This window comes from Pseudoalteromonas gelatinilytica (genome assembly GCF_001641615.1).
Lineage (GTDB): Bacteria > Pseudomonadota > Gammaproteobacteria > Enterobacterales > Alteromonadaceae > Pseudoalteromonas > Pseudoalteromonas gelatinilytica.
The window spans coordinates 432881-490551 of the sequence record NZ_LRRU01000020.1 but is presented as its reverse complement, the minus strand read 5'-3'; the positions used below and the strand labels follow the sequence as shown (position 1 = coordinate 490551).

At 40.4% G+C, this 57671-nt stretch carries 64 protein-coding genes (2 of these 64 running past the window's edge); 32 read left to right on the top strand and 32 right to left on the bottom strand.

From position 1 onward, the window contains the following. From NH153_RS15265 to NH153_RS15215, 11 genes are all read left to right on the top strand, one after another. On the top strand, nt 1-808 hold the 3' portion of the coding sequence (locus NH153_RS15265; RefSeq protein WP_063705367.1) for a CoA-acylating methylmalonate-semialdehyde dehydrogenase. 683 nt of this gene lie to the left of the window's left edge; only the last 808 of its 1491 coding nucleotides appear in the window; its start codon lies off the left edge, out of view; its stop codon occupies nt 806-808. Nucleotides 809-918: 110 nt separating this feature from the next. Continuing rightward, nucleotides 919-2076, top strand: a complete 1158-nt coding sequence (locus NH153_RS15260) for an acyl-CoA dehydrogenase family protein (protein WP_063705364.1) — start codon at nt 919-921, stop codon at nt 2074-2076. A 10-nt stretch (nt 2077-2086) separates the two neighbouring features. After that, nucleotides 2087-2866, top strand: a complete 780-nt coding sequence (locus NH153_RS15255; protein WP_063705361.1) for an enoyl-CoA hydratase — start codon at nt 2087-2089, stop codon at nt 2864-2866. Then, complete coding sequence (locus NH153_RS15250) at nt 2866-4008, top strand: enoyl-CoA hydratase/isomerase family protein (RefSeq protein ID WP_063705358.1); 1143 nt, start codon at nt 2866-2868, stop codon at nt 4006-4008. Before NH153_RS15255 ends, NH153_RS15250 begins: the two co-directional genes overlap by 1 nt. 17 nt (nt 4009-4025) lie before the next feature. Next, nucleotides 4026-4916, top strand: coding sequence for a 3-hydroxyisobutyrate dehydrogenase (gene mmsB / locus NH153_RS15245; RefSeq protein WP_063705355.1), 891 nt, complete (start codon nt 4026-4028; stop codon nt 4914-4916). A gap of 9 nt (nt 4917-4925) precedes the next feature. Further along, on the top strand, nt 4926-5687 hold the full coding sequence (locus NH153_RS15240) for an SDR family oxidoreductase (protein WP_063705352.1): 762 nt from the start codon (nt 4926-4928) through the stop codon (nt 5685-5687). A gap of 108 nt (nt 5688-5795) precedes the next feature. Further along, nucleotides 5796-6284, top strand: coding sequence for a hypothetical protein (locus NH153_RS15235; protein WP_063705347.1), 489 nt, complete (start codon nt 5796-5798; stop codon nt 6282-6284). A gap of 55 nt (nt 6285-6339) precedes the next feature. Then, nucleotides 6340-8160, top strand: a complete 1821-nt coding sequence (locus tag NH153_RS15230) for a protein kinase domain-containing protein (RefSeq protein ID WP_063705344.1) — start codon at nt 6340-6342, stop codon at nt 8158-8160. Between the two features lie 39 nt (nt 8161-8199). After that, the gene (locus tag NH153_RS15225) at nt 8200-8871 is read left to right on the top strand and encodes an RDD family protein (protein WP_063705340.1); all 672 of its coding nucleotides are present in this window, start codon (nt 8200-8202) and stop codon (nt 8869-8871) included. Nucleotides 8872-9009: 138 nt separating this feature from the next. Further along, entirely contained in the window at nt 9010-9423 is a 414-nt protein-coding gene (locus NH153_RS15220) for a hypothetical protein (protein WP_138625458.1), read from the top strand. 22 nt (nt 9424-9445) lie between these two features. After that, a complete protein-coding gene (locus NH153_RS15215) occupies nt 9446-9898 on the top strand; it encodes a hypothetical protein (RefSeq protein ID WP_063705334.1) in 453 nt (150 codons plus the stop codon). Nucleotides 9899-9932: 34 nt separating this feature from the next. On the opposite strand, the gene gloA is transcribed toward NH153_RS15215, so the two are convergent. The 4 genes from gloA to acuR form a co-directional block, all read right to left on the bottom strand. Continuing rightward, the gene (gene gloA, locus NH153_RS15210) at nt 9933-10463 is read right to left on the bottom strand and encodes a lactoylglutathione lyase (RefSeq protein ID WP_063705331.1); all 531 of its coding nucleotides are present in this window, start codon (nt 10461-10463) and stop codon (nt 9933-9935) included. Between the two features lie 230 nt (nt 10464-10693). Then, nucleotides 10694-11110 (bottom strand): VF530 family protein, encoded by a 417-nt coding sequence (locus NH153_RS15205; RefSeq protein WP_063705328.1) that lies wholly within the window; start codon nt 11108-11110, stop codon nt 10694-10696. Between the two features lie 90 nt (nt 11111-11200). Further along, nucleotides 11201-12193 (bottom strand): acrylyl-CoA reductase (NADPH), encoded by a 993-nt coding sequence (gene acuI / locus NH153_RS15200; protein WP_063705325.1) that lies wholly within the window; start codon nt 12191-12193, stop codon nt 11201-11203. A 61-nt stretch (nt 12194-12254) separates the two neighbouring features. After that, the gene (gene acuR / locus NH153_RS15195; protein WP_063705322.1) at nt 12255-12887 is read right to left on the bottom strand and encodes an acrylate utilization transcriptional regulator AcuR; all 633 of its coding nucleotides are present in this window, start codon (nt 12885-12887) and stop codon (nt 12255-12257) included. Between the two features lie 372 nt (nt 12888-13259). Here acuR and rmf point away from each other — a divergent pair, with 372 nt between their 5' ends. Then, nucleotides 13260-13430 carry a ribosome modulation factor gene (gene rmf, locus NH153_RS15190; RefSeq protein ID WP_036968408.1) on the top strand — a complete coding sequence of 57 codons (171 nt, stop codon included), beginning with the start codon at nt 13260-13262 and terminating at the stop codon, nt 13428-13430. A gap of 64 nt (nt 13431-13494) precedes the next feature. On the opposite strand, the gene fabA is transcribed toward rmf, so the two are convergent. Beyond that, the gene (fabA, locus tag NH153_RS15185; protein ID WP_063705319.1) at nt 13495-14010 is read right to left on the bottom strand and encodes a bifunctional 3-hydroxydecanoyl-ACP dehydratase/trans-2-decenoyl-ACP isomerase; all 516 of its coding nucleotides are present in this window, start codon (nt 14008-14010) and stop codon (nt 13495-13497) included. Between the two features lie 207 nt (nt 14011-14217). Between fabA and NH153_RS15180 the strand changes: the two genes are divergently transcribed. From NH153_RS15180 to NH153_RS15165, 4 genes are all read left to right on the top strand, one after another. Beyond that, a complete protein-coding gene (locus NH153_RS15180) occupies nt 14218-15075 on the top strand; it encodes a 6-carboxytetrahydropterin synthase (RefSeq protein ID WP_063705317.1) in 858 nt (285 codons plus the stop codon). Further along, on the top strand, nt 15068-15886 hold the full coding sequence (locus NH153_RS15175) for a M23 family metallopeptidase (RefSeq protein ID WP_063705314.1): 819 nt from the start codon (nt 15068-15070) through the stop codon (nt 15884-15886). Before NH153_RS15180 ends, NH153_RS15175 begins: the two co-directional genes overlap by 8 nt. A gap of 5 nt (nt 15887-15891) precedes the next feature. Continuing rightward, entirely contained in the window at nt 15892-16326 is a 435-nt protein-coding gene (locus tag NH153_RS15170) for an acyl-CoA thioesterase (protein ID WP_063705312.1), read from the top strand. Between the two features lie 145 nt (nt 16327-16471). Continuing rightward, nucleotides 16472-17386: an endonuclease/exonuclease/phosphatase family protein gene (locus NH153_RS15165; protein ID WP_063705310.1), complete on the top strand. Its 915-nt coding sequence runs from the start codon at nt 16472-16474 to the stop codon at nt 17384-17386. On the opposite strand, the gene NH153_RS15160 is transcribed toward NH153_RS15165, so the two are convergent. Then, nucleotides 17356-17763 carry a response regulator gene (locus tag NH153_RS15160; protein WP_063705308.1) on the bottom strand — a complete coding sequence of 136 codons (408 nt, stop codon included), beginning with the start codon at nt 17761-17763 and terminating at the stop codon, nt 17356-17358. The two genes, NH153_RS15165 and NH153_RS15160, sit on opposite strands and share 31 nt — an antisense overlap. Continuing rightward, complete coding sequence (locus tag NH153_RS15155) at nt 17760-18677, bottom strand: glycosyltransferase family 2 protein (protein WP_063705306.1); 918 nt, start codon at nt 18675-18677, stop codon at nt 17760-17762. The genes NH153_RS15160 and NH153_RS15155 overlap by 4 nt, the downstream gene beginning before the upstream one ends. A gap of 221 nt (nt 18678-18898) precedes the next feature. Here NH153_RS15155 and NH153_RS15150 point away from each other — a divergent pair, with 221 nt between their 5' ends. The 14 genes from NH153_RS15150 (at nt 18899) to NH153_RS15085 (ending at nt 36372) form a co-directional block, all read left to right on the top strand. Then, nucleotides 18899-20050, top strand: a complete 1152-nt coding sequence (locus tag NH153_RS15150) for a glycosyltransferase (protein ID WP_063705304.1) — start codon at nt 18899-18901, stop codon at nt 20048-20050. Nucleotides 20051-20059: 9 nt separating this feature from the next. Next, on the top strand, nt 20060-21478 hold the full coding sequence (locus tag NH153_RS15145; RefSeq protein WP_063705302.1) for a lipopolysaccharide biosynthesis protein: 1419 nt from the start codon (nt 20060-20062) through the stop codon (nt 21476-21478). Beyond that, nucleotides 21462-22826, top strand: a complete 1365-nt coding sequence (locus NH153_RS15140; protein WP_063705300.1) for an O-antigen ligase family protein — start codon at nt 21462-21464, stop codon at nt 22824-22826. The genes NH153_RS15145 and NH153_RS15140 overlap by 17 nt, the downstream gene beginning before the upstream one ends. Further along, complete coding sequence (locus NH153_RS15135) at nt 22819-23523, top strand: acyltransferase (protein ID WP_063705298.1); 705 nt, start codon at nt 22819-22821, stop codon at nt 23521-23523. Before NH153_RS15140 ends, NH153_RS15135 begins: the two co-directional genes overlap by 8 nt. A 2-nt stretch (nt 23524-23525) precedes the next feature. Continuing rightward, nucleotides 23526-24662 carry a glycosyltransferase gene (locus NH153_RS15130; protein WP_063705296.1) on the top strand — a complete coding sequence of 379 codons (1137 nt, stop codon included), beginning with the start codon at nt 23526-23528 and terminating at the stop codon, nt 24660-24662. Nucleotides 24663-24833: 171 nt separating this feature from the next. Then, complete coding sequence (locus NH153_RS15125) at nt 24834-26309, top strand: GumC family protein (protein ID WP_063705293.1); 1476 nt, start codon at nt 24834-24836, stop codon at nt 26307-26309. Continuing rightward, nucleotides 26306-27385 carry a glycosyltransferase gene (locus NH153_RS15120; protein WP_063705291.1) on the top strand — a complete coding sequence of 360 codons (1080 nt, stop codon included), beginning with the start codon at nt 26306-26308 and terminating at the stop codon, nt 27383-27385. Before NH153_RS15125 ends, NH153_RS15120 begins: the two co-directional genes overlap by 4 nt. A 9-nt stretch (nt 27386-27394) precedes the next feature. After that, nucleotides 27395-29206, top strand: a complete 1812-nt coding sequence (locus tag NH153_RS15115) for a sugar transferase (RefSeq protein WP_063705289.1) — start codon at nt 27395-27397, stop codon at nt 29204-29206. Nucleotides 29207-29386: 180 nt separating this feature from the next. Next, nucleotides 29387-29707 carry an STAS domain-containing protein gene (locus NH153_RS15110; RefSeq protein ID WP_063705287.1) on the top strand — a complete coding sequence of 107 codons (321 nt, stop codon included), beginning with the start codon at nt 29387-29389 and terminating at the stop codon, nt 29705-29707. A gap of 8 nt (nt 29708-29715) precedes the next feature. Further along, nucleotides 29716-30573 (top strand): OmpA family protein, encoded by an 858-nt coding sequence (locus NH153_RS15105; RefSeq protein WP_063705285.1) that lies wholly within the window; start codon nt 29716-29718, stop codon nt 30571-30573. Nucleotide 30574: 1 nt separating this feature from the next. Then, nucleotides 30575-32641 carry an SLBB domain-containing protein gene (locus NH153_RS15100; RefSeq protein WP_063705283.1) on the top strand — a complete coding sequence of 689 codons (2067 nt, stop codon included), beginning with the start codon at nt 30575-30577 and terminating at the stop codon, nt 32639-32641. After that, nucleotides 32638-33336 (top strand): AAA family ATPase, encoded by a 699-nt coding sequence (locus NH153_RS15095; protein ID WP_063705281.1) that lies wholly within the window; start codon nt 32638-32640, stop codon nt 33334-33336. The genes NH153_RS15100 and NH153_RS15095 overlap by 4 nt, the downstream gene beginning before the upstream one ends. Nucleotides 33337-33344: 8 nt before the next feature. Then, nucleotides 33345-34802 carry a SpoIIE family protein phosphatase gene (locus tag NH153_RS15090; protein WP_063705279.1) on the top strand — a complete coding sequence of 486 codons (1458 nt, stop codon included), beginning with the start codon at nt 33345-33347 and terminating at the stop codon, nt 34800-34802. Nucleotides 34803-34905: 103 nt separating this feature from the next. Next, entirely contained in the window at nt 34906-36372 is a 1467-nt protein-coding gene (locus tag NH153_RS15085; protein WP_063705277.1) for a sigma-54-dependent transcriptional regulator, read from the top strand. Here the strand turns inward: NH153_RS15085 and NH153_RS15080 are convergent. Continuing rightward, nucleotides 36341-37375 (bottom strand): glycosyltransferase family 4 protein, encoded by a 1035-nt coding sequence (locus NH153_RS15080; protein ID WP_063705275.1) that lies wholly within the window; start codon nt 37373-37375, stop codon nt 36341-36343. The genes NH153_RS15085 and NH153_RS15080 overlap by 32 nt on opposite strands. A gap of 20 nt (nt 37376-37395) precedes the next feature. Here NH153_RS15080 and NH153_RS15075 point away from each other — a divergent pair, with 20 nt between their 5' ends. Then, nucleotides 37396-37728 (top strand): Hpt domain-containing protein, encoded by a 333-nt coding sequence (locus tag NH153_RS15075; protein ID WP_063705273.1) that lies wholly within the window; start codon nt 37396-37398, stop codon nt 37726-37728. On the opposite strand, the gene NH153_RS15070 is transcribed toward NH153_RS15075, so the two are convergent. Next, nucleotides 37693-38598 (bottom strand): gluconeogenesis factor YvcK family protein, encoded by a 906-nt coding sequence (locus NH153_RS15070; RefSeq protein WP_063705271.1) that lies wholly within the window; start codon nt 38596-38598, stop codon nt 37693-37695. The two genes, NH153_RS15075 and NH153_RS15070, sit on opposite strands and share 36 nt — an antisense overlap. A 171-nt stretch (nt 38599-38769) precedes the next feature. On the opposite strand from NH153_RS15070, the gene NH153_RS15065 reads away from it, so the two are divergent. Further along, entirely contained in the window at nt 38770-40743 is a 1974-nt protein-coding gene (locus NH153_RS15065) for a response regulator (protein ID WP_063705269.1), read from the top strand. Nucleotides 40744-40782: 39 nt separating this feature from the next. Here the strand turns inward: NH153_RS15065 and NH153_RS15060 are convergent, their stop codons facing one another. The 23 genes from NH153_RS15060 to NH153_RS14940 all read right to left on the bottom strand — a co-directional run. Next, on the bottom strand, nt 40783-42105 hold the full coding sequence (locus NH153_RS15060; protein WP_063705267.1) for a Na+/H+ antiporter family protein: 1323 nt from the start codon (nt 42103-42105) through the stop codon (nt 40783-40785). Nucleotides 42106-42113: 8 nt separating this feature from the next. Beyond that, nucleotides 42114-44054 (bottom strand): transglutaminase TgpA family protein, encoded by a 1941-nt coding sequence (locus NH153_RS15055; protein WP_063705265.1) that lies wholly within the window; start codon nt 44052-44054, stop codon nt 42114-42116. Between the two features lie 2 nt (nt 44055-44056). Next, nucleotides 44057-45016, bottom strand: a complete 960-nt coding sequence (locus NH153_RS15050; protein ID WP_063705263.1) for a DUF58 domain-containing protein — start codon at nt 45014-45016, stop codon at nt 44057-44059. Between the two features lie 3 nt (nt 45017-45019). Next, nucleotides 45020-45913: an AAA family ATPase gene (locus NH153_RS15045; RefSeq protein WP_063705261.1), complete on the bottom strand. Its 894-nt coding sequence runs from the start codon at nt 45911-45913 to the stop codon at nt 45020-45022. Nucleotides 45914-45920: 7 nt separating this feature from the next. Beyond that, a complete protein-coding gene (locus NH153_RS15040) occupies nt 45921-46316 on the bottom strand; it encodes a response regulator (RefSeq protein ID WP_063705259.1) in 396 nt (131 codons plus the stop codon). 528 nt (nt 46317-46844) lie between these two features. Beyond that, a complete protein-coding gene (locus NH153_RS15030) occupies nt 46845-47987 on the bottom strand; it encodes a phage head morphogenesis protein (protein WP_055021329.1) in 1143 nt (380 codons plus the stop codon). Between the two features lies 1 nt (nt 47988). Next, a complete protein-coding gene (locus NH153_RS15025) occupies nt 47989-48531 on the bottom strand; it encodes a hypothetical protein (protein WP_055021328.1) in 543 nt (180 codons plus the stop codon). Continuing rightward, the gene (locus NH153_RS15020) at nt 48532-48972 is read right to left on the bottom strand and encodes a hypothetical protein (RefSeq protein ID WP_063705255.1); all 441 of its coding nucleotides are present in this window, start codon (nt 48970-48972) and stop codon (nt 48532-48534) included. It lies immediately after the preceding gene. A 10-nt stretch (nt 48973-48982) separates the two neighbouring features. Then, nucleotides 48983-49597, bottom strand: coding sequence for a DUF3164 family protein (locus NH153_RS15015; RefSeq protein WP_063705252.1), 615 nt, complete (start codon nt 49595-49597; stop codon nt 48983-48985). Next, entirely contained in the window at nt 49590-51095 is a 1506-nt protein-coding gene (locus NH153_RS15010; protein ID WP_063705250.1) for a phage portal protein family protein, read from the bottom strand. Before NH153_RS15010 ends, NH153_RS15015 begins: the two co-directional genes overlap by 8 nt. Beyond that, a complete protein-coding gene (locus NH153_RS15005) occupies nt 51088-52827 on the bottom strand; it encodes a hypothetical protein (RefSeq protein ID WP_063705248.1) in 1740 nt (579 codons plus the stop codon). Before NH153_RS15005 ends, NH153_RS15010 begins: the two co-directional genes overlap by 8 nt. Continuing rightward, nucleotides 52827-53333, bottom strand: coding sequence for a DUF1804 family protein (locus NH153_RS15000; RefSeq protein ID WP_063530259.1), 507 nt, complete (start codon nt 53331-53333; stop codon nt 52827-52829). Before NH153_RS15000 ends, NH153_RS15005 begins: the two co-directional genes overlap by 1 nt. Continuing rightward, nucleotides 53333-53671, bottom strand: coding sequence for a hypothetical protein (locus NH153_RS14995; protein ID WP_063705246.1), 339 nt, complete (start codon nt 53669-53671; stop codon nt 53333-53335). The genes NH153_RS15000 and NH153_RS14995 overlap by 1 nt, the downstream gene beginning before the upstream one ends. 9 nt (nt 53672-53680) lie before the next feature. Continuing rightward, nucleotides 53681-54124 carry a hypothetical protein gene (locus NH153_RS14990; RefSeq protein WP_063705244.1) on the bottom strand — a complete coding sequence of 148 codons (444 nt, stop codon included), beginning with the start codon at nt 54122-54124 and terminating at the stop codon, nt 53681-53683. A gap of 397 nt (nt 54125-54521) precedes the next feature. Continuing rightward, nucleotides 54522-54740, bottom strand: coding sequence for a hypothetical protein (locus tag NH153_RS14980; RefSeq protein ID WP_063705238.1), 219 nt, complete (start codon nt 54738-54740; stop codon nt 54522-54524). A 2-nt stretch (nt 54741-54742) separates the two neighbouring features. Beyond that, nucleotides 54743-54931, bottom strand: a complete 189-nt coding sequence (locus tag NH153_RS14975; protein WP_156503647.1) for a hypothetical protein — start codon at nt 54929-54931, stop codon at nt 54743-54745. Continuing rightward, on the bottom strand, nt 54928-55119 hold the full coding sequence (locus NH153_RS14970; RefSeq protein ID WP_063705234.1) for a hypothetical protein: 192 nt from the start codon (nt 55117-55119) through the stop codon (nt 54928-54930). The genes NH153_RS14975 and NH153_RS14970 overlap by 4 nt, the downstream gene beginning before the upstream one ends. Beyond that, nucleotides 55106-55357: a hypothetical protein gene (locus NH153_RS14965; protein WP_063705229.1), complete on the bottom strand. Its 252-nt coding sequence runs from the start codon at nt 55355-55357 to the stop codon at nt 55106-55108. Before NH153_RS14965 ends, NH153_RS14970 begins: the two co-directional genes overlap by 14 nt. Nucleotides 55358-55366: 9 nt before the next feature. Beyond that, entirely contained in the window at nt 55367-55774 is a 408-nt protein-coding gene (locus NH153_RS14960; protein WP_063705226.1) for a Mor transcription activator family protein, read from the bottom strand. After that, nucleotides 55771-55968 (bottom strand): hypothetical protein, encoded by a 198-nt coding sequence (locus NH153_RS14955; protein WP_063705224.1) that lies wholly within the window; start codon nt 55966-55968, stop codon nt 55771-55773. Before NH153_RS14955 ends, NH153_RS14960 begins: the two co-directional genes overlap by 4 nt. Further along, nucleotides 55969-56367, bottom strand: coding sequence for a phage protein GemA/Gp16 family protein (locus NH153_RS14950; protein ID WP_063705222.1), 399 nt, complete (start codon nt 56365-56367; stop codon nt 55969-55971). Further along, complete coding sequence (locus NH153_RS14945; protein ID WP_063705220.1) at nt 56364-56723, bottom strand: hypothetical protein; 360 nt, start codon at nt 56721-56723, stop codon at nt 56364-56366. Before NH153_RS14945 ends, NH153_RS14950 begins: the two co-directional genes overlap by 4 nt. A gap of 36 nt (nt 56724-56759) precedes the next feature. Next, a protein-coding gene (locus NH153_RS14940) for an AAA family ATPase (RefSeq protein ID WP_063705218.1) crosses the window boundary here: on the bottom strand, nt 56760-57671 show its 3' portion. It continues 345 nt past the right edge of the window; only the last 912 of its 1257 coding nucleotides appear in the window; the start codon falls outside the window, past its right edge; the stop codon is at nt 56760-56762.

Here is a 57671-nt window from a genome sequence, read left to right as displayed (position 1 = left end):
TGTGGGTGAATACATCTATTCAAAAGGCACAGCAAACCTTAAACGCGTACAAGCTTGTGTTGGTGCAAAAAACCACATGGTTATTATGCCAGATGCGAGTAAATCGCATGTTGTAAATAACCTAGTCGGTGCGTCTGTAGGTGCTGCGGGTCAGCGCTGTATGGGTATTTCGGTTGCTGTGTTTGTTGGTCAAGCTAAAGACTGGGTTGATGAAATTAAAGCAGGCTTTGAAAACGTACGCCCAGGTGTATGGGATGATGCCAACGCGGCTTACGGCCCACAAACATCAAAAGCAGCTAAAGACCGTATTTTATCACTGATCGCAAGTGGTAAATCACAAGGTGCAACCTGTTTAATTGATGGCTCTGACTTTACTGTTGAAGGTTACGAGCAAGGTAACTGGGTTGGTCCAACGTTATTTACTGATGTAACAACCGAGATGGATTTATACAAAGAAGAGATCTTTGGTCCTGTATTGGCTTGTATGTTTGTAGATACTCTTGAAGAGGCGATTGAGCTTATCAATAACTCGCCTTACGGTAACGGTACTTCGTTATTCACATCAAGCGGCGCTGCTGCACGTAAATTCCAACATGAAATCGAAGTAGGTCAAGTTGGTATCAACGTGCCAATTCCTGTGCCACTCCCGTTTTTCTCTTTCACAGGTTGGAAAGGTTCATTCTATGGTGACCAACACACCTACGGTAAGCAAGGTATTCGTTTTTACACAGAAACGAAAACAATTACTTCACGTTGGTTCGAGGACGATATCGCCTCAGGTCCGAACATGAGTATCAACCTCAAATAAGCTGTAATTAATTTACTGCTGAGCGAGCACACGCTCGCTCGAAGAACACACGTTTAAACGACAACAATCGTTATTCACACAAGAATAAGACAACAAAATAGAGGTCTACTATGGACTTTAATTTAACCGAAGATCAGCAAGCGTTTGCTGAAACAGCTCGTCAGTTTGCAGAGTCTGAACTTGCTCCACATGCAGCTAAGTGGGACCAAGAACACATTTTCCCGAAAGACACCATTAAGGCAGCCGGTGAGCTAGGCTTTTGTGGTTTATATACCCCTGAAGAAGCGGGCGGCTTAGGTTTATCTCGCCTAGATTCAAGCATTATCTTTGAACAGCTTGCCATGGGTTGTACAGCAACGACTGCTATGTTGACCATTCATAATATGGCAACCTGGATGATTGCAAGCTTTGGTACTGATGACGTTAAAGCCCAGTACTGTGAACAATTAGTAATGGGTGAGTTACTAGCGTCTTACTGTTTAACAGAGCCTGGCTCTGGCTCTGATGCGGCATCGTTAAAAACCAAAGCGGTTAAAGAGGGCGATGAGTATGTGATCTCAGGCTCTAAGATGTTTATTTCGGGTGCTGGTGAAACTGATTTACTAGTAGTTATGGCGCGCACTGGTGGTGAAGGCGCAGCCGGTATTTCGGCATTTGTTGTGCCAGCAGACGCAGTAGGTATCGAATACGGTAAAGCAGAAGAAAAAATGGGCTGGAATGCACAGCCGACACGTTTAATTAGCTTCGAAGGTGTCAGAATCCCTGCGGCTAACTTACTAGGCCAAGAAGGCGAAGGCTTTAAGTTTGCAATGCAAGGCTTAGACGGCGGTCGTATTAATATTGCAACTTGTTCATTAGGTACAGCACAAGCTGCTCTTAATACTGCGCGTGAATACCTAAAAGAACGTGAGCAATTTGGTAAGCCATTAGCTGCTTTCCAAGCACTGCAATTTAAGATTGCTGATATGAACACCGAGCTTGTTGCTGCTCGTCAAATGGTGCGCTTAGCCGCATTTAAACTAGATACTGGTGACAGCGAAAAAACAACTTACTGCGCGATGGCAAAACGTTTTGCTACAGATGTTGGTTTTAAAGTCTGTGACGACGCACTACAAATTCACGGTGGTTACGGTTACATCAAAGAATATCCATTAGAGCGTCATTTCAGAGACGTCCGTGTGCATCAAATTCTCGAAGGCACAAACGAAATCATGCGTGTGATTATCGCACGTCGTATCTTAGCTGAGTCAGCTGGCGACATTCTATAAGGAGCAACCTATGTCTAATCCATCGATTGATTTAAATATTGAAGGTAACGTAGCGGTTTTAACCATGAATAACCCGCCAGCGAATACCTGGACACAAGATACATTAACTGCATTAAAAGAGACTGTAACTGAGCTAAATGCTGACAAAAATGTCTATGCATTAGTGATCACAGGGCAAGGTGAAAAGTTCTTTAGTGCTGGTGCTGATCTGAACGTATTTGCCAGCGGTGATAAAGGCGTTGCAGCCACTATGTCTAAAGTGTTTGGTGATGCATTTGAAGCATTAACCAATTTCCGTGGTGTATCAATCGCGGCAATTAATGGTTATGCCATGGGCGGTGGTCTTGAAGTGGCTCTTGCGTGTGATATTCGTATTGCTGAAGAGCAAGCTCAAATGGCACTTCCTGAAGCGAAAGTTGGCTTACTGCCTTGTGCTGGCGGTACGCAAAACCTTGCATGGCTTGTTGGTGAAGGTTGGGCAAAACGCATGATCTTATGTGGCGAGCGCCTAAAAGCAGACAAAGCACGCGAAATTGGCCTTGTTGAAGAAGTGGTTGGTGCTGGCGAAAGTTTAGCTGCGGCAATGAAACTTGCTAACCAAGTTGGCGAACAAAGCCCGGTTGCTGTGACTGCATGTAAAGAGCTTATTCAAAAAGGTCGCACACAACCTATGGCTCATGCGTTGCCATTAGAGCGTGAGCTATTTGTTCAATTGTTTGATACGAAAGACCAAAAAGAAGGCGTGAATGCGTTCTTAGAAAAGCGTAAAGCAAATTGGGTAAATGGCTAATGACTAACGTAACACTACTAAATCATCAAGATGCGCCTGTGGTGTTTGAAACTGCAGAGGCCGAAAGCGGCCTCATTGCAATTGCGACACTCAATGCGCCTAAGTCGTTAAATGCCTTAAATTACGACATGATCCAATTGCTTGAGCCTCAGCTTAGAAAATGGGCAGACGATGACGCAGTTGCCATGGTCATTCTAAAAGGGGCTGGCGAAAAAGCATTCTGTGCTGGTGGCGATGTAGTTAGCCTACATAAAGCAATGAGCACAGGTGAGCCTGCTAACTACATTGAAGACTTTTTTACCCTTGAGTATAAATTAGACTACCTAATTCACTGCTACGAAAAGCCAATATTACTTTGGGGTAATGGCATTGTTATGGGTGGCGGTCTTGGCTTAATGGCTGGGGCAAGTCACCGAGTGGTAACAGAGTCATCGCGTATTGCAATGCCTGAGCTAACTATTGGTTTATACCCTGATGTGGGCGGCAGTTATTTCTTACATAAAATGCCTGAGCAAGTCGGTTTATTTTTAGGATTAACTGCGGCGTCTATCAATGCTGAAGATGCCTTGTTTGTTAATCTTGCTGATCACTATGCAACAGCAGATAAATATGACGCTATTTTTACAGCTATCACCGCTGAAAAGTGGGGCAAAACAGCCTCATTAAATCACGAAAAGCTAACTAACATTTTAATCTCCATTGATAATATTTCAGGCCGTGTTCCTAAAGGTAATGTAAAAGATAACTTAGCGGTTATTCAAAAGCTGGCTGAATTTGATTCATTGCAGGGCAAAATTGACTACATCCAAAGCTTAGAAACCGAAGATAAATGGCTTACCCGTGCGCAAAAATCATTAGCGCATGGTTGTCCGCTTAGTTGTGCGCTTGTTGAACGTCAATTAGCTAATTCAAAAGAGATGACATTAGCACAGTGCTTTAAAATGGAGCTGGGTATGTCAGTACGCTGTGGCGAACTAGGTGAGTTCCAAGAGGGCGTTCGTGCGCTACTAATCGACAAAGACGGTGCACCTAACTGGCAGTTTAAATCGCTTAGCGATATCGACGAAGCAGTTGTAGATAGCTTCTTTACAGCACGCTGGGATGAGCAATCTCACCCACTTAACTCATTAACGTCATCTTAAGTCCAAGGGGTAAACAAATGGCTAAATTAACAATAGGATTTATTGGTTTAGGCAACATGGGTGGCCCAATGGCGGCAAACCTTGTCAATGCAGGTCATACAGTTCGCGTGTTTGACTTAAATAAAGCAGCGGTTAATGAGCTTGCCGATAAAGGTGCAATTGCTGCAAACGATGCGGCTGAATGTGCCATTGGTGCTGATATTTTTATCAGTATGCTACCGGCAAGCAAACACGTTAAATCGCTTTACTTAGGTGAAACGGGTCTTATTAACTTACTTGATAGCAAAACCTTAGTGATTGACTGCTCAACCATTGATGCAGAATCAGCACGTCAAGTGGGTAGCGAGCTTGCTCAAAAAGGTATTGATTTTGTTGATGCGCCGGTATCAGGTGGTGTTGCAGGTGCAACAGCGGGCACTTTAACCTTTATCGTCGGTGGTGAGCAAAGCCACTTTGAAAAAGCTAAGCTTGCTTTAGTTGATATGGGTAAAAACATCTTCCATGCTGGTGATATTGGTGCAGGCCAAGTCGCAAAAATCTGTAACAACATGCTGCTCAGCATTTTAATGGCTGGTACCAGCGAAGCGCTACAAATGGGCATCAACAACGGGCTCGATCCAAAAGTGTTAAGTGACATCATGACAGCAAGCTCTGGTCGTAACTGGACACTTGAGCTTTATAACCCATGCCCTGGTGTAATGGAAACGGCGCCAGCAAGTAATGATTATAAACCGGGCTTTATGGTTGATTTAATGGCGAAAGACTTAGGTCTTGCTATGGAAGCGGCTCAGCAAAGTAATTCATCTACCCCAATGGGGTCAATGGCGAAGAATCTATACACTATGCTTCAGCATCAAGGTGCGGGTAGTGATGATTTTAGCGCTATTTTTAAATTATTCTCGAAGTAGGAGATTGTTGTGGAAATTAAAAACAACAACATCGTAATTACCGGTGGTGCGCAAGGTTTAGGCTTTGCGATGGCCGAGAAATTTGCATCCCTTGGCGCGAACATCGCCCTTATCGATATGCAACAAGATGTACTAGATACTGCAGTATCAGTGCTTACTAAGTATGGCACAAAAGTCATGGCGTATGCTGCTAATGTGACCGACGAAGACGCTGTGGTAGCAACGTTTAATACTATTAACAAAGACTTTGGCCATATCGGCGTGTTAATTAATAACGCAGGTATCTTACGTGATGGTATGTTTATCAAAGCAAAAGAAGGCAAAGTAGTTGATAAAATGTCGTTGGCTCAATTTCAATCTGTGATTGATGTGAACCTGACCGGTGTATTCTTAGCAGGTCGTGAAGCTGCGAGCCACATGATTGAGTCTGGCAAAGGCGGCGTTATCGTTAATATGTCGAGTGTTGCCCGTGCTGGTAACATTGGCCAAACAAACTATGCTGCGTCTAAAGCCGGTGTTGTTGCGATGACAACGGGTTGGTCGAAAGAATTAGGTCGCTTTGGTATCCGTGTTGGTGCAATTGCACCGGGTGTTATTCGCACAGCAATGACCGATGCAATGAAACCAGAAGCAAAACAACGCATGATGGCGGTAACGCCAGTGGGTCGTTTTGGTGAAGCAGAAGAAATTGCCCAAACAGCACAATACATTGTAGAGAATGACTTCTTTACAGGTCGTGTTGTTGAAATTGATGGCGGTATTCGCCTTTAGTTTGAAATGGTAACCCTTTACCCATTGAAAGTACCAAAACGGTAAGCCTAGCTTGCCGTTTTTTTATTTTTAAAGTATTTTAAATTCATAATGATAAGGAGATTTTTTATGAACACTGATGGCATTACAGTATCAATGAGCAAAGGAATTAAAGCCAACTTCAAACTGGGTGAACATTTAATTGAATACTGGGGTTCTGCTTACTCAGGTAAAGAAGTACTGAAAGTAGACGGTGAATTAATAGCAGAATCACGTAACTTTAAAACGAAATCTGTTCATGAGTTTAATGTTGATGGTAAAGCCTGCCAATTAACAATTTCAGTGACTTTATTCAGGAAGTTTTCTTCTACCATCACATTAGAGTGTGAGGGTGAACTAGTTCACAGTTATCAACTCACATATGGTAAAACCCGACAAATTGCTTGGTATTTAAAAGCAATCCCCTTTTTATTTGCAGGGGTTTTAGGCTGGTGTTTTGCCGCTGATATTCTTACCTTATTAGAGTTAGCCATCTTTGGCTGCTTAACCTTTGCAGTATCAGAGCTTCTTATGAAAGATCAAGGCTGGATCATCGAAGAGCAAAAGCCTTGTAATTAAATGCCTAGCATTCAATAATTAAGCGGTTAAATGCCGCTTAACTTTGAGAGATGCAGTGAATCCCAAACAAATCCGCAATTTTTATATCAATGAAGAACAGTCTGTTTATTTGCTGTCTCACCATGATGCTAAAAAGCACCGCCAGTGGCTTAACATTTGTATTAAACAGCTTACTTTGCTTGGTTACAGTGACGTTGAATTAATTGGTTCTGGTGCGTTTGGATTTGTTTTTGCCGGTGTTGATGATGAAGACTTACCTTGGGTATTTAAGTTTTCACGTATAACCCTTGCACAAAGTGTACGTGACCGTTTAGAAGACGAAGCGTACATGCTCTCGCAAGTTAAAAACCCACTCGTACCAAAATTTTATGCCTTTGAGCGCATTAAAAAGCAAGGCATTTTAATGATGGAGCGCGCTCTAGGTGAAGACTTAGAAAAAATCTCTATCAAACAGGGGCGTTTTAGCGCAGCAAAAGTTATGGCGCTGGCTCTTAGGCTACGTAATGTGCTTGTAGATTTACGTGAACATAAAAATGGCTTAAGCCCGCAACCAATTGTGCATGGCGATATCAAGCCCTCTAACATTGTTTATGATGAACAAACCAATAAGTTGTCATTGGTGGATTGGGGCAGCTCTGTTTATGCACAAATAGATGCTGAAGGTAATCCAGTTGCTAGCAACTTTATGGATCTTATGTCTGCTGATATAAGCACAACCAATGCACGTATGGGTGATGTGTATTTTATTGGTGATGAGCAAATGTCGGGCGGGCAGTCATCGCCACGTTTTGATGAGCAAGGTGTTGCTTCAACTCTTTATGCACTGGCCTCTGCACAATCTTGCCGATTTGGTGCTGCGGTTATTCCGGCTACAAGTCTTAATTTACCTATGGAGCTTGCCCGAGTTATTGACGGTATGCTTTCTAAAGATAAAGCCACTCGCGATGGGGCGGGTGATTATTTTATGCGAAATATGCCTACAATGGCTAAAGCTTACCTCCCTGAGCTGCCCCGTAAAGTTATTCGCCCTTATATTCCTTATTGGTTTAGTGAGTTTGATGAGCACCCAGACACGGTTGTTTATAGCTCACGTAAGCAATTTTTAAGACAAGCCGACCATAATCAACAATTACTTGATGTAAACGATGCCCAACTAGACAGATACTACAAAGAGTTTTTATTTGATACCGGCGACACCGAAAAAGCATTTTTGGCCTCAATAAGTCGATTAGCAAAATACCCAGTAGTTGGTGGCCTTAGTTTTCATTGGAAAGAAAACTCACTGTTTGTTGAGTCTTCTCTTATTTTGCATGATGAAACGCTTGGCACTGCGTTTACCGATGCGATTAACAACACGGTGATGTTAGCACAGGGGATTGAACAAAAAGGTCTCTTTAAATGTTGCTTGTTTGATGCGCGTAAAACCATTCAGCTCGAACGTGATGGCACCGGTGCGTTTAAATTTGAACACTTACCTGAGCTTGATTACGAAGTAATGGATGTACAAGCCTCAGATGTAACCAGACCGCATTCTTACTTTGAAGATGGTAAAGACCCTGATGAGCAACTACAGCTCCCTAAAAAGGTTATAAAGTGCGTATTTGAGCTAAACCAAATACACCATACAGGCTGTATCATTTTTGAAGCCTTACCTGATAGGATGAAAATACATCATTACTATCGTTTGCTTGATGCCAGTAAAGAGCCTGAATTTAAACGTTTATTAAGTAAGCTAATGCAATACGCGGTTAGTATCACAGATGTAGGTGTGGCAGGCTTTATGAAGCTACCTTACAAAAATACCCGTGAATTTGATTTGTGCACTAAACAGCCCGATGAGTTTTATCCGCGAGATCCAAAAAGAGTGGAATGCTAAAAGCTGACCTGATTCAAACAGTTAAGGAGAATAATAAACATGGACTACAGCCCAAATTATAAAAATTATTCATTGGATGAGCTTTTAGATGCTCAAAAGTATATTGATAAAGAAAGCTTCCCAGAAAGAGCACAAGAGTTAGAATTAGAGATTGCAAATAAATTAAAAGACCCAGAAATAAAAGCAGAGTTTGAAGAGCTAGAAACGAGTAAAAGGTATGCTACTTTTTGGCCTCGTTTTTGGGCTGCTATTATTGATGGTTTAATTTTTACAGCATTACTTTATATCGAATGCTTACTCTTTGACGTTGAATATTCTTACGAAAACTCGATTTTACAAGCTGTTAATGGCTTTCAGTACATTGGCTATGTTGTTTTCATGCATGGGTTTTATGGTCAAACACTTGGCAAGATGGTGATGGATGTTAAAGTTCTCGATCATGACACCGAAACGAGCATTACGCTTAAGCAATCGGTTCGCAGAGAATCTGTTAATATTGCTATTAACTCGTCTTGGATACTCCTAGTTTTTTCTATTTCAATATCGTTACAACAACTTGGTAGCGTACCTGCGGTTTTAACTTATTTAATTATGGGTCTGAATTCATTAGCTACAGTTTGGGCATTGTCAGAATTTATAACCATGCTGTTTAATGAAAAGCGTCGTGCAGTACATGACTTCATCGGTAGAACGGTTGTTGTTAGGTTGTAATAAGGCGTTCTACTATGACAACCGTAAAAAACACCTTAATTACCTAATGATGTAGTCGTTAGTTCTTTTTGTAGTGGCTAATAATAGGTATTGTTTATTCATCCTTTCAATTTATCTAAAGGCTTTCAGTGAATGCTAATGTCTAAAGTCCTTGTCGAAAATTTATATTATGATGGGCCAAGAGAGGGTATCACATCTATTGAGGGGAGACATTACAGGTTTGTTTCAGACTTCAATGATGACAGTGGTTTTACTGATGAGTTTTCTCTTTATTTAATATCAGAATCTGAACTTCAATTAGAGATTGAGCAATGGCAAATTTTTGTTAAATGGAATAAAAAATATCAGTCAGGTGAATTAAAAGCCGATAGTCATCCTGGGCATGGTGGTATATCTCAAAGATGGGATGAAATAGAGCAAGCTTTGGCAATTAACAGAAAAGATACGTCAAACTTTAAATTTAAAGCTACAGCGACCTTTACCCGGAATGATCAAGAACTGCAATATGATTTAAATGGCCCTTGTTATGATGTTTCTTGGCACTTTCTTTAATTATAAGAGTATTTAAAAAACGATGGCTATTTGGCAAACAACAATAGTTCTAATACCTGCACAATGGGTAGAAGATAAAAATAATTCAGTTGAGGAACTCTACAATGCCGATGGTTATTTCGATACTGCCTGCGTGTGGAAACACCACCAACCAAATGTGCAAATAGACAAGCTGTTGGATAATGTTTTAGTAAGAACTGAAAGTAATATTTCCGATTTTAAAATGTGGGGTAATAGTCAATCAAATGAAATTACTATTTCTGTTAGTGATGAATCGATTGATGAAATTGTAATTAGAGTTGATTTAAGGAAAGACATAAGTAATTTTTGCTTTTCAATTTGCCAACTCGCTAAAAAATTACAGTGTTTTTTATTTATTCCAAATAAAAAGCTTCTTATTGAGCCTGACATTCACTTACTAATGCAAAACATACAAACACTGACTACTACAAATCAAAAGCGTAAATTAAAATAACCTGCTAAATAGCAGGTTGTTAGATGGTGAAATCTTACTTATGCTCTTCAATTATTTCAGTGATCCCTTCAGCTGAGAGTATCTCTATCCAATAGCCATCTGGGTCTTTTATAAAGGCTAGGCCTTTCATCGAGCCATCGTCTGGTTTTTTTACAAACTCAACATCGTATTTTGCAAAACGCTCGCATGCTGCGTACACGTCTGGCACACTAATACCGATATGACCAAAGCCTTTTGGTTCATCATTACCACTATGGTAACCAGCAAAACTGTCGTCGTGTTCTGTACCCCAATTATGTGTAAGCTCAATAAGAGCAGGGCGGCGAAATACCCACTGTGCTTTTTCTTTATCGCTGCCTTTTGGCATTTCTTGCTCATAACCTAAAAAGTACAGCGTAAACTCCATTTTTGGGAAGTCATATTTACCAAGTAACTTCATACCTAAAACATTTTGATAGAAATCTAAAGAAGGCTTTGGATCTTTAATGCGCAACATTGTTTGTTGCATTACATAACCTTGCGTTGCATTTGCGATTTGTTCAGGTGATTCGTTGTAGTTAGACATACACATCCTTTTTTAATGACATTAATGATGATGAAAGCAGTCTAACATAATCACGTTACCCTTAAATTAATAACAAAAATATTGACGTCTTTAAATAGCCCTTCAAGTCTTAACTCGCTAACTCGCTAACTCGCTAACTCGCTAACTCGCTAACTCGCTAACTCACATAAAAAAACCGCCCTAACAGGCGGCTTATTTCAACTAACAGCTTATAGCTCAAAACTTAAAGCTTAATTACCCCAAGGATTACTCGCACTTGAACGCTGTTTACGAGCTCGAGCAAGTTGTTTTGCTTCTTTTTTAGCGTGGATGCGTTTGGCGTCAGTAAAACTTAACTCACACGGTTCACCTGGTTTTTGATCCGCAGGGATCACACGATCGCGCGGAGGTAATTCGTAGTTTACATTGTCTGGGCGTGGTAAGTTTTTAAGACGATACAAATAAAAGTTCTCGACTTTTTCTTGAGCCCATTGGGTTTTACGTAAAAACTTAACCGCAGATTTAACATCTGGGTTATTCTTAAAGCAGTTCAAACGCATATAGGCGTGGAGTAATTCCCAGCCATATTGTTCGACAAGCTCAGTGACTACTTGCTCGATACCAACACCTTGCAGTGGGTTATTGCTGAAAATTTCTTTATTACTCATTAGACTGTCCGGTATTACAAAACTAGGGTAAGTATAATTGCCTTTACCCTAGTTTTATAGCTAACTTGCTAAGAATGTTTCTATTCGAGCTTATTCTTTACAATTAACCACTACACGGCCGCGAATTTCACCTTTCAATAAGGCTTCTGCATTTGCAATGGCCTCAGAAAGCGTAATTTCTTGTGAAATAGTATCTAGGTACTGAGCCTCAACTAACTCACTTAAACGTTGCCATGCTTCAATTCGGTCAGCTTTAGGGCGCATTACACTATCTATACCCATTAGACTAATGCCACGAAGGATAAACGGCGCTACCGTTGCCGGAAAGTCCATACCTTGTGCTAAACCACAGGCAGTTACAACACCACCGTATTTAATCGATGCGCACACATTTGCAAGGGTGTGGCTACCCACAGAATCAATTGCGCCAGCGAATTGCTCTTTAGCGAGTGGTTTCCCAGGTGCTGAGAATTCTTCGCGAGATAAAACACGTTTCGCACCTAATTTTTCAAGGTGCGCTTCTTCGTTCATGCGGCCTGTTGTGGCAACAACATCAAAGCCAAGTTTATTTAGTAAATAGATAGCAAAACTACCCACGCCACCATTGGCTCCGGTGACGAGAATTTCGCCGCTTTGTGGTGTGATACCTTGCTTTTCTAAGGCAATAATACTGAGCATTGCCGTATACCCAGCAGTACCAATTTGCATTGCCTGTTTTGGTGTTAAATTAGCGGGGAGGGGAATAAGCCAATCAGCGTTCATAGATGCTTTTTCACTTAGACCACCTAAGTATTTCTCCCCAACACCAAAGCCATTTAGCAGAACTTTATCACCTACTTTAAATTCATCGCTTTTAGAGTCTGTTACTGTGCCTGCAAGGTCAATTCCGGGGATCATAGGAAATGTTCTTACCACAGGGCCTTTACCTGTAATGGCTAGGGCATCTTTGTAATTCAATGTACTGTAGTCAACATCAATATTTACCTCGTGCTGGTGGATGTTCTCTACAGGGAAATCTGTGTATTCGGCACGATAACCTTGATCATCTTTGTTGATAACTACCGATTTTACTGATGTTGTCATGGTGACTCCTTTTAGACCGATCGTCTTTTAATGGTTAAAATAAAACCGCATCTAAACGGCTTTATAAAATTAAACGTAAAAATTGCGCTGTATAGAGTGTGAGTGGTTCACTTGATTTATCAAGTTTTGAACGCATCACCGCACCTTCCCAGCCAATCCAAAAAAATTCAGCAAGCATTTTACAATCTGATGCCTGAGGAATTTGCTTTTGCTGCTTAGCATCAAATAAGCACTGCTCAATTAAAGTTTGCCAGCTGGCGTAAGCCTGCTTAATACGGTCAATCATCGGCTCATCAAGGTGACTGAGTTCTTGATTTAAATTACCTATTAAGCAACCACGCGAAAATTCAAACTTTGCCATGCCTTGTTTAGCATCATTGGCAAACAACACTATTCTTTCAAGGGGACTTATCTCATCGCTAAGTAAATGGCGCTTTAACTTGGCCTGAAAATAACTGTCATACGCATCAATGAGTGCTAAGCCAAAGTCATTTTTACTTTTGAAGTAATGATAAAAAGAGCCTTTAGGTACTTGAGCAGATTTTAAGATTAAATCAATGCCGGTCGCACTAAAGCCTTTTTCGGTTAACACAGCTAAACCTGTATTAATTAACAGGGCGCGCGTATCGGCATTTGAGCGTGCTATTTTTGGTGGCCTGCCGCGACGGCTTGGCGTGGTCTTATTTGTTTCCATACATCATATTAGACCGATTGGTTTTTAATATGCAAGAACTAAATTGCTTAAATTGTAATCATCATAAATTTGTCATGATTACAATTTAATTGGGAACTTTGCTCAATTGATGTTGGTCACAAATAATGACGCTAAAAAGAGCTGTAAGCTTTTTAGCTGAATTTAAGTGTATTAATAGATGGTTTTAGTTGAAGAGGTACGACCACTTAGTCATTTAAAATGTTAATTCATTTGATCATCAGCACGTTAGTTTTTGTCAATTTATTTAATTGCTTTTTGTTATTTGAATTTAACAGTTTTATTAACTATTCATTAAATGTAGATGTCAATTTCGCTACATATCTATAAATATAAAAGGTGAGGATATTACCTATGAAGAGACAGAAAAGAGATCGTTTAGAAAGAGCTCATTCTCAAGGTTATAAAGCAGGCTTGGCAGGCCGTTCTAAAGAACAATGCCCTTATCAACAAATCGACCCTAAATCAGAATGGTTAGGCGGCTGGCGAGAAGCTATTGAAAACCGCAATATGTTCAAAACTTAAAATAGGCACCTTATTTACGCAAAAAAGCCCCAGTTAGGGGCTTTTTTGTATCTGCACATCAATATTAGAATGCAGTTGTATCTTGGAAAAGACCTACTTTAAGATCTTTTGCTTCATAGATAACGCGGCCATCAACTTCTACAGTGCCATCAGCCATACCCATGAATAATTTACGTTTAATAACACGCTTCATGTCTAAACGATAAGTTACTTTTTTAGCTGTTGGTAAGATTTGACCTGTGAATTTAACTTCACCTACACCTAGTGCACGGCCAAGACCTGGGCCGCCAGACCAGCCAAGGAAGAAACCAACTAATTGCCACATTGCATCAAGGCCAAGACAACCAGGCATTACCGGGTCACCTTTAAAGTGACAATCAAAGAACCAAAGATCAGGGTTGATATCTAGTTCAGCAACAATTTGACCTTTACCATGCTCACCGCCGTCAGCAGTGATAGAGATAATGCGGTCCATCATTAACATGTTGTCACTTGGTAAACGACAGTTGCCTTCACCAAACATTTCACCTTGACCACAAAGGACCAATTCTTCTTTTGTATAGCTGTTTTTAGGTTCCATAACTCTTATTCATCGCTTAGAAATTGCCCCGTACTTTAGCGTACACTTGTACGCTAAACAACTCGGAGCAGTTAATTAATTGCTATTTTTCGCCTGTTTTATGACCATTTAATTAAACTGTCGCCGATAAAGGGAGATAAAACCGCGCATTGTGAAGTAAAAATCATTATAATTGCTGTGATTCTTTAACCAGTCTAAAGGAAATTTATGATCCTTTTTGTAAACTCACTGACAGTGATTGATTTTTCTTACTTGTGTAATAAACGCGGCGCAGTTGGCGAGAGCTGGATTGTGGATTTAACTCTGCATGGCCAATTAAATGATGAGTCGATGGTGCTTGATTTTGGCTTAGTTAAAAAGCAAATCAAGGGCATTATTGATAACTGTATCGACCATAAACTTGCAGTGCCTGCCAAATTAAATGGTTCACTTAAACAGCATGCTGAGCACAGCGTGCTAGATTGCCATTTTGGTGATAATTACCACCTAGCTATGAGCGCTCCAAACCAAGCATTTTGTTTAATAGATGCAGATGTTGTTGATGAAAAGTCGGTAACCGAGTTTTTAATCAAAACCATTATGCCAGAGCTGCCTAGTAACATCGAAAACATCGAAATTAAATTATACCCAGAGCATAGCCAAAGTTTTTATTATCACTATAGCCATGGTCTTAAAAAGCACGACGGTAATTGCCAGCGTATTATTCATGGCCATCGCTCTCAAATAGGTATTAGTCTTGATGGGATGGCAATGCCGCGCTTACAAAAAGAGTGGGCAGATAAATGGGAAGACATTTATTTAGCGACTGCTGAAGATGAAATTAACAAAGCAGACCTTAAACACGTAACAGCACATGACAATGATGTGTGTTTTGCTTACACATCACAGCAGGGCTATTTTGAAATGGCGATTGATAAATCACGCTGTGACATTTTGCCTTGCGATACTACTGTAGAGTGCATTGCTGATTATTTAAGCTCTCAAGTAAAAATCCAATACCCAGAGTCAGAAGTAAAAATTACGGCTTATGAAGGTGTTGGCAAAGGGTCTATCAGTTATGCGTAAAGGACTACTGTTAGCAATATTAGCTGGGGTGTTTTCACTTTCAGCTACTGCTGTCGAATTAAAAGGACATTTAACTCAAGGTGGCTTAGTAACTGGGCAAATCGAAGGTGCTAAAAGTGTAAATTTCAATGGCGAGCCACTTAAACTATCTTCTCAAGGTGAGTTTGTATTTGGCTTTGGCCGTGATGCAGATACAAATCACAGCTTAAGTTGGACTGACAGCAAAGGTGTTAGCCACGAACAAGCAATTGTCATCACTAAGCGTGATTATAAAATTGACAAAATTACTGGTGTTGCAAAGAAGTATGTTTCGCCACCAAAAGAAGTGTCTGAGCGTATTAGCCGTGAAGCTGTGGCTGTACGTAAAGCCCGCGAAGTTAATTCGGATTTACGATACTTTTTAGACCCTGTTTATAAACCAGCTACGGGGCGGATCTCGGGTGTTTATGGTAGCCAACGTTATTTTAATGGCGAACCACGCAGACCTCATTTTGGTTTAGACATTGCCAATAAAACAGGTAGCCCAGTATATGCGCCGGTTAGCGGTACTGTGGTGTTTGCTGATGCAGACTTATATTACTCTGGTGGTACCTTAATTCTTGATCATGGCCATGGCGTTACTTCTACCTATATTCATTTAAGCAAATTAGATGTCAAAGTAGGGGATGAAATTAAGCGTGGCGATAAAATTGCGGAGATCGGCGCGACCGGACGCGTAACCGGCCCTCATTTAGACTGGCGTTTTAATTGGAAGAATGAACGCCTTGACCCTGCGCTAATGATGCAAGACACATTAGCTAATGAAAAGTAGAGACTATGACACAACAAATCGATCGTGACGCTATTATTGCAAAGCGTATTGCTGATTCAACAACATCAGTTACAAAAACAGTTTTTCCTGGCCGTACTAATCACCACAATACTTTATTTGGTGGTGACGCATTAGCTTGGATGGATGAAGTAGCATTTATTGCAGCTACACGTTTTTGTCGTAAGCCACTAGTAACGATTTCGTCTGACCGTGTAGATTTTAAAGAAGCCATTCCAGCAGGTACATTTGCAGAGCTTATCTCGAAAGTTGTGCATGTAGGTAATACCAGCCTTAAAGTTGATGTTGAAATCTTTTTAGAAAGAATGCACAAAGATGACAAACACTTAGCTATTTCTGGCAGCTTTACTTTTGTTGCGGTTGATGATAATCACAGACCAACGCCAGTTGTATGCGATAAAATGATCAACGGTTTCGAATAAAACTGTCTGAAAGTGTTAACTGAGTTAAGTACCTTCGGGTACTTAATTTTGCATCTGTAAAGAACACATCATACTATAATTTGTTATATGAATCTCTCAGCAAGAAACAATATATGAAGCTATAAATAATCAAAGGGGGAGAGTGATGCGTTTACTATTTTTATTCAGTTATATAGCTCTATTAGTGTTAGCCTTTAATCAATTCGATAATTACCTGTTTGATTTAGCGGCTGCTTTACGGGGCGTGCTGATTGTATGTAGTTTTGTCCCCGCCGTTTTTTTATTGTGGTGGAGTAAAAAGCTCTCTTTGAGTTTACTTGCTTTAAGTATTGGCTTAGTTCTATTTCATTTTAAACCTTACTCAGCTGATACAGAGGCTAACAATACTGATATCAAAATCGCGCAAATAAATTTGCAATATAGTAATCCGAATTTATCACAGATCATCAAAACCCATTTTGTAGAAGAACGAAACGATATCTTAGTGCTGTTTGAGTTTAATGATACTCAGCGCCATGTTCTTGATGAGCTAAACACTCAATATCATGTGTTTGGTTATGCCGAAGTAGAAGGGGCGCCATTTGGTATTATTGTTATTTCTAAACTGCCTATTGTGCAAAAGCAAATTAAACGCTTTGACAACCCAAAGCTTGGCTACGTAAAACTCAGCTTTTTAAACAATAACGTTATGTTAAATAGTGTGTTTTTGCATCCTCCATCACCTAGGACTCACACTTTGTGGACTCAGCGTAATAGGGTTTTGGCAGAAGTTAATGCAGAAATTAAAAATTTGAAAGGCAGTTGGCTAGTTGCTGGCGATTTTAATACAGTTCCATGGTCTCGCTACTTCATTAACACAAACAACACCTGCTTTAATAGCATGGGTTACTATGGCAGTTGGTCAGCCACTTCGTTATTAGCGAGTTTACCTTTTACAGATTTGCCAATTGATCATTGCCTTGCAAGTGACGACATAAGCATATCGCGTGTGCAAACTTTACAAGTAAAGGGTAGTGACCATAAATTACTTCAATACGAATTAACATTTGATAATCCCTGATTAATTTTAAGGTGGCTATTTTCAATCAATATTTCAACTAGCATGGTTAGTTCAAAATTATCCCATGGTTTAGCTGTGATCATGTTAGCAATATTATTCGTTAATGCATTTTTCGAAGATTCAAGTTCTGCGTAACCGGTTATTAATAGTCGAGAACAGTGTGGTTGTAGCAGTTTAATATCTTCTAAAACAGCAAAACCACTAATTGCAGGCATCAGCAGGTCACATATGACCAGGCTGATAGGGTTTTGCTGCACAAACTCGATTGCAGATAAAGGATCGCTAAAACAAACAACATGGTTATTTGTACCTAACAGTCGTTTTAGCGATCGTAAAATAGCTTCATCATCATCAATGATTACGATGGTTTTTTTCATGAATGTGCTCCAAATAAGTGCTTTAAATCATAGAGCATATGTTTAAAGTTTCGTTTATGAGGAAAGAGCCAAAATGCTTTGTTTGAATACATTAAGGCTTTTGAATAATGCCCAAGCTCACGATAAAACTCGCCATAGCATTCACTTAATCGCGCCTTAATTTTTTTAAGCTCATTGTTTGATACAACAGATTGGTTACGATTTATAATTTCGACCATCGCCGCTAAACGGTTCTCTCTGTTTGCTGTAATAGAATTGGCGCGCATTAAATAGTGCATTGCACACAGAGTTGAGTAGGCGACATCACCGCGTTTAGCTATTTTTAACCAGCAATCTAAATCGGTAGCGCTACTTAATTTATTGTCAAAACCACCCACACCAACAATGGCTGAACGTTTAACCATTACTGATGATGTACCAACAATATTGGTGGTGATCATTTGGCTGATTGGGTTTTCAAGTAATTGGAAATCTTTACTTTGTTTATTGCATTTAAACTCAGGCCAATAGTCGAAGCATCCAATTATGTCCTCATTCTGTTCATTAAAATGCATATAGTCTGTGAAGCTTAAAACACAATCTGGATGTTTAAGATGGAATGCAAGTTGGCTAGCGAGCTTATCTGCAGACCAATAATCATCGGCATCTAAAAAAGCAAGGTAGTCTGAGTTTGCTTGTGTAATTGCAAGGTTTCTTGCAGCAACAACACCTTTTCGTTGTTGACAAAAAATCCGTACTTCATTTTTTTCAGCGGCAAGTTGTTGTAGGTAGTCGATACTGCCATCAGTAGAGCCATCATCGACAATAATGATCTCGAACTGCACATTTTTTTGCTGATAAATGCTGTTAATACAAGTATCTAAATACTGTAAGCAGTTGTAGTTTGGAATGATAATACTGACTTGGCTGTTCATAATATGCTCCAAAAGCATTTCTTCACGTAGTAAAGGATACGCAATTTAGACGCCAGCTTTAAATCTGTATTTTCTGTTAAATAACTCAGCCTTTTCTCTTTGTGCGTTGCATTTTGCAAATGCAACGCATGTTTTTATCTCATTTCGAGAATTTAGTGGCTTTTTTGTCGGGTATGGAACTTGCCATAGCTCTTATAACCGTTTTTATAGGAGCGTTTTTTATGAAACACATTGCTATATTAGTCCCAAGCTTTCCGATTGCATCAGAAACCTTTGTGGTAACAGAAATAAAAGCGCTGTTAAACGCAGGGCACAAGGTAACGGTTCTCACCTTCGAAAAAACCAGTGTGTTGATTAACTTAACCAGCGCTATTGAAGTGAAAAAAATCACTAAACCGGCGTTTAAATTAATACTACCTTCAATGCTAAATATTTATAAGTTAGTAAAAGCAGCTCACACTGCAGCTCAATTTAAATCAATTTCAACCCAATCATTACTTGCGTACGGTTATCAAATTGCACGATATATAAAAGCGGCGAAGATTGATCATCTACATTGTCATTTTATGCATGGGCCACTTGCTTATGGCATAGTCGCTGCAAAGCTGGCTGATATAACTGTGTCGTCGATAGGTCATGGCCATGACGTTTATGTAAACAACGCCGATTTAAAACCAAAACTAGCGCTTTGCGATTTTTCGATTGCGGTATGTGAAGAAATGGCAATGCAATTTAAACGCTTCTCAAAGAGCAATGTTAAATTACTTCATTGTGGTATTGATACCAGCCAATTTAAATATGTGCCTTCATCACTCAATGAGTCAGTACGATTAATTTTTATAGGTCGTCTTGTTGAAAAGAAAGGGCTGCAATTTCTTTTACCCGCACTCAAACACATTCCTAAAGAGTTCGGTATTACGCTCGACATTGTGGGCGACGGCCCAATGCTCAACGATTTAATGTACATGGCAGAAGAACTGGGGATCCGCAAATCTATTCGATTTTTAGGCGAAAAACCCCATGATTGGGTTAGCTCAAACCTGATTTATTACTCAGCACTTATTGCCCCATTTTGTATTGCAGAAAATGGCGACCGTGATACGGGCCCGTTGGTCTTAAAAGAGGCCATGGCCTGTGGCCTGCCTGTATTAACAACTACTTTGATGGGGGCAAACGAAATTGTAACCCCAAACGTGGGTATGAAGTGTATGCCCGGCAGTATCTCTGGGCTAAGTAAAATGCTGTATAAATTCCATCAGCTTTCTCCTCATAAACGCTATTTACTTGGTCAAAATGCGAAGCAACACGTTAACGAGCATTACAACGCCGTTAAACAAGCAGAGCAACTTTCCAAATGGGTTGAATCTTTATAGGGAGGTTTTATGAGTAACTTAAAACAAATTAGCTATTTTGCTTTAGCTATCCTTGCAGTTAAAGGGTTCGGCTTTATTTTGTTACCCATAACCACGCGCTTTTTAGAAAAAAGTGAGTTTGGCGAACTTAATTTCTTAGTCACTATGTCGGCGTTATGTTCTCTGATTGTTTCACTTGGCTTGCCAGAGCTATTGCTCAAACAACAATATTCCTCTTTTCGTGAGAAAATGGCGTTATTTAGAGATTCGTTAGTATTAACAATCGGATTTAGTGCGGTTTTTTTAATTGGGTGTTTTTTATTTGCCGAACAAATAATTTCCCTATTACCTGCGCAAATTAGTGTGCTTGATTTTAGGTTGCTCGTTGTTAATTTGTGTTTTGCATCAGTACTTTCAATCCCTTATACCTATTATCGTTTGTTTGGCTATGCGCAAAAATATTGTTTCTATAGTATTGCTCACGCAGTCATGCAAACCTGCTTAACTATCACTTTACTCGTTCTGGGCTTTAACGTGACAGGTGTGATGGCTTCAGGCGTTGCCTGTACGTGCATTATTATGTGTTTAACTCTGAATGATATGAGTTCGGCCCTAAAGGTTAGCTACTCACGCTTTAGCTGGCGAATCAAAAAATCGCAAACGATTTTTTTAACCTCTATCATCGCTTCAGGCCTTTTCGTTTATGCCGGAAATGGCGCAGAGAACTGGTTTATTGTTGCCCAGTTTAATGAAAGTGTCTTGGCAAGCTATTACGTTGCTGCGCAATTTGCCATTATTACATCCTTCACCTTTGAGCCAATTCGTCTTTGGTGGTTTGCTAAACGATTTAGTTTAATTAAAGAAGATAAAAGCCAATATCAACGTTATGCAATTACCTCTTTAAATGCCGGGTTAGCGATGTGTATTTTAATGAGCTTGCTTGCACCAATCGCGCTTAATTCGGTTCTACCATCAGACTATCATGGAAAAAATAGTTGGCTGATTTTATTAATCATTATTGTCGCTATTCGCCATCACAGCGATATTGTTAATATTGGCTGCTACATGCACAAAAACGGTGTGTTTGTATCAATAATAAACTTTTTAACAGCACTTCTTGGGCTGAGCTTATTGCATTTTTTAGTCCCAAACCAAGGTGTAGAAGGGGCAATCCTCGCACTAATCATAATGCAAAGCTTCAAATTGGTTTGTTTATATTCAGTTAGTCAGTACTTCGAACCTCTACATTTAAATTTTGCGGCATTAATTCCGAGCTGGTTAGCACTGGGGTCTATGGTTCTTATCACACTAGAGTTTAACGAACTCATTTTTGCTAAATGGGTTGTTTGCTTTTGCTATTTTGTCGGCCTTTCATTTCAATATAAAACCTTGCTTGTGCAGGTTATGAAAAGTCTAGTTAAGGGGCATCAATATGCTCAATTACTATAAACAAAATCAACTATTCATTAATGGCATTTTGGTCACTTTACTTGTCGTTGCGACTTACGCATTGCTAGGTCCCATTGCCGTATTTGCCTTATTATTATTACCTTTTGCGGCTTTTACGGCAGTGAAGGTAAGCGTTGCGTTTATCATTTTGTTTATATTGTTTAGCTACTTTAGATTGCACGAAGCATTTCCGTTTTTGATGCCGTTCAAAATTCCAAAGTTACTCGCGTTGGCCTCTTTATTAGGGATTGTTTGGCATCTATTTATCTCGCAAAAATTAAAACCGCACTGGCATACCAATCATCTAATCTTTTTCATTTGGTTTGTGTGGCTCACTGTTTGTGTTTTTAGTGCCTCAAATCGTGGCTTAGCGATGGAATATTGGTCTGGTGTACTCACAAAAGTACTGATTATGGTATTTGCAATATCCTGGTGGATGACCACGTTAAAGCATTTTAATGTGGTACGAATTGGCATCATGATCTCAGGAGTCGCTATTGCCTTGGTTGCCCTTAGTAACAAAATGAATGGTATTGGTCTAGTTGAAGGAACCCGCGTCACAATTTCTCGTGAGCTGCGTTCACAGCTAGGTGACCCAAACGATTTATCGCTGGTAATGATGTTCCCTGTGTCTTTTTTAGCAGCCGAAGTGTTTGATTCAAATGCGCATAAACTAAGACGTATCATCGCCTTTATCTGTTTGATCACGGCAATTAGTGGCGTAGTTGCGACGCAAAGTCGAGGTGGTTTACTCGGCATTGCTGCTGTTCTTAGTTTTTTCATTTATCAAAAAGTTAAAAACCCAATTGTTGTTGGCTGTATTGGTGCGGTAGGCATGTTAGCCATGGTTGCATTTGCGGGTATCGCAGACAGGCAAAGTGGTGGCTCACACGAAGGGGGAGTAGATGAATCAGCCATGGGCCGTATTTATGCGTGGCAAGCTGCCATCAATATGGCGATATACAATCCATTGACCGGCGTCGGGGTTAATAATTTTGTTGTTAATTACTATTTTTATAGCCCGCATTGGGATGGCAAGAATCATGCAGTACACAGTACATGGTTTCAAGTATTAGGTGAAACAGGCCTTGTTGGCATATGTATTTTTGTCTTAGTAATTGCCTGTATTTACCGTAGCTTAAACCGTGTGTTTTTAATGAATAAGCAAATTAAAGACGAACAAATTGATGTAAATGCTAAAGCGCTAAAAGGCGGTTTAATTGGCTTTATGGTATCAGGAACCTTTTTAACTCAAGCATTTACATGGCCTATTTATATCATTCTTGCTTTAACCATTGCGTTAGAAAAGCTTGTAATTGATAAACAAAGGGAGACCTCACATGAGTGAACAAATTAAACACTGGCTTAAATCAAGCGACAGTGCAATTGCAAAATCGCTTTTTCAAATTGCCAAATCGATTCGCAATCCGCAAATGTGGGTGATCCCAGGCATTCATTCACTGTTATATAAATTACATTTAGTTATAAAAACATTGCTGAGTGAAATTGGACGAATTTTTTACTATACGCCCTTGTTTAAAAGCCAAATTAGCGGTTCAAAAGCTAATTTATACCTGTATTCAGGGATGCCTCAAATATTAGGAAAACTTGAAATAAGTTGTAATGACAATACCCGAATTAGCGGTATCAGCACATTTTGTGGGCGTAGTCATGGTCATTACACACCCAAACTAATAATTGGCAGTAATGTGGATATAGGTTGGCAAAATGCCTTTTCAGTTGGCCGTAAAATTGTACTTGAAGATGATGTGCGTTTAGCGGGAAGGGTATTTTTAGCTGGGTTTCCAGGTCATCCATTAAACTCTGCAAGACGAGCAATAGGTGAGCCTGATGACGAGTCACAAATAGGCGATATCATCATTAAACAGGGCGCCTGGATTGGTACAGGTGCGACTGTACTTGCCGGTGTCACAATTGGTGAAGGGGCAATCGTTGCTGCAAGTGCGGTCGTAACCAAAGATGTACCAGCAAATACCATCGTGGCCGGTAATCCAGCAAAAGTAGTTAAACAGCTGGAGGACTGATTATGAAATTCATTGTATTTGGTGAAGATTGGCAAAGCCACCCAAGCAGTACTCAGCATTTGTTCAAACAACTGGCACAACAGCACTCCGTTATTTGGATTAACTCGATAGGTATGCGTAAACCAACATTGCGTTTAGTTGATGTAAAGCGGGTCGTCAATAAATTAAAAAGCCTTTTATTATCAACAAAGAAAACGAAAAACAATCGAACAGCAAACAAAATAAACGATGACAATTTCACTGCACACACATTAGCGGTTTTACCTTGGCACGATAACGTTTTAGTAAGGTTATTTAATAAATGGGTTTTTCAACGGAAAAATTTTATAGACGATGAGCCAATTGTTTATTGGCTAAGTGTGCCAACAGCAATCAGTTTAATTGCGCCGCGCGAGCAGGATAAAGTGGTGTATTATTGTGGCGATGATTTCGCAGCTCTTGCAGGCGTTGATCATAAAATGGTTGCGCCGTTTGAACATGAGCTTATTGAAAAAGCAGACACTATTTATGTTGTCAGTGAGCGTCTTGCCAACAAAATGCCAAAGCACAAAGTAAAAATGCTCTCACATGGTGTCGATTTAGCGCTTTTTACTACGCAAACCGCGAAAGCCTCTGAACTTGAGCATATAAGTAAACCTATCATTGGCTTTTATGGTTCTCTCAATGCCTGGTTAGATAAAGCCTTATTGTTAAAGCTCGCTAAAGAGAGGCCAGACTATCAAATAGTGCTAATTGGCCATCTAGTAGAGGATTTCCAACAGCTTCTAAAACGTCAGAATGTAACGCACATAGAGGCTGTTGATCATCAGCGTCTAGCCTCATTTTCGCAGCATTGGCAGGTATCCATCTTACCGTTTGTTGATAACGATCAGATCAGAGCATGTGATCCTCTTAAATTAAAAGAATACATAGCGACGGGCACACCCATCGTAACCACACGTTTTGCTGCGGTTGACCCATACCAAGAAACGATCTTAATCGCTGACAACCATCAGGGCTTTATTGAGCGCGTTGATTATGCTGTGAGCTTAAGTAAATCTGATTTCTTAAATTGGCGCGCAAACCAGTCATTGCTTGCACATAACCATAGTTGGCAAGCAAAAGCCTCATTAGTCTGCAAGCAACTTAGATTTTGCTGATTAAACTATTCAACCCAAAAGCTGCATCTTGTATCGCTTCATCATGCAGCTTTTTTCATTTTGGCTCACTAACTGCAATTTACTAATTAGCTAAGAAAATCTTGGTCAATTTTTATCAATTTGCGAATTAACACAGAGTAATTTCGCAAAATGCAAAGCAAAAGGTAAAACATGTTAGTAAAAGAGCAGATCAAACGGTTAATTTATTTAGGGCTTTATGCGCTATACACGCGTATTAAGCTCTTTATCATTCCGTTTTGCATTATTCCAATTGTCGTTATCGCACTTGGATTATCAGCTCAAAAGCAATATACCAATCACGCAACGATTTTGATTGAAGAGTCAGCGTTACTGAATCCTTATTTAGATGATCTTTCTTTCTCGTTTCAGCTTTCTGATCGTATGGCTGCACTGCGTACCTTAGTTATTAGTCGCAAAGTACTTATCGCGGTTGCTAAAGAAACTCAATTAATCGCAGAAGATGCGCCACCCAAACAAGTAGAAGAAATTCATCAACAACTCTCAAAAGCCTTATCGCTTTCTTTAATTGGCGATGAGCTGGTACGTATTAACTTTATTTGGCATGACCAAACGCAAATGAAGCCTGTGCTAGAAAAGGTGGTCGAAAAATTTATCGAACGCTTACTTGCCCCAACGAAGGCATCACTGGATACCTCTGAGCAGTTTTTCTTTAAACAACTTGATAGTTTACGAGAAGAACTTGAGCTTTCAGAAGAAGCATTAGCTGTCTTTAAAACACAAAACAGCAATACCTTACCTGATGTATTACACAGTAATCGTCAAACCTTTGATAATTTACTAAGCGAGAAACAACAAAAGCTGATTGCTCTTTCAGGTGCCAAAGCAAAGCTAAATGCACTGGTGAGCAAGGTTGGTCAAGCAAACCCAATTTTAGGCAATTTAGAAGAAAAAATAGTCCGTACTGAATCTGAGTTAAGTCTTTTACGCACACGCTACACCGAAAAACACAGCAAAATCATAGAGAAGAAGCGCACTCTCGCAAATTTAAAAAACCGTCAACAGGCGTTATTAGAATCAAGCGAAAAGCTCGATACCACAAACCTCGATCAGTTATGGCAAATGGTAAACACCTTACCATCTGGTGATGGCAAAGAGAGTAGTGTTTTGGTCTCTCAATTACTTGCCCTAGAAGAAGCACGCAATAATTTACTTCAGCAAGAGCAAGAGTTTGCGATGTTAGAAGAGCAGGTAAAACTTGTAAGTGAACGTTTGTTAGTAACCAGCGATGTTGAAAAACAGTTACGCAAATTAGAGCGCGATTACGAAGTTAAGCAATCACTTTATAAAGACATGCTTAGCCGTTATGAAATGGCGAAAGTAACAGGCAAGTTAGTTAAATACGAAGGTCCAGATAAAGTAAAAACCATAGAACGAGCTTACAGCCCGACTCAACCAATCAATACCTCTATGGTGATGACTGTCATTGTGGGTCTCATTCTTGGTATTTTCACAGGTGGTGCAAGTGTATTTGTTGCAGCGCTTTGTGATAGCCACCTCAAAGATATTAAAACCATTGAAAAACTTACCAGCGCACAGGTGGTAACAGTACTTCCTATCGTCAATGCCGAGACTAACTTCGGTAACATTGAAGGAGATAAATCATGAATGTCATGCACTTAGTTCAACACCTGCAAGTAGGTGGCCTTGAAAAAATGGCAATTACACTTCTCAAAAATAGTCAATTTAGCCGCTCTAGCATCATTGTTTCGCTCGAAGGAGACAGACAGTCTGCTTTTGAACAGTGGCCCGAATTAGAAGAATTTAGCCATCGTGTTATTTGCTTAAATAAAAAGCCCGGTATCAGCTTTTCTGTTATCGCAAAGATTAAGTCTTTAGTTAAAGAGCACGATATCGATATCATCCATAGCCATCATGTTGGCCCAGTTATTTATGCGGGCTTAGCGTGCGCATTGTCGGGTGATTCAGTTCGCCACATATCAACCATTCATGACGCTTGGTATTTGAACAATGTTAAGCAATGCACATTTACAAAGTTACTTGATTCGATGACGAACATTTATTGGGTCGCAGATGCGCGAATAGTTGCCGATGAATTTAGAGCCAAAACAGCCATTATCCCAGAACGAACCATTTTAAATGGCATTGATTGCGATAGCTTTATAGCAATCTCGCAAGACACGGCAAGAGATCAGCTTAACTTACCAAAAAAGATAAAACTGGTTGGCTGTGCGGCACGCTTAATAGATGGCAAAGGGCACAAAGATCTTATTCACGCTTTGCATTACTTACCTCAAAACTATCATATGGTATTTGCAGGAGATGGCGACCAGAAAGTGGGGTTAATGAATTTAGTGCGTAATTTAGGGCTAAACGAGCGTGTTCATTTTCTTGGTAATGTTCACGATATGCGCGCATTTTATTCAAGTATCGATGTTATGTGTTTGTACTCACAACGTGAAGGCTTACCACTGTCAATTATTGAAGCCATGGCTTGTGGTATTCCCGTAGTTGCATCCGATGTTGGCGGAATTAATGAAGTGCTCACTGCTAACGAAGGAGAGCTTGTCTCTCCTAAAGAATTTAGCCAGCTTGCCCCAGCAATTTTAAGAGCAAGCAAACTACCGCATGGTTTATGTATTCGTCATCACGCTATTGCTGTTGCTGATGCAAGAACCATGAGCAGTAAATACGATAGTTTATATTCTGCTTTAGCAGTGTAGGAGCCAATCATGACTATTTTAACGACCTTATTTGTCATTTTACTGTGTGTTGCGCTGTATCATCACATTGGTTATCCGTTATTACTTAAGTGCGTTAGCACAAAAAAAGTAAAACCGGTTAAACCTGCACAATACGATGAAAATACACTCCCTAACATTGCTATCTTGATGTGCGCTTATAATGAACAAGCCCATATAGCAGAAAAGCTACATAACTTAGCGTCACTGGTTTATGACAGGAACCATTACACTATTCATGTATATTTTGATGGCTGCACCGATAAAAGTTATCAACAAGCCCTTAAAGCTCAACAGGTTTTACATAAACAAGGTGTAAAGTGTTTCTTTCATTTTCGTGATGAAAACCAAGGCAAAGTTCAAGGATTAAACACCTTAATGGGCGTAGCCAAATACCATAACGACATTTTGCTTTTCACCGATGTCAGTGCATTACTCAGCATAGATGCATTAGACAAAGTAGCCCAGCAGTTTAGTGATCCTAAGGTCGCTATTTCGACCGGTGTTTACACCTTAGATGAAAATGCCCCTGATGCGCAAAAAGCTTATTGGCAGTATCAGAATAAGGTTAAAAAATCAGAGTCAAACCTTGGTGCCGTGATTGGCGTACCCGGAGCGATGTTCGCCATGCGTGCTGAATACGCGTGTGAATTAGAGAAAAACACCATCAACGACGACTTCGTGCTATCAATGAAAGCGTTAAGCAAAGGGGGTAAAGCCATTGTTGATGAAGAGGTGGTCATTTACGAACGTGAATGCGACGAACAAAGCGAAGATTATAAACGAAGAGTACGTGTTGGCGCTGGTAACTGGCAGCAGATTAAAGCACTGCTTTTATTACTTAATCCGCGTTTAGGCTGGACGTGTCTAAATTTCTTTTCGCATAAAGTCCTACGTGGAGTGATGCCAGTTATTTTAGCGGGTATTTATGCCTGTGTCTTTTTAGAAGCCCTCGTGTCGCAGTCGTTGTGGTCTGAACTTATCGCAACAGCAATTTTATCGCTTCATACCGTGCAAGCGATTAAAACGCTATTCGAGATTAAAAAACGTATTCCTATCGTCGATAAAGTGAATTACATCTTAAATAGCTACTTTTTAGCACTTTGGGGGATCATCCGTTACCAGCAAGGTTATTTTAATAACCCATGGCAACGGGTGAAAACGGCAAGTAAAAAACCAACAAAATCGATTATTAAAATCATTAAGCGAAGCTTAGATATTACAGGTGCCTTATTTGCGCTAAGTCTTGTTTGGCCTGTGTGTTTAATCGCCGCATTGGCAATAAAGCTAACCTCAAAAGGGCCAATCATCTTTAAGCAACTTAGGGTAGGTGAAAGCTCTGATGATTTTGTTGAGCTATTTTATGTTTATAAGTTTCGCTCTATGGTGGTTGATGCGGAGTCACGTTCAGGCGCTGTGTGGGCCAGTAAAGATGACCCAAGAATAACAGCGGTCGGGCGTTTCATGCGTAAAACCCGGATTGATGAGCTCCCACAGTTAATTAACGTACTTAAAGGTGAGATGTCATTAATTGGGCCACGCCCTGAGCGCCCCGTATTCTACGGTAAACTAGAAAAAGATATCCCTTACTTTTGCCAGCGTACTTATGGCGTTAAACCGGGTATCTCTGGCCTTGCTCAGGTGATGAATGGTTATGACGAAACCATTGATGATGCACGCAGTAAAATTGGCTGGGATTACGCTTATTCACTCAGTATGTCGTCACCACGCGCTTGGGCAAAACTAGAGTTTTCAATTGTGCTTAAAACATTACAGGTCGTTTTTACCGGAAAAGGCCAATAACTAACTAGCTTTTTGCAATATCAATTAAGCAAATCACGTTGCATAATGCAAATTAACAGTAAAAAGTTAATTGCATTATGCATCGCCTCGATATTTAACCATTAAATATCAACATCTTATAAACTGGCATTCTAGTTGTACTAGTTACTATGACTAACCCATTATACAAAGGTGCAGATCATGGCTAACAACACTACATTCTCAAACGAAACCAAACTAATTTCACTACCAACTGATTTCTCTGGTCTTGCCGTTGATGGCTTTAAAGACCAGTTTGAAGAAGTTGCACACGGCAAACAACAAAGTGTGGTTCTTGATTTTACCTCGACGAAGTTCATTGATTCATCTGGTATCGGTGCCATGGTGTTTTTATATAAACGTATCGAGAAAAAAGGGCAAAAACTATCACTGCTTAATGTTTCAGGGCAACCGCATAAGTTAATGAGCCTATTAAGGGTTGATAAAACGATTCCATTTATCGAACAAGCTGATATCGCGTGAGGTGATTTATGAAGCACATACTATTTACAGTCATTTTGCTCACGCTTGGTGGATGTGCTTCTTGGCCTGATGAAGGGCAAGGAGGCTGGGCTGAAAAATATCAAAATTACCCGCTAACTGATGAGCAACACGAGATGATTTACGACACGCAAGAAACGGTCGTATTGAGTGAATTTCAACATCATGTTTTAAAGTTAGATCTATTAAAAGCACAAGGTATTAAGCAGTGTATGCCTGCCCAATTACTTAAAGCGCAAATTTACGAAAACCGTATTAGACGCCTTATAGCTGCGCAAATGTGGTCTGATGCTGAGCATGACTTATTGATTCATTATCATGGCTTAAATCAGCTTGCTAAGCACTTTGAGACCGTCAACGCAATGAGCCAATGTGCAGGAGGAACACAATCTGAGACAACCATGACGGCGTCGTTAAAAGATCAAATCAGCGAGCTTTTAAACAGTGATAATCAGTTTTCGCTAAACGATTTTCAGGTTACTCCGAAATACTTAACACGTTTAGCACAAGCGGCTGACTTAATTAAACAAGTTGATGAAGTGGACTTACTGCTTGTTGGTCATGCAGATATAAGTGGTCAGCAACAAAATAACTACGAGTTAGCACTTAAACGTGCGGAAACAGTGAAACACTGGCTTGGCATTTATGGGGTGAATCCAGCAACCATCACCACCTTAACGCAAGGTAGTTTAACGCCATACAGTGATGAACCTGACTCACGATCAAAACGCCATTCTGATAGACGTGTTGAAGCGATTATTATCGACATGAATGAAGAAAAAAGCACGAAACAAAGCCATGCATTATCCAGCTGGACCAAAATCCTAAATGGTCCTAAGGAGCAATAACATGAAACAGTTAATCTTACTTTGCTTACTGATTTTCGCCTTACCGACTTTCGCTGAAGAAATAGAAGTAGGTAATAAACTTTACTTATATTTACCAGGTGAAGCTGAGTTTAGCGAACCGTTTGAAGTTGATAAAGAAGGCACAATTACCTTACCTGAGCTAGGTCGTTTTAAAGTAGCAGGCTTACAGCTTGATGATGTGCAAAGCCAACTACGCACAGCATTAAGTGAAATGTATGTGGCGATGGATGACTTTTACGTTGAAATTCACTCTCGTGATATTTTCATTAATGTAATGGGCTATGTGAACGATCCATCGCAAGTGAGCATCCCTAAAGATGGCAATATTCAAATGGTAATTGCGCGAGCAGGTGGATTAAAACCAGGCGCTCAGCTTGACCGTTTACAAATTCGCCGTGCCGGCGAGATGATTGAGTTTAACTATAAAGCCTACCTAGACTCAGGCAACATTGATTTGCTTCCTACACTTCAAAGTGCAGACACGGTATTTGTCCCTGTGTCGCCACTATTAGGAAACGTGCAAATCGACTTTGATGCACAAACGTTAAGTGCATCCGGTGACGCAAGTGATAACAGTGCTATCACATTGCTTGGCGAAGTACACAATCCGGGCAGCTTTTCATTTAAAGAAAACATGAGTGTACTTGATGCTCTGATGCGTGCCGAAGGGGTAACACGCTATGCCGATGTGACGAAAATTCGCGTTATTGTCGATAAGACACCGGTTGTATTTGATTTAAAAGCTTATTTAGATAAACCCAATAACGATACCATGCCACAGCTTAAAGCAGGCTCAACCATCTATGTGCCAATTATGGTTGATGATGTAAATACCACATCAAGAACTGTCTATATCATGGGTGAAGTACAAAAGCCTGGCGCTTATGAAGCAGCAGATAACACCAGCTTCTTAGACATACTTGCCAATGCAGGTGGGCCAACTCGCTTTGCCGAAACGCGTCAAATAAAAATCTTAACGCCAGCCGGCGAAAGCATCCTGTTTGACCTGCAAGGCTACAGTGAAGGGCTCATTGCTGTAAAAGTGCCGAATCTAAACCCAGGCGATGTGATTTTTGTACCAGAAAAAACTGATCAAAATGAAAAAAGCTGGTTAAAAGTTCCCCCTAAGCGTGCCATTAAAATTATCGGCGCCATTTTATCGCCGGGTCGTTATGAGTGGAGCCCTGAAATGGACTTTACAGACTTACTGGCTCATGCCGGCGGTCCAACCAAAGGGGCAAACATCAATGACATTAAAATTGTCAGAAACGGCGAAATCACTAAACGTTTTGATTTAGAGCAATACACGATTAATGATTCAGGTAAATATGCTTTACCTAATTTATTGGCTGGCGACACCATTATTGTTGAAGAGTTACCGGTTGACCCTGCAGACAATAAATCACAATGGATCCGTCAAGAATCAAGCAAATCAATATATATTATGGGGCAGGTGGGCTCACCAGGTCGTTATGCATTTAACACGAATATGCACTTTATCGACATTTTAGCCGCCGCTGATGGCCCTACAGATAACGCTGATTTACGTAATATTCGTATTACACATCGCAATGATAACACCGCAAGAGTTAGCAAGTTAAACCTTGCACTGTATTTTGAAACCGGTGATGAAACATTATTCCCGCATGTGTTACCGGGAGATACTATCTACATTCCAGAAAAAGATAAAGATTGGCTACGTACACCGAAAGAGCAAGTAGTTCGTATTATGGGGGCGGTTGAAAAGCCAGGTCGTTACAGCTTTGATGACACCATGACGGTACTTGATGTACTTGCAGAAGCGGGCGGTCCATCGAGCTCAGCGCTTATCGACAAAATTGTGGTGGTCAATCACTCATGCTGTAAAGAGCAGTCTCGTGTGTTTGATTTAGAAGAGTTCGTAAAGAACCCTAATTCAGCGTATATCCCGGTGTTACGCGCTGGCGATACCCTTTATGTACCAGATAAAGGCCAAGATTTAATGAGTCAGTTTAAATCAAACTTCTTAGATTTTATTACTGTTGTTGCTTTAGTGGTGGGCTTATGAAACTAATACCAGCGCAATACCAAGAACTTGAAGCCGTGTGTAACGAGATAGATAACACTAAAGCGCGTTGTATCTGCTTTATCTCATTAACGGGGAATGAAGGGTCTACATCGCTATGTGCCAGTGTTGCAAAACGTTTAAGTTTGCAGGCGGCCAAAGTTTTAATCATCGATTTAAACCCACTCAATCCGTTTAAATTTGAACAACCAGACACAGTTGAATCATGGTGCTTTAGTGATATCTCATGTCAGTTGAATATCATTAATACTGAGCAAGTTGATTTACTGACTATGCAACACTTAAGAGAACTTGAATCAGTTAAAAGTAAAAATGTGCTGAATGACGCCATTGAACGGATAAAACAAGAGTACGACTATATTTTTTTAGATATGAGCCCGGCGTTAAAATGTAATCGCGGTAATGTACCACTGCATGCTTTAAGCCTATGTACGGATCTCACATTTTTAACGGTATCGCTTGGCTATAACGATGAAGAAGCCTTGTGTCATGGGATGGCGAATTTAGAACATGCTGGTGTAACTAAGATAAAAATAGTTGTTGCCCAGCATCAATTTGCACCTTTAGGTAGCCGTATCGTTAGAACTCTTAAAGCATTTCAGCCAAAATGGCCTAAACTGACAGAGTATCTATTAAACAAAGTTATTAAACAGCGTTGGTTATTTTTACCCTACTGAGACTCTGAATGGACTGCTTATATCAAAAGACTTTTAATTTAGATTGGCCTACGGTCAGCGAAATTCGCCATATTTTAAAGCATGTTTTAACGGCGATCAGTGTTAAAAATCAAGATATTGATGCAGCAGGGTTAGTCGCTACCGAATACCTCACTAATCTGTTACGCCATAGTGATGAAACGGCTAGGTTTGTGCAGTTTTCTATGCATAAACTTGCAGACAAACAACTATTGATTGAATTTAAAGACAGCATGCCAAGCTATGACTTATTTAATCAACAACCTAATCAGTGGCAAATAGATAGTGGCGAGTTAGTTGAAGGGGGCATGGGGGTGGCGCTTATAAAGCACTACTTTCCTAATGCCAGCTATAAAACTGTCGATCAGCAAAACATATTTTCATTTTGTTTAACCAATATAGATAAACGACCCACACTCATCTACATTGACGATGATAAAGCCCAGCTAGCCTTGCTTAATGCCTATTTGTCTGAACATTTTCAGGTGATTTGCTGTGAAGACAGTGAGTCAGGCTGGCAAGAAATTCTTACCTCTGGCGCTACTATTTTGCTGCTTGATCATAAACTCAAAAATGGTACCAGTGAGCCAATACTGAAAAAGCTAAATCAATCTAATCTTAAAACAAATTTATCTGTGGTGATGCTAACAGGTGATGACAGTGAAGAGCTAATAAAGCGCATAAACCTATTGGGGGTTGATGATTATTTAGTAAAACCAGTTAGCAAAACACGCTTACTGCAAAGCATTGAGCGCATTGTGCATCGTTTTTCAGCACTAAAGTATTTAATTAATGAAGAACGCATGCAAACCAAACAAAAAATAGGCGAGTTTAATGCGTATAATTTTGGCTCAATCATCAGTCAAAATGGCGGGGATTTTTGTATGTACCCCCACCAGCAGCAAACCCCCGTTATTATCGGCGATATGATGGGACACGGTATAACAGCCCTCAAAGAAAGTTTTGCTATAAAAGGATTTTTAAGTGGCTGTTTAGCGACACAAATTCCATTAACCGATGTTTTAAAGACACTGAATCTGGCACTTTATGAACAGCGGCTCTGTAAAAACAGCCTAGTAACATTATTAATTGGCTTTATCGAAAATAACACGCTTCATTGGTTTAACGCAGGTCACCCAGCCCCTTGCGTGATAACAACACAAGGAAAGCTGCTTCAACTTAGCGGAACTGATCCTTTGTTAGGCCTTTCTGACGACCATCAATACCAGCATTACCGCTATGACTTAAGTGATGTTGCGCAGATTTTATTATTTACCGATGGCTGGCTTGATAATCAGAAGATGAGTGAGGTTGACCAAATCATTGCTAAATTAACGCATGATAACTTACACAGTGAGGAGTTTGCCTATGCTCTTTGGCAAGCAAGCCAAGTAAAACTATCGGCTGAAATAGACGATGCCTCATTAATTGTGATCAATAAACACTAAAGTTTGAGTTTACAAACCCACTGAATACACACTAAGCTACTAGTAAGGATCTGTTAAATAATCACTTTATCTCAGCATAAAACGATAATAAAGGAAGTCAGTAATGCCACCTAAAATACTCATTGTTGAAGATACAGAATCGCTTGCGCTGATGTACCAATCATATTTGATCCCAACAGGGGTTGAAACTCGCATTGCCTACAATGGTGAGCAAGCTATGTGCGCACTAAACGAGTTTGAACCTGACTTAGTGATTTTAGATGTTATGCTGCCTGATATGAATGGACTTGATATTTTATCGTCTTTAGACCCAGATACGGCACCACAAGTGATTGTTCTAACAGGGCATGCAACCAAAGAAATGGCCATTAAAGCGATTAAACTAGGTGCCAGTGACTTTTTAGAAAAACCGATCGAAGCAGATCGTTTTCGCATCACAGTAAACAACGCATTAAAGCTCAAAGATTTAAAACAAACAGTTAAAAGCTATCAAACAACCTACGAAAACGGTAAATATTACGACCTGATCGGCAGTTCATCCGAAATGCAATCTGTTTACCAAATCATAAAATCAGCATCGGCCAGTAAAGCCACTGTGTTTATTACTGGTGAAAGTGGAACGGGTAAAGAGCTGTGCGCCCGTGCGGTACATTTAGCGTCACCGCGCGCTAACAAACCGTTTGTAGCCCTTAACTGTGCAGCCATCCCAAAAGATTTAATCGAAAGTGAAATATTCGGCCACTTAAAAGGGGCGTTTACTGGTGCTATTGCTAATCGTGAAGGGGCTGCTGGCCAAGCTGATGGCGGGACTTTGTTTTTAGATGAACTATGTGAAATGGACATCAACTTACAAAGTAAGCTACTGCGCTTTATTCAAACTGGTTGTTACCAACAAGTGGGAAGCGAAAAAGAAGTCAAAGTAGATGTACGCTTTGTGTGTGCGACTAATCGAGACCCATTACTTGAAGTGCAAGAAGGGCGTTTCCGTGAAGACTTGTATTACCGTTTACATGTTATTCCAATTGCTTTACCGCCATTAAAACAACGTGGTAAAGATGTTATTGAAATAGCGGACGCATTATTCAAAAAAATAAGTAAAGAAGAAGGGCGTTCATATAAAGGCATGTCTGAAGGAGTAAGAAACTTATTTTTGAGTTATGGCTGGCCTGGTAATGTTCGCCAATTAGAAAACACGATTCGTAATATCCTTGTGTTACACGATGAAGCGTTTATTGAAGCAAATATGATCCCCGCATTGCCAAATGCACAAAGCCAAAGCCATGCGGCTACACCTATTACAGCGTCTAATCAGTCAGAAGCTGTTACGCAAAGTGTCACATCTTCGACCAATGAACTCGCTACGAGTGTGAACAATACATCCTATGTGTCTTCACAAGTTGGTTTTTCTCAAGCAGACATAGAACCACTTTGGATAGTCGAAAAGCGCTACATCGAACAAGCAATTGACGCCTGTGATAACAATATACCTAAAGCAGCTGCTTTATTAGATGTGAGCCCTTCCACGATTTATCGTAAAATCAAAAGTTGGGAAGAGATGCAAGTAAGCTAGTGTTATAAACGCGATCTAGCTGTTTAAATTGTTGTTCACCTGAAAAGCGTTGCTGAATTAATTTTTGTGCATTGTTAAGCATGTATTGTTTTTGCTCAGTGCTCAGCATTTCAACGTTTTTAAGCTGTTTTTGGAGTGCCTGAGCCGAGCTTTCGCCCATCATTAATCCATTAGATAAATGATTGATAATATGCGGCAATTGCCCAACCGCTGCAGCAATCACTAACACCCCATGCGACATTGCTTCTAATGCCACCATTGGAAGTCCTTCTGCGCGAGAGCAGATCACCAATACATCGAGTTGTTGCCATATTTGTTGTTGTTCACATTGACCATGATAATTGACCGCTGATAAATCAAGTTCATTCACCATAGGCCCATCGCCAAACATATGAAAGTTCAAGTTTGTTGATGCAGAATGTTTAGCCGCTTCAATGAAAATATCAGGCCCTTTTTCATGAGATAAACGACCCACAAAGCCAATATTAATCTCCTGTTTGCTACGTAGTATTCTTAGTTTTGTAGGTTTTTTCACTGAGATGAAGTTTTCAAGTAACTCCGCATTGTAGAGCTCTTTGGTCAACGAGTTCGACACGGCAAAGTTTAAAGAAAAGTAGCTCAGAAGCTTATCAAGCTTATTGTAAAAATACACTTTGCCGACACCTGCTTCACCTGCGTGATAGGTAGAAATACAAGGGCGGTTTTGCCAGCGACACACCAACTTCCCCATGATACTTGCCTTGTACCCATGGGTGTGTAGTAACGCTGAACGAGGAAACATTTTTAGTATTTCGTTCAAGCTTTTTAAATTTCCGCCAGCAAAACCGTAAGTGATATTCGCTTTTTCTAAGCGATGATAAAACTCACGATTATTATGATCTTGATAAAATAGTACCGAGCTCATAATATTATATCGTTCTAATAGCTTACTCATGGCAATCAAATGGCTTTCGATGCCACCAATTAAGCTTGAATCTACAAATAAAATAACACTATATTTCATATTCACTCCAAGGTGAGACCATGATAGATACAGCGACCTATGCTCAATTACAACAGGATGTTGGTGACGACCTAGCAAAACAGCTTTTACAGGTTTATATCACTGAGTCCCGCCAAATCGTTGCTGATCTTGCTGATGCAACGAAACAATCAGAAATCGAAATAAATGCCCATAGCCTAAAAAGCAGTAGTCGCAGCTACGGTGCATTAGCCGTAGGCGGCCTTGCTGAGCAAATCGAGCAAAAAGCGAAAACATCACAATACGATGATGAATTACAAAGCCTTATTGCATTACTGCAAGACCAATTTGCGCAAACCCTAACCCATGCGCAAAGCTTGATCGGAACTCACTAGTCGCTCAGTTTCTAAAATTAATGGCATTTTTAAAATTTCAGCAAATACATTACTTAATTGCTCAATGTCGTGCTGTTGATTGGGTGATTTAACAACATCATTAAAATGAGAGACTATTTCACTCAATGCATCCAGTGAAATACTTAAATCACAAAAGCTGTATCCGAGCATGCCTTCTAGCCAATCAACCGGTTTCATATCGAGCGATTTAATCACGCTGGCTTCTTTAGCAATATTTTCAATAAACACGCGACACGCCGATGTTTCTTGCACCGCTTTAGCAATGTCTTCAACTAACATGGCTGGCATCACACTGGTTATTAAGCTACCTGGACCAATTATCAGCATGTCTGCATTATGAATTGCTTGAACCACCCCTGGGGCCGCATTGACATCTTGCGAGAGGGTGACATAGTCAGGCAGTGCATCTAGTGAATCAATTTCACATTCACCAAAAACTTTTACACCCGATGGCATTACCGCTAATAAATCAGCTGGTTCATCAGACATAGGAAGTATTGTTTCTGAGTTACCTAGCATGGCATTAAACCAAGCAACTGCTTGAGTTGCAGAGTTGGTTTGTTGGGTCAGACTTAATAAGGCAAGGTTGCCAAGGCTGTGGCCATCGAGCTCACCACCTTCAAAACGATGGTGAAATACTTGATGAACCAAAGAATCGTCATCGGCTAGTTGCAAACAACAACGCCTAATATCACCTAGTGCAACCACATCTTGGCTTTCGCGCAATTTACCCGTACTGCCCCCGTTGTCTGTCGTGGCTACAATCGCTGTTAATTCTGCGCAGTGAGGTCTGATTGCGCTTAACATATGGGATAAACCATGCCCGCCGCCTATGCATACTATTTTCATGACTGATACCTCATTGAACTCTATTACTGACTAAAAAGCATAGCGCGTACCAAGTCTTTGAATTTATATAACACAATGAAATTTAATAATTTAATTTCAAGAATTAATGGCTAAACTGAAATCTGTTTTCTATATTTGCATTATGCGATGCAATATTAATTAGGAATGGCAATGGCACAGTTCAACTTAGAACAATTACAACTTGAGCTAAGGCAGTTTCACGGCATCAATGATATCCGGGCACTGAAAGCGCAACTTGAAAAAGTGCTGTTACCGTATTTTTCATTTAAAGAATTTTGTTTGATTAATATTGAAGAGTTAAAAATGACACTTGAGATGCGCACGCTTAAGTATCTTGAGTTTGACGAAGGGTTATTAAAAACCAAGTTACAGCATGCATCTTCACCTTGGCTGTTTTCTGAAGATAACATGCTTTTTTGTAATAATACTGAACTGCATAATGCCTTGATTTTTAGAATTGAAATTTCTGATCACACAACCCAGTGCATGGTGTTTTTTGATATCACAGAGCAAGCGAAATTTAGTGATAAATCAGAAACAGGCATCATGATCTTGCTGCAACAAGTGGCTTTACAACTCTCAAATCAAACGCGGCTTAATCGCCAAAAGTTTCATTCTACGTCATTGTTAACACGCCTTGGTGAGCTGTCTGAGTTGTTTAGAGATTTTGCCAGTGAATGGTTTTGGCGTACCAACAAAGAAGAGCAGTTTATTAATGTATTAACCACCGCCAGCCACAGTAATTTGTATAAACGCCATTTTTTACATAAAAACTTCGATGCTATCATCACCGAGCAAGAGCAAAAGCAATTAAAAAAGTGGTCTCACTTTAAACATTTACTTGCTGAGCAAGCTGAGTTTCTAGACTTTGAATTTGAAGTAAATTGTTCACCAACTGCATGGGTGTCGTTCAGTGGCAAGCCTCAATTTGATGCAAATGGTAATTTTCGTGGCTACTTAGGTATAGCCAAAGATATCACCGTCAATAAAGACCGTGAGCAGGCACTGCAATTAGCCAAAGAAAAAGCTGAAGAAGCAAACCTTGCAAAGTCACAGTTTTTAACGGTGATGTCTCATGAAATAAGAACGCCGATGAATGCGATAGTCGGCATGCTCGAACTATTAGCAGACTCTGAACTTAACGATAAACAAACGCGCTGGCTAGATTATGCAAACTCCAGCTCTGACTTATTACTGGATTTGATCAGTGATGTGTTGGATTTTTCGAAAATTGAGAGTGGCTCGATGGAACTTGATGTTAAAGCAACAGATATAAATGCGCTCGTTAAAAACATCACCGCTCAATTTCAAGAAACAACACAGGGCTCTAAAGTGATGTTTTCAACTGAAATAAAAGATGGCTTGCCAAATAAAATAAACATTGATGGCGTTCGGGTTGGGCAAATCCTATTTAATATTTTAGATAACGCCTTTAAATTTACCAAAGTAGGCACGGTCAATTTCAGAGCTGATTTTAATGATACCCATTTATTATTTGAAGTCGCTGATACTGGGCAGGGGATATCACAATCTCAAATAGAGACCATTTATGATGCTTTTAAACAGCATGATTATGGTGTTAATCGACAAGTAGAGGGAATTGGCCTTGGGCTTAGCATTACCAAAAGTCTTGTCGATTTAATGAAAGGCGAAATAAGAGTGGCAAGTGCTATCAATATTGGCACTAAATTTACCATTTATATTCCATATTCTGTTGTTGCCGATGATCAGCAAGCCATTGAGCATGAGCAATCACTTGAACCCATGTCTATTCTTGTCACCGAAGATAACAAAACTAACCAAGTATTAATTAAAGCATTTTTAGAAAAGCTCAATCACCATGTCACCCTTGCAGATAATGGCCAACAAGCCATAGATAAAGTACAGCAACAAAACTTTGATTTAGTTCTGATGGATATGATGATGCCGGTGATGGACGGCATTACCGCAACCAAATACATTCGCAATGAGTTGCAAATGAGTCTGCCAATTGTGGCCTTAACAGCGAATGCTTCACATCAAGATAAAGCGACTTGCCTCGACGCAGGTATGAACAAAGTACTGACAAAACCCATTCGCTTTCATGATTTAAATCGTGCATTACGTATTTTGTTTAGCCAATAAAAAAGCCCCAAATGGGGCTTTTAAATATGTAACTCTGCTTTACAACACCATTGCTGCAATCCAGCCTGCAATAAGTAGCGGAATATTAAAATGGATGAAAGTAGGTACCACAGAATCCCAAATATGGTCGTGTTGACCATCAGCATTTAGGCCAGATGTTGGGCCAAGTGTTGAGTCAGAGGCAGGGGAGCCTGCATCACCTAGCGCACCCGCAGTGCCAACCAGTGCAGCTGTGGCCATTACTGAAAAGTTAAGCTCCATACAAAGTGGTACAAACAAGGTGGCTATAATTGGCACTGTCGAAAACGAGCTACCAATGCCCATGGTGATCAATAGCCCAACGAGTAAAATTAACGCAGCGGCGAGGGGCTTGTTTCCCTCAATCAACCCTGCGGCAGAGCTAACTAATGAAGCGACATCTCCCGTTGCTTTCATCACTGAAGCAAAGCCTTGCGCAGAAATCATAATAAAGCCAATCATCGCCATCATAGCGATGCCTTTACTAAACACATCACCATTTTGCTCAAGTTTTACAACACCAAATAAAGTAAATATAGCCACCCCAACAAGACCCCCAAGGATCATAGAGCCACTAATATTTTGTGCGACTAAAGAGCAAAGCACGGCAGTAATACCCACTGCGAGTACTTTCTTTGGTTGTTCAATGACAACGTCTTGTTGCTGCTCTGTCAGGCTATGCGGCTCGTAACTACGGCGTTTTCTGTAACTGATAAAAACAGCAACCAATAGACCAAACACCATGCCTAAAGCAGGAATGATCATCGCCAGTGGTACCTGCGTATTTACAATCTCTAAACCATTTTCAGTGAGGTTTTTATGTAAGATTGAGTACAAGTAAATGCCACCAAAACCATAAGGCAGCACCATATATGAGGTGGCTAAGCCAAAAGTTAAGATACACGCAATGGCACGTCTATCGAGACGTAACTTATTAAACACCACAAGAAGGGGCGGAATAAGAATAGGGATAAACGCAATATGTACGGGTATCAAATTTTGTGAGGAAATCGCACACAGTAAAATGATACTTAATATGAAATAACTTAAGGTTGTTTCGCCTTTGTGTCTGTTGTCGTTAACCTGTTTAAGCAATTTAGACGCTAATATACGCGTTAAGCCCGACTTAGAAATAGCCACCGCAAACGCACCTAACATCGCATAGCTCAGTGCTATTTCTGCGCCGCCCGATAAGCCATCATTAAATGCATTAACGGTTTGTGATAAACCAAGGCCTGCGGTTAAACCCGCAACAATCGCGCTCACGGTCATCGCCACAATGACATTAATACGACAAAGTGTCAGGATCAGCATCAACATAACGCCGACAATTACTGCATTCATATTGTTCTCTATTTGGCTGTTTTGAGAGAGTTTAACAGAACTCGCACCTGGTTTTTGCGATTTTGAGTATATGATTGCTGTTGATAACGTACTTCGATGATTATTTGCTCAAATTCATTTAAATAAACTGCCGCCGTAGGCTTTTGCTCTTTAATTAAAGCAATATTTTGCAGTGGCGTGTTGGTTTCAAGAGGCTCAATACCTTGTTTTTTAGCCCACAGGTAAAGCTTAGTGATGTCATCTACAAGTGGCTCTCTACTTCGAACTGGGCGTTTGTTATAAAAGAAATAGCCAGTAAAGCTCAGTAACAAGGTACCTAACACTATTAATGGCGTTAGCCATGCGGACTTATTACCAAACAGTGAATCAAATAAACTCTGCTGAGATGCATGGTCAAACGTAAGCACCCAGTTAGTCCATTTATAATCGAGCTCTTCAAGGTGAATTCGAAGCCAGTTTATTGCTTTAAAATGACTCCAACGTTTTAAACCAAAGTTAAGATTGTCGTTAAAGCTTTCATTTAAATCACCCAGTTGAGATAACGAACCATTTAAACGCTCAGGGGCAACTACAGCGGTAGCATCAAATATGTGCCACTTTTCATCGAAGAACACTTCAACCCATGCATGGGCATCGTATTGATAGATATTGAGCGTAGCGGCTTTAGTTTGTTCACCGCCTAAATAACCCGACACAACACGGGCAGGGTAACCAGCAACACGAAACATAAACGCAGCGGTGCTGGCATAGTGGCCGCAAAAGCCACGTTTGGTATCAAATACAAACTGGTCTAGCGTATTATCACCATACATTGGCGTAGGTGTTAATGTGTAAGCAAACTGCTGCTGATTAAAGTAATCAAGTAGTGCGTTAAAATAACCTTGCGCATTTTCATACTCAGCAGCCAGCTGGTTTGCCAGTGCCATTGTTTGTGGATTGGTAGTTTTCGGCAAGCGGGTGTAAATGCGTTTTTCAAAGTCAGTAAGGCTCAGAGTAGCCTCACTACTGGTTACCGCGTATTTAATGTTCTTGTTTAAATTGCCTTTACGTTTTAACAAACCATTGTAGGTATTAAACACATCTGAATTAGCACTTTGTGCAAAGCCAAGCCCAAACAACCAGTTTGACGATGAAGGCTCTGCAATAACCTGATAATCAATACGATTATTATGGGTAATAGCGCGGCGAATTGGATTAAATTGTTGCGATTTTAAAATGTCCGATATTAACCATTCACTGCCATTAAACTCATCATGAATAAGGCTGCGCCAGTAATAGGGGGCTTGTAAGGCTTGCCCAGGCTGTTGTTCTACCCGAAAAACCAAGTCATCAGATTCCGCTAATTTCGCAATCGAAAATGGGTTAACTTGCTCTGATAAACCGGTTTTAGCAAGCTTTGGCCCCGGTAGCTGCCAAAATGCGGGGAGCTTGGGTAAAAATAAAATCAAAAAAGCGGCAATGGGTAAGGCCAATAATATGGTTTTAAAACTTTGTTTGTTAGCGGCCTTAAAGCTTTGCGGGCTAGTTAAGTAGCCAAGTACTGCAAAGTTAACAATATAAAGTACACTCACAACCAAGGTTTCGAACAACCCTTGATGGAACAAATACACCGTTGAAAGGTTAAAAAATACCAGTAAACACACAGTTTGATACTGTTTAACGGTTTTCGCTTGTAGCAATTTAAAGCTGCTAGCAAGTAGCATCATCGAGACAAATAACTTGACCGTATCGCTTACACCAACCAAAACAAATAAGGCAACTAAGCAAACTGCTGCTAAAATATTCGCAATCAGTCCATTTAGTTTTTTATAAAACTTACCTAAAAACAGATTTAAAAAACTCAGGCCTGCCAATATGGCTAAGAATGGGGTCGCTACTTCAGTAAACAAAAATCCACTAATAACAATAAACAGCAGTGATAAAACGCTATTTATAAGCGGCGTATTCATACTTAAAACTCCGCTAATGCCTGCAAGCAGGCTTTTTGGTGGTTGATCCCTTGGCCTTTTGCAATATGTTTATTGGGTAAGGTTAACGAAAACGCCATGTGTTGGTCGGTTAATTGGTTCACCAAAAAACATAACTGGCTTAATCGGTGCTCATTATTGCCACTCAACATATTGAAATTAAGCGCTAATTCCTGTGATGCATCACTGGTAAATTCTTTCGTTAATAGTTGCTGAGTTTTAGCGTAGTGTTTCCACGATACTTTATTAAGCGCTGTACCTTGCACAAAAGGGGTAAGTTGATGAAAGTCATCATTACCCGCTTTAACTTGTGCGTTAACGCCGTCGTGTTCGTCATTGTCATGGAGCTGAGTATCAAACTTTTCTGAGGCGATAGGCTGTGGGTAAACATACACCGTTTCGGTTGGTTCTATATAACTCCATACAGACACCAAACCAAACGGAAAGTGACTAATAATTTTAACTCTATCAAAGCCATAAACACCACGTTCACTGCATTTAAGTGCAATTTCAACGGTCTTTTTCTCTTTGCTTTGCAGTGACACAGTTTCAGATTCAAGGTTAAGATTAACCAGTTTTATAAGTTCACAGTGTGATTGTGCGTGAATTTGAAAACGCGCAATGGGAGCATTGGGCGCATAACTTTCATTTACTGATAGGTATTTAACCGACAAACCTCGCATATTTTTATAGCCAGTGAGTATCGCAAATACCAAAACGACCACCATTAAATACGCCATCGCTAAAATCAGGTTGTTTTGATAGTTAATCCCCATCACAAAGTTAAGCAAGGCAATTAGTAAAAACTGCCCACCGAGTTTTGAAGGTAATACATAAATGGTTTTATGTTTGAGTTCAATTTCGTTAGTTTTATGCTTGTTTTTTAATAACTTATTAAAAACGGATTGACGAAATTGATTAACAAAAGCAGGGCGCTTGTACATGTTTTACAAGCTTACAGGCACATGTTTAAGTGCATAGCCACTGTCACCAGCGTTTAAGCCAAGTCTGTGATCAGTCACACTAGGAAAAACCGCTTGTACATCTTCAGGCATTACAAAATCACGGCCTTCAATATACGCCCATGACTTTGCAGCGCGGGCAAGCGCAATACTGGCTCTTGGGGATAATGGGTTTACAAAATGGTTATCTTGGCGAGTAAACGCAACGAGCTCAAGGATATAATCAACCACCGCATTACTTATCGTTACAGTGTTAATTTCTTTTTGAATTACAGCAAGTTGCTCAGGATTAATGCGAACAGGCAAGTCGTCATAATTTCGGTTGTTTAAGCCTAAAATGAGGTTTTTCTCAGCGTGTTTATCAGGAAAACCTAAACTAATACGCATAAAAAAGCGGTCTAATTGCGACTCAGGTAACGGATAAGTACCAGATTGATGCACAGGATTTTGCGTAGCAATTACAAAAAATGGTGATGGTAGGGCGTGTTTAACCGAATCGACCGTCACTTGTTTTTCTTCCATTGCTTCTAACAGTGCACTTTGTGTTTTCGGGCCTGCACGGTTAATTTCATCACCTAAAACAACTTGGCTGAATACAGGACCTTGATGAAATGAAAAACTATGTTCTTTAGCATCAAAGATATTAGTACCAAGAATGTCAGAAGGTAATAAATCGCTAGTGAATTGAATACGTTGATACGACAACCCAAGAACTGCGGCAAGTGCATGAGATAAAGTGGTTTTTCCCATGCCTGGTAAATCTTCAATTAACAGGTGACCTTCGCTAAATAAGCACGCTAAGGCAAGTTTGATTTGTTGCTGCTTACCAAAAATAACCGTGGATAGGTCATCGATAATGAGTTGGATTGTCGAATTCATAAACTACTTAATTTGTTATGGTTTCCATCAATTCTAGACGTTTCATAACTGAGTCGACTTTTTTTGCGTTGAATGGTTTAGCGATAAAACCTTTAGCACCTAATTCCCAGGTGTTTTGCACATTCTCAAGACTATTATGGCCAGAGCACATAACAACGTGCGTATGAGGATGGTGGTCATTTAAGTATTCAAGAATTTCCGTACCGTCAGTGTTAGGTAGTTCAATATCAAGAAAGATTACATTAGGTGACTTTTCTTCAATAACCGTTTTAGCTGATTCAAAATCTCGACTTTCTAAAATATCGTCAAAACCAAGACCAGTTAAAATTTGATTTAGATAGTCGCGGATATCTTGCATATCATCGATTATCAAAATAGGTTCTAACGGCTTCACAAATTCCATATCGTTTACATCTTATCGTTACATCTCAAGTTGATAGTTTTAATATAAGTCATGAGATAACTAAGCTCAAGAAACATACACTAATAAAATGAATAATATGATAAAACACCACCTTAATGTCCGATACCGCCTAGTATTGGACTTAACATGCACAGAGAATAGGTATAGCTATATATAGATACATTACTTCCTATAATATATATTATGTTAAATAAGGTATTTATCTTTATAAGCAGGTTCATTAGTTGTAAGGGGTTGTTCATTTCTAGAATTATGGAGGTATGGAGATTTTCGCCCTCGTGTTTTGGAAAAGCCCGTAAATACTGACCTTTGCCAATCCCAAGCCGAAAATTCATGATTTTTGAATTACGCTTGTTTTTAGACTCTAACCGTTCAAACTGACTCATTATCTGATCATTCCTGCTCATTTTACGTTTAGAATTAGATCATTTCTGATCGTTTAACTTTTCTTTAAACGCACTTTAAACGCCATTTAAACGCTCTTTAAATATTCTCAGCGAGCAATCTTTAAATCTTTTCTGCTGCTACAACTGTATTAAAGTTTGGTCCCAGTTCAATTGTGATCATAAAGCCCTGGTACGTCATTCTAATTTTGTTATCTATATATGTGTACGCATTTGGTTTTTGAATAGCGTTCATTAGCTGGTGGATTTGTTCAATTGTAAGTTGGCCAGCTAACAGCTTTTCAATTTGCGAGCTGCTAATCGTAACAGCGCTACTATATATAGGTGCATTTTTACGTGACAACTCGTTTAAGAAAAATGCAGGCAAGTGCCCTAACGTAAATTCTTGGCCATCGACTACCGGCTTTTTAAGTGCAATCTGAGCTGCTTTTAAATTTACCTGCTTTTTATAATATTGCTGTGACTTCAAAACAGCTTCATTAAATTGCGGTACCGCTAGTTGTTGAAGTTCTTTCGATAACTTCACTACTGACTTACCAGCTGCTATGTCAGCACCTAACCACGCTTTACCTGGATTATAGTCCCAACCTAGATCTATGCCAGGTAACTTATCTAGTTCTTCACCTGTTGATGCATCGACGACCTTGAATGACTGCATAAACTTATTAACAGACTCTGGTTTTGTGATCGATAAGCCCATACGTGCAATATCACGTTTGTTAAGTGAAACAACCTTACATCTGCAGTTATAGCCATTTGGCGGATAATGAGTATCCCAAAACGGATGGTCGACAGGCAGTAAGATATAGTTCCATTTATTGTGATCAGGCCTAACTCGGCTATCACCAGCAGTGAGATAAAGTAAATAAGGTCTACGTTCTTTTAATCGGTTCTGTTGTTCCCAGCGCCCTGCTGCTCGCGCTGTATTTTTGTTGTTCTGGTAAATTACTTGAGTGCGCCAGCCACGCTTACCTTTATAAGACCAACCATGATCATCAACAATTTTATCAAAGCGTTTTCTAAAGTCCGATATTGTCTCGCCATCACTAATTGCTTTATCTACTGCTGTATATAGCTCATTCAGGATTTCGATTTCTGTTGCACCTGCAACGGTGAATGCTTTGGCATGAATTAAGCCCTGTAAGTCTTTATATGACTCACTTGTCAGCTTAATTTTGTCTTGAAAGTGTGAAATGGCTTCCTTGAATTTAACAAGGTCGCCATATTGTGGAGCTGATAGAGCCATTTTAATGCTCTTTTAATGACTGTTGAATGTCTTGAATTTCATTTCGACGCGAGTTATCACGGCTATTACCAAAGAAGAAATTCAATATTGACGCTATAACAGTGCCTAAAACAAACCCTAAAATGGTATCTGCAAAGCGTGTAGAGCTCTCAGGAATAGGCATAAACGTGATAAAACCTATATATAGAGCCGTCGTAATTGACCAAAACCACGCATAATAATAGATGAAGCGTTTAGAAAACTTATCATCTTGGTTTAGTGCTTGGATCTGCATATTTCGAGCACTCTGGGTATTTTTAAACGCAAGCTCGTCAAGTTCTTTCTCTCGATTGAGCAATGTGGTTCTTAACTCATGCGCAAATTTTTCAGAGTCTTTAATACGGTTTAACGCTTCTTCTGGTGAACCTGACCCCGTTAAGGTTTGGGCTATATCAACGACTTTTGAAGCAACTGCTTCACCATTTGTGCCCCCTATCCAGTTACCTATTTTTTTATCTAGGCCAGTTAGCTTAGCAAGGCCAAGTGCAATTGTGATCGGTTCCATTTAAGCCTCCATTGACTCGTAAGGTACGCCACCAATAAGCATTAATTCGATACCTTTGATCCGTTTGAATTGGCGAACTAATGATTTAGCAGTCGTAAAGTGACAATCAAAAAATTCCTTTTTCTCATATAATTTCGGGAAATGTTTTTTAGCTTCACGTTTACCAAAGGTTTTAATAATTTTTTTGATTTCAGCTGGCTTATATATAGAAAGCGAACGTTTACGCCAAACTAACTCTAAACATGATGGTTGGGTTTCTTGTTTAGTAAACCACTCACCTTTTATATAGCCATCAATATAAACAGCTAATACAGTGGTAGACTCTGATTTTCTAACACGCTGTATCGAGATTTCATGATCGCCCAATTTAAATAAAGCACTACCAAAAGTCCCTGCAAGTTCACTTTCTACCTTGTCCCATTGCTCTTTAGAAATAGACATAAGCGCCCCGCTACAGCTTTGCTATATCAAGTGAAATAGCTTGTTCAATGCCTTTCTCGTCCTGCTTGTAAAAGCGGATAAAACGGCATGAATCGATAACACCTACAGACTCTGCAATGATATTCATCGCTTTTTGCCATTTACCGCTTTCATCAGTGATTTCAAGCTTGCGTAACGCTAGGATACGTTGCGGGTTTAATGATCCTTGCTTATCGGTATTAAACGTTTTACTGACAATGGCTCGTATGTTCTGATTGCCGCCTTCGGTCCACTCATCTAGGCACTCATCAATCAGCTTTTTAGCAAGAGATAGCTCTGGGCCAAGCTCGATACGTTCTTGTGTTTGAATGTTTACGCGCAAAGTATTGTCGAATGAACGTAACTGCGTATTGCCTTTTTTACCACCTAAACTAACACCATGTTCTTGCGCTAAAAGCTCTATAAAGTCGTCAGCTTCAGCCATCAATGAACGTTTGAACTCAGCTAACTTTTCCTGCATTTCAAGCGCTTTCGCACAGGCTTTTTGTACAAACTCATCTTTGATCAAATCCGTTTGTTTAACGTTAGCAATTGCAACCAAATTGCCTTTACCGTCTTTTAAGTAACCTTCAGGAATGTTATTCATCGTCTATCTCCACAGTTTTAGAATTAGCCTCGCTCATACCCGCCATAAACTCATAATGCAGAGCTTGCTCAGCCACTTGTGCTAAAGCAGACTCAGAGATAGTTGGGAATTGTGAGGTTATTTTTTGCTTAAGTTCGTCCAGGTCTTTTGATGCCTGGGCAAAATGCCAAATCTTTTCAATGGTGTCGTTTGAAGCGTGATCGAACACATCAAACTCATCGCTAATTTCAGTACTAGCAGAATCAGACTTCGCAAATTCAGTGCTTTTAGCAGCTGAGGCTATGCCTTGGCCGTCATCAGGTACTTCAAGAATGTCTTCACCTGGTTTAGGTTTTGGAATACCTAACTCTTTGTACACGTAGTCAGTGCTTACAGGTACCAAGCGTGCAGATTCACGAACACGGCTTACCGTATCGGTATTAATTTCGCGCTTGTCTTTAAAGATAAATACTGGTGGCTCGCCACCATCAAAATTGACAGAGTGAAGAGTGTTAATGATCTGATTGCGATAAGAAGCAACAAGCGCCCTATCTGCGCGCTGATTATCGCCAGCGCGTTTTGCATGCGTTTCACTTGCAGCACGTGCGCCGCCGTTCTTTTGCTCTGTGGCCAATGTTTGGCTGGTTAGCGCCTTACTCATTTCAGCATTACAGAAATTAATTAAACGCTCGGGAATTGGTTCACCGGATAACTTACTTTCAAGTACTTCAATACTGGTATCATCAGGTATTGCGGCTATACCGTCTTGAACTAACTTAGCAAGTCCATTTAAAAGGCTGTCTATATCAGCATCTTTTGCGCCAATAGGGTATTTACCTACTGGGAACGGCACACCAAAGCGTTCACAGAATTGAACAAAGAACTTAAAGCCACCGTGCTTAAACATCCACGGCCAAAAGCAGCTGCTCAGTAGTGCAATGCCATACGGGTTTGTTGCACTTGGCATATGACGAACACACGACCAACGACGCGGGTCCACTTCTTCGCCTTGCGGGTTTTCTCTTGTTTTAACAAGCAGCTCGTGATCACTATTAAATGCAAAGCGACTATTACGCCATGTTTCAATGTATTCAGGCTGCCACGTACCATCACGTTTAATAAACTTGCCCAAATGTGTCACACTGAAGCCATGTAAAATAGCACTGTAATTGTGCCAATCCATATCGGCCCACTCTGTATGCTTGCACGGTTTACGCTTAAAAAACTGCTTTGCTAACTCGTAGCTTTTCATACTGGCCGCATCGGTACCACCAGGCACCAACTCAGTATTAAAGCTATATAAACCGCTGCGTAATGAGCGCAATTCACCAATGATATGCGCGTCACGGGCAATTTCTTCATAAATAGCCGTGTTTTTACCTGCTTTACGTAAAATCGGGTCAGGGTTTGGGAGCTCTGTTATCAACGATGAAAAGCCAGGGTCCAATTGATTTTGTTCAAACATACGAACAAGGGCACCATAAGCCCGTGAATTAATGCGTGGCTTAGACTTAAACATGATAGCCCCCTATTTGTTTGGTTACTTTGCGGCTTCGGACTCTAGGCATACCGCCTGCACCAGTGCTTGATATCATCCATAAAATGGCTAAGGCACAACTCAAGTCGTAGTGATGTGTTGTTTGTTTTTCTGGCCAGTTTTCGAGTTCGTCGAGCAATAAACGGCAGCGTGAATGAAAGGCTATTTGTGCAGGTGTATTGGTTACATAGGTTTCGAGTGATCCTATCCGCTCTTCAGCAGGAATAGTGGCTGTTACGCCACGTAATGGCAGAGCTATTCCCTGCTCTAGTCCTTTGGTAATAAACTCGCTGCGCATAAAATCAAAGGCGTTGTTATTCTCAAAGCCCCACACTAAGCAGTTATATTCTTTTTGGGCGCGTATTATGTCGTTAAGTAAACGGCTGGTACCGCGCACTTTACGGCTTTCGTATTCAACGTGTAGCTTTTGTAAGTCTTTTGAATAAAAGCCAACAAGTATTGCACTTGGGTCAGATTTTTCTGTTTTACCCATACTTGGATCACATGCACCATATGGTACCCAATCATGTAAACGGTCAACCCAAAAATCGAACTGGTAAAAAATCGCTTCTTCATCACTTTTTGCAATACCTTGCATCTCGCGGTTAAACTCGCGCTTGTTCGCAGCCCACATACACATTAAATCGTAAAGTGTACGTACACTTGGCCAACTGGTTTTAGCCCCCTTGAGCATTGCGCGTTTGTTCTTGATCCAAAACTTAAACGAAGGCTTATCTTCAGTGGCAACAGCAATACCTTTTGCCGCTTCGCGCTTTTCAAAGCGTTTATCATCATGAACCATGAGGTCGCGACATTGCTCCCATAAGTACATGCGCTCAGGCATTTGTTTAATTGCTTTAAAGCGGTGAACAATGTGCCCTGGTGCTTCTTCTGCACGGCTAATTGGGTCATCGTTATTAAGAACGGTGTTCACACCTAAGAATTTTACGGTACCATCGGGTGGTCCCAAGTACTGCACAGCAGCTTCAAGGAATCGCCAGCGGTTCTCACGCTCTGTGGGTGACTTGGCTTCGGCATCGGTAATGATATCGTCAGAAAGTAACAGCTTAGGACGGCTTGCACCGTGGAACGTACCACGTACAGACTGCTCTGCACCACGACTTTCAAAGCGTACACCTTGGGCCGTTACAAACTCGCCTAACTTCCATACTGGCGATTTTTCGCATATTTCAGGAAAGTCTAAGGCTAAGTTATTATTGTTCAATAACTCTGTTTTAACGACTTCAAGGGTCTTTGTTGGCATTTTGGTTTCAGCACCAAACAAGATCACAAAATCAATAAAGAGAGGTGGCTTTTCTAAGCCAAGTTCTTGGCGTACCTCTGCGTCTTGAAGCAGTGCCAATACTGAAACATACACAGGGGCGATTTTTACGCTAAGTGTACTTTTACCCTCGCCACGTGGGGCAACAAACCAGTTTTTCCAACCGTTTTTAAGCTTTAGTGCTTCTGGTAGCCAACTATTAAAATAAGCCTGAAACTCAGATGGTTTCTGCCCATCATCTAGCCACATATGATGCGGGAAATAGGTATATACAAAAAACTCAAAATCACCGCTTAAAACACGTTTACGGCGCTCTCTAATGGCTTCAGGACTTGGATCAATATGACGTTCTTTAGCTTCGATATCGCGGCGTAACGCACTGGTTACTTGCTCTATCTCTGCTAAAAAATCACGTGTATTTAAATCAGCCATTAGTCGCTTAACTCCTTATCGAGCTGAGGACCAAATGCAGTAAGAATTTCGACTAATTGCGGTGCATAGTCAGGGTGATGTTTTGAAACAAATTTAGCTAAAATCTTGATAACTTCAGCAGCGACAGTGCGTTTTTCTAAGCGCTTATTGCCGCCAGATACTTTCATTACTTTGCTCATCATATCTGTGAGTGAGCTAAGTACTTTAGTTCGCTGCTCTAATGGGAGTGCTAAACCTTCTTCAGATTTTAAAAGCTCAAAGGTTTCGTTTACTTGAATGGTAAACTCTTCGATAAAGTCGGTTGTAAACTCACCTGCAGCACCCTCACTACGACGGCTTGCCGCACGAGCAAGATCCCAATCATCGCCCTGGTCTTTCGCTTCCATCTTCCAGCGGCGGGCTGTGCCGTCTGCAACACTGTGCTTTACTGCTGCAACGCTTAATGCCAGCAGTTCGTTTACATAGCTGTGTCGTAAAGCGTTTTTCTTTTCTGCTGGGTGTGCCATTAGTTAAACATCCCACTTTTAACAGCGTAAGCAATTAAAGAAACAGCTAAACCAGCAGAGCCGCCCATTGCAGCTACTTTAACGCGCTGGTTAGTCAGCTTTTCTTCTACTTTTGTTAATCGCTCAGCATGGGTCTTAAGCGCCTCAGCTTGGCGCTGCTCACTTTTTTCGATATCTATTTTTAAGCTATCAGTGATCTGCTTTTGACGGGCTTCACTCTTTTCTATGCTGTGGTGAATATCAGCCTTAAGACTTCTAAGATCATCCAAAATGGCTGATTGGCTTCCTTGAATTTCACCGATTGCTTGAAATAGCTGGTTCTCTTGTTCTGGTGTCATGTGGTGTCCTTACGGGTAAAAAACTTTAATGCCGATCCACGTAGGTGTGCGAACGTCGAAATGGAACCAACTCACATCGCCCTCGATGGCTGTGATGTAAGGAAATTCTTCAGGGTGAGCTAATACGTAATCACGTACCTGCTGAGCGGTGTAGTTTTCAAAACTACAATCAAAGGCTTTACCTAGTTTGTGTTGGCTGCGCTTTGCGCCAATTGGGCAGTCTAACGGTCTATAGCCGCGTAAGTGGTTAGCACCACCCCATAGCCAGTTATTTACGGTGCATGGGCCAAACTTATCACGCAGCTTTTGCAGCATGCGTAAGGCTCTTTCATCAAAGAGATTGATAAGAAAAAGGGGATCGTCTTTAAATAAATTAAAGGTTTCTTCAGGCACAATTTCCTGAAATATAAAACTAGGTGCAGTTGGGACTTTAACTCTTATTTTGGCCGCCATGTTGAGTCCTCAGATTAGTTAATCGTTGTTTAATTAGGACGTAACAGGCAGGCAAACGAGTTTTCCGCGTTGGCTTTTGGTTAGCTGGGTTTAATAGCTCTTTTACGCGTGTGCGTAGTGCTGGCAAATCTTTTAACGGGCAACGGCGTGATATAGCGATTTGCTCGTTTTTAGACTTGGCCGACACAATAAGCTGAGCTAATAACTCAATAAATGGCGCATGCACTGTTATTGTCATGCGTTAAGTAAATCAATTTAGAGGGGGGCATTCCGCTGTAAAGTTGTTTTCAGCGTTGTATTTTGCGGGTGTCTTATTAGGTTAAAATGAAAAGGCTTGCCATTACAATAGGGGCAAGCCAATTAATTTAAATTAGGTTTAAACATAGTTTAAATGCAATTAGAGTTGTTTGAAACTGGCGTCCCAGTCACTGTAATCCGTATCGATAAAATCACTAGGTGAGCGGGTTACTTTAAGTTGTACTTGAATTTCTTCTTTACCACTTACTAATACCCCTAATGAAACCTCATTGTCTGCATAATCACCAGCGAACATATCGCTTAAAAGCTCTTCTATGTTATCAACCGCTTTTTCGGCTATTTCTCTTGCTCCACTCATAATCAATCCTGAATTATTTCAAATTCGCGTGGAAAAGCACCACACTCTTCACCAGTTTTCCCAATGAAGTAGTGTAATTTTTGCCTGCGTACTGAAACCGATGTAACTTCAAATTCAGCACCTTTAATTGCCCCATGCTTAGCATCAATAGGAAGATCAACAATTAACTTGATTTTAAGTTTTTTCATCATTTACCCTTAATTTCTCTAAACGCTTCGTGATATTCGGCCATTAACCCTGTTGTTGTTAGGCCAAATAACTTGCGTTGGTTTATGTAGCGGTTTAATAGGTTTAAACCAAATTCAAGTTGCCACTGCTTTGGCTTTTTTCCTCCACTGAGTTGCAAAGCAGTGAGCAACACGAAGTTATTGTTTTGCATGACTAAGCGAAGGCGGTACTTGAGCGCGTACTTCGTCCTGTGTCGCTATCTTGAAAAAACCAGCACCACAATGCCAACACGTAGACAATGTGTCCCATATAACACCTTTTGGTGGTTGTAAGGTTCTAAGCTCCTTACTGCAGCACGGGCATTTAAATGTAATAACAGGGGTACCACGAGCTGATGCCTCGCTAAAATACTGCTCAGCTTCATTTTTCAAATCAGAAATAGATTCCATGATAATCCCCTATAAACTTAAATTTAACTGTGTTTCGCCTACACGTTCTTGTTGATACGTGCTGTAAATACTGCTTACTTGCTGGCGCGTGATCTTAAAACGCTTTACCAGCTGCTGAATGCTGCAGGTTTTATTATCAAGCGCGTAGCAAATCTCTTGGTTGCGAATTTGCTGCAGTACTTTATGCAGCATTGGCATTTGGTAATGCTTGTTTTCGTATTCATCAACCAGGGCTTGTACTAACTCAATACCAAAAATCTTAACTGCCTCATGGTTAGCTGTTGGCTTACGCGGTATATAAAACATTTGGCCCTGGTGTTCAGTGAGTAGCGCGATTGTTTTATCTACCCCTAATATCTCAACAAGCTTGCGCAAGCCATAAGGCAATGCGCGTAAATCTAACTCAGGTTTGTTCATGACTGTTCATCCCATAAGTAGTCAAGGCCGTATTCTCGATCGATTGCACGCTGTTGATGGTACGCTTCAACATCACGACGAATACGGCACTTACGTTGGTCTTCAGGTTTTACTGGGCGCTTTCTATCTACCTCGCTATAAGGCTGTTTACGCGGGTTGATAGTGAAGTTTTGATAGTCTTCGTAATTAGGCATTTAAGCCCCCTGCTTTGCTTTATGGCGTGCTAACCATTGCTTTAGTACTTCAATGATGTGCGGCCATTGCTGTGCGCTTTGATACAGCTTTTTACCTTGTAAGTGGTTTTCACAAAACGACTCACACGCGCTTTTAGAGTCAACATTTACAGCACCGGCTCTGTGTAATTGCCCCCACAGGCTATAAATCATTTTAAGCTGTGGTGGTAATTGCTTTTTGCCTGCGTTTGGATTCATTGCGCGGTAACGAGCAAGCAGCTGCTGTTGTTCGAGCTTTGTTAAACCAGTACACGTGTTAGTGCGTTGGTTAGAAATATACGCAACATTAAGTTGGTGGGTATCTTGATCGATACCCGCCGCCTTTTGCGCAATTTTGATTTGTTGGATCAAATTACTCACGCGCTTTCCTCCAACATTTGAATTTCAAAGTGAGGTGATGCCTCTAACGAGATAATCTTAATTCCCCAGTCTTTCATGCCTTCAGTAAAAATAAGCGGGAACTCGCGACAAATAGTGTTAAAGCGGCGCGCGGTATGCGCTGGGCCATTCACCTCATGAACATGGTGAATGCTAAAAAGCTTATCTGCAGCCAGTGTGGCAAAGGCCGCTTTAATGTTGCCGTTGCATTTGTCGATTAGCTCACCTTGTGGGTCTTTCTTAGCTAAAAGAGCAAGCATTACTGCATTAGTCACTAAAGAGCTAAACGCAAGCTCAGCTGAATAACGCGGTGTGTTTAATTTGATTGAAAATGCCATGATTTAATCCTTCTTTAAATGGTGTTTAACTAACGTTTAAACTGCTGGTTTGTTTAGTACTGAACTGAAAATGCCATTGATAAGTAACTTATCGATCGCAACATCTGGTTTTTTGGCTGCATGGTTTAAAACATGCGGTAATAGGTTTTCAACTAACTCCCGGGCATTACCTTCAACACGCTTGTGAAGCCATTGCCACCAAGCTGCATCGTCGCTTGCAAGCTTTATTGTTCCCTCGGTTAGCTCAATGAATAGGGTTTGAATATCTTCAACCGTTACTTGCCCGATTGGTTTTGGCCAAAAGCACACACGGCTTGCAATGAGTTCGTAGCGTTCTTGTGTTTGAAGTTTGTCGACTAATTGAATATTGCCTACCAGGGTTACACCAACAATTGCTTGGTCACTGATAGTTCGTAACGGGTCAAGCGCATTAGGTTTACACTTATCGGCTTCGTCTAAGATGATCAGGCGGTCTGTATCACGCAGCGCCATGATAATCTTTTGCATGTTTTTGTAGGCGCTTGGGCAACGTGACAAGCCTAATGCCAGGATTAATTGATCGAGTACTTGTGTACTGCTGGTTTGTTCACTGCCGGCAATTAAAATGGCTTCTTTGTTATTGCGGCAATACTCGCTAATACCTTTTGTTTTACCTAAACCCGCTTGGCCTGCAAACACACTAAAGCGGCGGCGCTGTCTTGCTTGGTCACAGGCCATCGCAATAAGCTTAGAAGTGCTAGTAGGAATAAACGGCACCTTGCCGTAAACAATACTGACCTGCTTACGTTCTTCAGGCTCTGCTAGTTGTTTTGCAGCTTGTTTAGGTTGATCAAGTTCTGCAGGTTGTAAAATGGCCCAAATGTCATGCAAGTGCTTACTTGGTTTTGCATTGTATTTACCATTTATAAGCTGGCTAATAGTTGCAGCGCTTTTACCCATGCTGGCAGC

Coding starts and splice junctions, on each gene's coding strand:
- NH153_RS15260 (WP_063705364.1), top strand. CDS start 919: ATGGACTTTAATTTAACCGAAGATCAGCAAGCGTTTGCTGAAACAGCT.
- NH153_RS15255 (WP_063705361.1), top strand. CDS start 2,087: ATGTCTAATCCATCGATTGATTTAAATATTGAAGGTAACGTAGCGGTT.
- NH153_RS15250 (WP_063705358.1), top strand. CDS start 2,866: ATGACTAACGTAACACTACTAAATCATCAAGATGCGCCTGTGGTGTTT.
- mmsB (WP_063705355.1), top strand. CDS start 4,026: ATGGCTAAATTAACAATAGGATTTATTGGTTTAGGCAACATGGGTGGC.
- NH153_RS15235 (WP_063705347.1), top strand. CDS start 5,796: ATGAACACTGATGGCATTACAGTATCAATGAGCAAAGGAATTAAAGCC.
- NH153_RS15225 (WP_063705340.1), top strand. CDS start 8,200: ATGGACTACAGCCCAAATTATAAAAATTATTCATTGGATGAGCTTTTA.
- NH153_RS15220 (WP_138625458.1), top strand. CDS start 9,010: ATGTCTAAAGTCCTTGTCGAAAATTTATATTATGATGGGCCAAGAGAG.
- NH153_RS15215 (WP_063705334.1), top strand. CDS start 9,446: ATGGCTATTTGGCAAACAACAATAGTTCTAATACCTGCACAATGGGTA.
- gloA (WP_063705331.1), bottom strand. CDS start 10,463: ATGTCTAACTACAACGAATCACCTGAACAAATCGCAAATGCAACGCAA.
- NH153_RS15205 (WP_063705328.1), bottom strand. CDS start 11,110: ATGAGTAATAAAGAAATTTTCAGCAATAACCCACTGCAAGGTGTTGGT.
- acuI (WP_063705325.1), bottom strand. CDS start 12,193: ATGACAACATCAGTAAAATCGGTAGTTATCAACAAAGATGATCAAGGT.
- acuR (WP_063705322.1), bottom strand. CDS start 12,887: ATGGAAACAAATAAGACCACGCCAAGCCGTCGCGGCAGGCCACCAAAA.
- rmf (WP_036968408.1), top strand. CDS start 13,260: ATGAAGAGACAGAAAAGAGATCGTTTAGAAAGAGCTCATTCTCAAGGT.
- fabA (WP_063705319.1), bottom strand. CDS start 14,010: ATGGAACCTAAAAACAGCTATACAAAAGAAGAATTGGTCCTTTGTGGT.
- NH153_RS15180 (WP_063705317.1), top strand. CDS start 14,218: ATGATCCTTTTTGTAAACTCACTGACAGTGATTGATTTTTCTTACTTG.
- NH153_RS15175 (WP_063705314.1), top strand. CDS start 15,068: ATGCGTAAAGGACTACTGTTAGCAATATTAGCTGGGGTGTTTTCACTT.
- NH153_RS15170 (WP_063705312.1), top strand. CDS start 15,892: ATGACACAACAAATCGATCGTGACGCTATTATTGCAAAGCGTATTGCT.
- NH153_RS15165 (WP_063705310.1), top strand. CDS start 16,472: ATGCGTTTACTATTTTTATTCAGTTATATAGCTCTATTAGTGTTAGCC.
- NH153_RS15160 (WP_063705308.1), bottom strand. CDS start 17,763: ATGAAAAAAACCATCGTAATCATTGATGATGATGAAGCTATTTTACGA.
- NH153_RS15155 (WP_063705306.1), bottom strand. CDS start 18,677: ATGAACAGCCAAGTCAGTATTATCATTCCAAACTACAACTGCTTACAG.
- NH153_RS15150 (WP_063705304.1), top strand. CDS start 18,899: ATGAAACACATTGCTATATTAGTCCCAAGCTTTCCGATTGCATCAGAA.
- NH153_RS15145 (WP_063705302.1), top strand. CDS start 20,060: ATGAGTAACTTAAAACAAATTAGCTATTTTGCTTTAGCTATCCTTGCA.
- NH153_RS15140 (WP_063705300.1), top strand. CDS start 21,462: ATGCTCAATTACTATAAACAAAATCAACTATTCATTAATGGCATTTTG.
- NH153_RS15135 (WP_063705298.1), top strand. CDS start 22,819: ATGAGTGAACAAATTAAACACTGGCTTAAATCAAGCGACAGTGCAATT.
- NH153_RS15130 (WP_063705296.1), top strand. CDS start 23,526: ATGAAATTCATTGTATTTGGTGAAGATTGGCAAAGCCACCCAAGCAGT.
- NH153_RS15125 (WP_063705293.1), top strand. CDS start 24,834: ATGTTAGTAAAAGAGCAGATCAAACGGTTAATTTATTTAGGGCTTTAT.
- NH153_RS15120 (WP_063705291.1), top strand. CDS start 26,306: ATGAATGTCATGCACTTAGTTCAACACCTGCAAGTAGGTGGCCTTGAA.
- NH153_RS15115 (WP_063705289.1), top strand. CDS start 27,395: ATGACTATTTTAACGACCTTATTTGTCATTTTACTGTGTGTTGCGCTG.
- NH153_RS15110 (WP_063705287.1), top strand. CDS start 29,387: ATGGCTAACAACACTACATTCTCAAACGAAACCAAACTAATTTCACTA.
- NH153_RS15105 (WP_063705285.1), top strand. CDS start 29,716: ATGAAGCACATACTATTTACAGTCATTTTGCTCACGCTTGGTGGATGT.
- NH153_RS15100 (WP_063705283.1), top strand. CDS start 30,575: ATGAAACAGTTAATCTTACTTTGCTTACTGATTTTCGCCTTACCGACT.
- NH153_RS15095 (WP_063705281.1), top strand. CDS start 32,638: ATGAAACTAATACCAGCGCAATACCAAGAACTTGAAGCCGTGTGTAAC.
- NH153_RS15090 (WP_063705279.1), top strand. CDS start 33,345: ATGGACTGCTTATATCAAAAGACTTTTAATTTAGATTGGCCTACGGTC.
- NH153_RS15085 (WP_063705277.1), top strand. CDS start 34,906: ATGCCACCTAAAATACTCATTGTTGAAGATACAGAATCGCTTGCGCTG.
- NH153_RS15080 (WP_063705275.1), bottom strand. CDS start 37,375: ATGAAATATAGTGTTATTTTATTTGTAGATTCAAGCTTAATTGGTGGC.
- NH153_RS15075 (WP_063705273.1), top strand. CDS start 37,396: ATGATAGATACAGCGACCTATGCTCAATTACAACAGGATGTTGGTGAC.
- NH153_RS15070 (WP_063705271.1), bottom strand. CDS start 38,598: ATGAAAATAGTATGCATAGGCGGCGGGCATGGTTTATCCCATATGTTA.
- NH153_RS15065 (WP_063705269.1), top strand. CDS start 38,770: ATGGCACAGTTCAACTTAGAACAATTACAACTTGAGCTAAGGCAGTTT.
- NH153_RS15060 (WP_063705267.1), bottom strand. CDS start 42,105: ATGAATGCAGTAATTGTCGGCGTTATGTTGATGCTGATCCTGACACTT.
- NH153_RS15055 (WP_063705265.1), bottom strand. CDS start 44,054: ATGAATACGCCGCTTATAAATAGCGTTTTATCACTGCTGTTTATTGTT.
- NH153_RS15050 (WP_063705263.1), bottom strand. CDS start 45,016: ATGTACAAGCGCCCTGCTTTTGTTAATCAATTTCGTCAATCCGTTTTT.
- NH153_RS15045 (WP_063705261.1), bottom strand. CDS start 45,913: ATGAATTCGACAATCCAACTCATTATCGATGACCTATCCACGGTTATT.
- NH153_RS15040 (WP_063705259.1), bottom strand. CDS start 46,316: ATGGAATTTGTGAAGCCGTTAGAACCTATTTTGATAATCGATGATATG.
- NH153_RS15030 (WP_055021329.1), bottom strand. CDS start 47,987: ATGGCTCTATCAGCTCCACAATATGGCGACCTTGTTAAATTCAAGGAA.
- NH153_RS15025 (WP_055021328.1), bottom strand. CDS start 48,531: ATGGAACCGATCACAATTGCACTTGGCCTTGCTAAGCTAACTGGCCTA.
- NH153_RS15020 (WP_063705255.1), bottom strand. CDS start 48,972: ATGTCTATTTCTAAAGAGCAATGGGACAAGGTAGAAAGTGAACTTGCA.
- NH153_RS15015 (WP_063705252.1), bottom strand. CDS start 49,597: ATGAATAACATTCCTGAAGGTTACTTAAAAGACGGTAAAGGCAATTTG.
- NH153_RS15010 (WP_063705250.1), bottom strand. CDS start 51,095: ATGTTTAAGTCTAAGCCACGCATTAATTCACGGGCTTATGGTGCCCTT.
- NH153_RS15005 (WP_063705248.1), bottom strand. CDS start 52,827: ATGGCTGATTTAAATACACGTGATTTTTTAGCAGAGATAGAGCAAGTA.
- NH153_RS15000 (WP_063530259.1), bottom strand. CDS start 53,333: ATGGCACACCCAGCAGAAAAGAAAAACGCTTTACGACACAGCTATGTA.
- NH153_RS14995 (WP_063705246.1), bottom strand. CDS start 53,671: ATGACACCAGAACAAGAGAACCAGCTATTTCAAGCAATCGGTGAAATT.
- NH153_RS14990 (WP_063705244.1), bottom strand. CDS start 54,124: ATGGCGGCCAAAATAAGAGTTAAAGTCCCAACTGCACCTAGTTTTATA.
- NH153_RS14980 (WP_063705238.1), bottom strand. CDS start 54,740: ATGAGTGGAGCAAGAGAAATAGCCGAAAAAGCGGTTGATAACATAGAA.
- NH153_RS14975 (WP_156503647.1), bottom strand. CDS start 54,931: ATGATGAAAAAACTTAAAATCAAGTTAATTGTTGATCTTCCTATTGAT.
- NH153_RS14970 (WP_063705234.1), bottom strand. CDS start 55,119: ATGCAAAACAATAACTTCGTGTTGCTCACTGCTTTGCAACTCAGTGGA.
- NH153_RS14965 (WP_063705229.1), bottom strand. CDS start 55,357: ATGGAATCTATTTCTGATTTGAAAAATGAAGCTGAGCAGTATTTTAGC.
- NH153_RS14960 (WP_063705226.1), bottom strand. CDS start 55,774: ATGAACAAACCTGAGTTAGATTTACGCGCATTGCCTTATGGCTTGCGC.
- NH153_RS14955 (WP_063705224.1), bottom strand. CDS start 55,968: ATGCCTAATTACGAAGACTATCAAAACTTCACTATCAACCCGCGTAAA.
- NH153_RS14945 (WP_063705220.1), bottom strand. CDS start 56,723: ATGGCATTTTCAATCAAATTAAACACACCGCGTTATTCAGCTGAGCTT.